The following is a 47,158-nucleotide window of genomic DNA, read 5'->3' on the forward strand; positions in this document are numbered from 1 at the left end:
AAGGATCTGTCTCAATCTTCTTCATAATTATTATCGTGCCAATCTTTTTATTTAATGCGGTGTTAATTGACTACGCTAGAATTTTAGCGGCTGATAAACAATCAGAATATGCGATTCAAAGTGCCGTACGTTCTGCAATGGCTTCGTATGATTCAGATTTAAGAGAATTTGGACTCTTTGGTGTAAAAAAAGAAGATGTCGACTATTTTGAGGAAATATTAAGAGCGAATTTACAAACAGTAGATCTTTCAGAAGAGAGTATTGTTCTTAACAATAATAGTGGGGCCTTTCAGTTTATTGACCCTAAGGTGGAAGACTTTAATTTAGATTTAGATAGAGAACTTGCCCACCCTGAAATACTTAGACATCAAATCCTAGAGGAAATGAAGTATAAGGCACCTGTCGAAATAATCAAAGAACTTCTTGAAAAGTTTAACTTTATCTCAAAGGCGATGAAGGAAACATCAACTTTTATTAATACGGTTAGTGAGATTGAAAAAGATTTTGATAAACGAGAACAAAAATTAGACGATATTAGATTCCCTATAGAGCTAAAAGAACCATTAGAAGGACCTAACCACTTAGTAAAAGCGCAAGACGCGTTAGAAGTCATACAAAAAGACTTGAGTAAAACTAGCAGCGCATCATTCCCAACTGTAAACAGCCTCAATGACATTATTTCAAATTATAATAGGTATGAAGAGGCTAAGAAAGAAAAAGAAAGCCTTGAAAGTCTCAAGGATGCTCTAGAACAGGACAAACGACAACAAGAAAATAAGTTAAGAGAAGTAAAGAACAGAGAGATAAACGAAGAAGATGAGGATGAACAAAAGAAAAAAGAAGATGAAAAAGAGGAAGAAATTAAAGAGCTAGAGGAAGCAATAGAGGATCTAGAGGATCAGATCAACAGCATGGAGACCCAAATTAGTGCGTTAGATCGCAATATTAAAAGGTTTGAAACAAACGCAGCAAAGAAAATGAATGAACTTAGCTCTCAATCAAAAACAGCTCTTGACCATTTACAAGATGCAAAACGGAAGTTAGACTTAGCAAAGAAAAATAATGATAAGATAATACAAGAGATACGCAAAGGTAGAAATACCGCTAACAACAATTATGAGGGAGCAATTTTTGAATCTGAAAAGGTGGAACCATCTTCAGAGGTAGATAAAGGCGAATTAGCCAATGTAGAGAAAACGTTGGATGATCTCTCAAAAGAACTAGATGAATATAAATATGAAACTAGTTTCTTTACTACAATAGGTAACCATTTGGACAACGCTATTACAAGTGTAATTTCAGTGAATAACAGTCTAAACACTGATATCTCAGGTGATCTATCAAGTGCAAAGAAATCAATAGAAGATCAACTCCCTAGTGCTAAATCTTCAGTTGACTCCGCGATTGAATATATGAAGACACATCGACGAGACTATGAAGAAGGAGATATGTCTGATTTTGATGATTATGAAATTATTGATAATGATGGCAAGCATGGTGAAGCGGAACAAAGTATAGATACGTCTGAAGATATTAATAGTTTAAGGCATAAGTATGACGAAGAAAAAGCCATATATGAAGATCTGACTAAAACTATCGGTGAACTTCAGAGATTTCTTGAGGACAATGACTTGATGGATGGATATTTTGAAGATGATCCTAATAATAAACATATTGGAGATTCACCTGAATTAGACTTTGGAGAAGATGCAACTGCTAGTTCTAAAGATGCAATGCGTCTAGTAGATGCTCTATTCAGTGGTATTGGAAATTTCCTGCTTGATGCCCGTGATGAGCTATATATTAATGAGTATATATTGATGAATTTTGAGAGTGCAAAGCCAGGAGGAAAAGCAGAAGACTTTTTATATGAAAATAGAGAAGTAGAATATATTCTATATGGTCTTCCTGAAGTTGGTGCCAATTATACAGCTGCACTCAGTCAATTGTTCGCAATTCGTTTTGCATTGAGGTTTATTGATGCGTTTACTGTTCCATGGGTTAGAGCAGCAGGGCATCCAATTGCAGTGTTTGTTGCTGCTTTGGGCTATGCGCTAAAGTATTCTAGTGAAGATATGAATGGTCTTCAAAGGGGAGGAAGTGCAGAGCTAATTGGTGAAAATTTAACAGGTAGATTAGAGTTTGGTTACAATGACTATGTTCGATTGTTTTTGTTTATGAATCCTGGCGGTGACAATCGTCTAATGAGAGTGATGTCTGTTATAAATGAAAAGTCAGGCATTGACCTAACCCAGAATTATACGTACGCCCACGGATCCGTTGATACATCAGTACAGTTATGGTTTATTCCGGAAATAGCAAAAGCCATGGAAGTAGTTAGTGTTATTGACGGTAAGGTAAATAACAATCGTTACGAATTTAATAAAGAAGCTTATTTTTCTTATTAATAAATAGGAGTGAAAAGAAAATGAAACAGATTTTAGGATTTATCTTCGCGGCATCACTTATTTTATTATCAGCGTGCGGAGGCCAATCAACAGAAGCACAATCAGAGAGTCAGGAAAGTAATGCTCAAAATACAAATGATATCTTAAACCTTGGAGAAACAGGAGTACAAGAGGGAACTGCAGGCTCAATAGAAATAACTGCACATTCTACTCAAATCTTGGAGTCATATGAGGAGTTTACTCCTAGTAATGGAGTATTTGTTATAGTTGACATTTCTGTTAAAAACAATGGAGAAACAGAAATAAATGGAGGAGATATCACAAGAGCATCTTTATTTGATGATCAGGAGACGATGTTTAATTCTACAGTTTACGATGAATTTGTAGAGCATATTTATGGTGAAATAAACCCTGGAGAAACAGTTTCAGGTCAAATTATTTTCAATCATTTCCCATCCGAATACTACGAACTAGTCTTTGGTTATGGTTTATCAACAACAGTCAACGAACTAAGATGGCATATTCCAGGTAACTAGATTTCAGGAGGAATTGGAATTGTCCGATTCTCCACTAAATAGACCATTCCTCAGAGGTGGCTCAAACATGAATTTTCGAAAAAAAGAAGATGGCGGTATCACGCTTGAAGCTGCTATCTTCATGCCAATTTTTATAATGTTTTTGGTGTTTTTACTTTTTATGATTCGTTTTGCTTTGACAGATATAGCTTTAAATAAGGCTGTATCTGAAACTGCAAAACAAATTGCTCTTCAATCTTATCCTATTCATAGAGTGATTGATACGGGTGGGAAAATGGCTACAGAAGCCCTTAATAAAAGTGATCATTATCAACAAATAAAAGATGACATGGGTAAGAATAAAGATCAAATTGAAAATGAGTTAATAAATACATTAGGTGAGGATGGTTACAATCAATTAATTGCAGACCCACTAGCTAAAGCAAGAGATGATGCAATAGATGGAGTAACAGCTCAATTTTTAGAAACTATAGTTCAAGGTTATTTAGCGGACGCTGATCGAATGAACTTGATAGATGCAAGTTCAGTAAGCGTCGTTTCACCTATAAAATTTCCCAACCTTTTAAATGAAGATGGAAATAAATTCATTCTAATTACTGCTGAATATAGACTTGTTCTCCCTATACCTTTCCTAAATCGAGAATACACTTTACAAAAACAAGCTTACGAACGAGTCTGGCTAGGATCATAAGAAAGGATTTGCTATCACATGGAGTTATATTATTACTTACTAGCATTGTTTGTCATCATCGCATTTTATACAGATGTGAAAAATAGCAAAATACCAAACTGGCTTACTATGAGCGGTGTCCTCGCTGGGCTACTCTACCATCTGATCTTTAATGGGTTCGATGGGTTGCTGTTCTCTATTCTGGGTCTTGTTGTAAGTGGTGGCATCTTGTTACTCATGTATGTATTTAAAGCATTAGGTGCAGGAGATGTGAAACTATTTGCTGCAATTGGGGCAATAGCGGGATTACATTTTTCTCTTTATGCCATCATGTATTCTATTGTATTTGCAGGTTTTATTGGAGTTTTTATTTTGTTGTTCCGAAAAGACTTGATAAAACGAATGGCATATTCATGCTACCGGTTTGTAGGTTCGTTACTGCGACGCGACCTTAAAAGCTTAGAAGAATTCAAGAAAATGGAAAGTGTGCGCTTTCCTTTTATGTACGCGGTGTTACCGGGTGTCATGATGACATTCTATTATTTTCTATAGGAGAGGAGAGTTACGATGAGCACCACAATTTATGATTTGAACTGCAACATCGACCAACAAAACGGTCACTTCATGATCTTGTCACGTGATGGTCAGTTTGGACTACATAGCAATGACCTAGCATCGATCCAGGTTAACATGCTAAAGTCTAACTCGATAGAAAAGCTTCTTCCATTACAAGTAGAAGAAATTGATTTTAATGTGAAGCTTTACTATAACCTATCATCTAAGCGAATTCTTTCGCAGGTGCTAAGGGAGAAGAAGTTAACCATTAGTGAGTATTATAACTTCTTGTATCAGGTAGTTTCTGCTATAGAAGATAGTAAAGAGTACATGTTAAATGAACAAAATTATATCATTCATGAAGATTTTATTTTTATTGGTAATGATTTCGGAGACGTTTATTTAACGTATTTGCCTCTTAATCAAGTATCGAATAAGCCACAGTTAAAAGATGAATTGAGAGATTTATTGATTAAATTAGTTGGACAAATTCAGGAGTTACAAGGTGACGGTGTCCAACAATTAATGAATTATATTAATCATCCTGAGTTCAAATTAGCTGAGTTGAAGAAAAAATTAAATACATTACGTAAAAATTCAGGTGCAACTGCACAAGTTAGTGCTCCTGTTTCACAACAAAAACCGCAAGCACAAGCAGCACCTGCACAACCTGTGCAGCAACCTGTATCTTCTGCTCCAGAAAAAACGGAAGTCGTGCAGCCGGCTGCAGCTAACGAAGAGTCAAGTCCTCCTGCGAAACCTAGGAAAAAACATCCTGTGAAACGAGGTTCTGCTAGAAGCAAAGCTGCTGCAGAAAGTCCGAAAGCGAAAGAAAAACCAAAGGCCAAGGCGAAAGTTAGCAAACAAGAAGTAGAAGAAACAGAAGTTAAAGAAACAAAGCCTCCAAACAAGATTGTTATCTTCGCTCTTTCTATTCTTGCAATTGCTGGTACATGGAAGATGTACGAAGTCATGCCGAGTGAAGGGATGCTTTACATTTGTGTCGGACTTAGTGTGTTAGTCGTGGCAATAGCTTACTTCTTCATGAAAGTACGTCCACAAAAAGCAAATAAAGTTGTTACGACAACAGTTAAAGATGAAAAGAAACCTGCTAAAAAGGCAGTTAATCCAAAAGTAAGAGCCAAAAAACAACAGAATAAGCCACAGCCGGCAGCTACTTCAAAGAGCAAGGAAGTCACTCCTAACGCTGTTGACCAAAATGGAGGATCACATCAGTACAATGAAAAGTCCCAACAACAATCAGCTGCAGCTGTTGACAGTGATGCTTATTTTAAAAATCTTGGCAATGAAACGACCTTGCTTTCAGACCCGGATCCGCAGTCAGATGCAACTGTGTTATTAGTGGATGAAGAGCCAAAAGCTGTACCAATGCCATTTTTTGAGGTTCAACGAAATGGAAACGTTGAAACAGTCCGCATTTATCAGACGCCATTCGTAATTGGTCGTACAGCTGAAGGGACTCAATATGTTGAGGATTCTATCGGGATTTCTAGATTGCATTTAGAAGTATTAAAAGTAGGAGACAATTACGCAATCAAAGATTTGGGTTCTAAAAACGGAACGAAACTGAATCAACAGCCGATCGCAGCTAATACGGTTCAACACGTAAAAGACAGTGACATCATTAAAATCGGTAAAGTTGAATACACATTTAAATTAGGATAGTGCGGATGACAAATAAAAAAGCAGCCTGGGAGTATGGATTATCCACTCATAAAGGCGCAGTAAAACAGATTAATGAAGATAATGCTTTGTTGAAAATTGCCAGTGACTCTAATGGGTGTGAAGCTTCATTGGTTATTGTTGCTGATGGGATGGGTGGTTATCAAGCGGGGGATGTTGCAAGCCAACTCGTTATTGATCAACTTAACGATTGGTGGGAACGTCGTATCCGCACAATGTTAAAGCTTCGACGTCCATTTAAGAGCATAGCCAAAGAAATTGAAAGTCTATTGCATGAGACGAATCACAAGTTAATTGGAATAGGCAACAAAGAAGGAAGTAAATTAGGAACAACGGTGTCCGTGTTGTTCCTTTATCAAAACCGATATCTAATTTGTCATATTGGTGATAGTAGAATTTATAGGTTTGATGAAGATCTTCCTAGAGTATGTTCAGATAATAATAGTACGTATCCACTTGAAAGTGATACAGTTCCGCTAGGTGAAACGTCTGAGCTTGTACAACTAACGGAAGATCATTCTTGGGTGGAACAGCAAGTTAAATTAGGTCTCCTAACGAAAGAGCAAGCTGCCTCACATCCAAGAAGGAATGTATTGTTGCAATGCCTAGGGATCGAGAATGAAGTAGAGCCTTTTATTAAAGAAGGATCTTATAAGGCTAATGATCTATTTCTTTTATGTAGTGATGGCTTTTATACGCTTTTTTCTAATGAGGCAATCGTTACCTTGCTCACCCATTCAGAACAAAAGTATAACGATTTACAACAGGTAAGTGATCATCTAGTCGACTTATCTAATCGTGAAGGCGCAACCGATAACGTGACCGTTCTTTTAATTCGGCCTTTGGAGTCCAATGTTAAAAAAGGCTGGAAAAGCATGTGGAGAAACTTATTTCCATAGGCGAAGTTTAAACGATATCAACGAAATAAGATAAAAAAGCTCTTCAAGAACTGAAGAGCTTTTTTATCCCCTCACCACTACCATTTCCATTTAGTAAAATCCACTCCTATACATAGTACTTTTTAAATAATAAAATCCAATTTTTCTTAGAATTTAATGACTATAATACTAGTTTTATCCATAGTATTATAGTAAGATTTTATGTGTTAATCGATAAAATTATCAAAAATTATGTGTTTCTCTTATTTATTTGGGAGGTAAAAAAATGTGTCTATTATGAACAAGAAATTTCTAATATTTTATGGACTTTCTTTGATTATTTCTTTTGTTTTCATCTTCCTTGGTATTTATGTCCTAAGGAAAGAATATTTTATGATTACCGAAGTTCATCCACATGGGGAGACCATTGCTGTAGGACAATTGGATGCCTCTACATATAAGCCTGTTATTACTCAAGACGGTTCTATACAGTCTATATACCGCGATGATCATCAACTATTTTACATAGCTACGAAAGAAGGTGACCTTGAACTTAATATGGTCGACCTAAGAAGTCAGCAAGTGAGCACGGAAATAAGTATCAGTCAAAAGTCATTACGTTTTCCTTTAGAAATCTTAGAAATATTAGATGAAAAAGACGTTACTATGTTAAAGATGCTTGAAGACTTAAAAGATAGTGATCAAGAAGGTTTTTTTGTTTTAGATATGGATGTGTTACATCAGTATCTTTTAATTACTCGAGGATCGATGCTTGGCTTGTACAAAGAGGATGGAATGAAGAAACAGCATACTTATGATGGTGTTGCTTTACATGGGGCTATTGATGCGGAAGAAGAAGCATTTTATGCCTTATTAAAAAGGGATGACCAATACTATATTTATAGTTCAAATGAAGAGAAAGAAGTGAAAGTTGAGATAACGGGAGACTTCCAAGATGCTTTTTTTCTACATGATATAAATGCATATGTTATCTGGACTGATCAAACTATTGTAAAGGTTGACATGTCTACAGAAATGACTACTGAGAAACAGCTTCTTGCTGATACAACAGGTATGGAAAAGGTAGCTGATACGACAATGCTCATTATTGAACGAGAAGGGCAATTAGGTATTTATGATGTTTCATCAAGAGCGTTGTTTGAAGTAGATCATTCTGTAACTGAGCCAATGTACAAAGTATCAGCGGATGCTAGGAGATTAGCAATCGTGTCAAAGGAAGGCCCAAGGGATTCAACACTTTTTATCTATGATCTGAATCATATGTTTGTCAGCCATGAATCTAAAGTTGAAGGTGAAATTACAGATCTTAAATGGAGTGAGACGAGAAACCACTTACTTGCGACGGTAAAGACAGAGGAGAATTATTTTGAGTCCTATCATGTTCGGATTGGTGAGGAACTTGCCTGGGACTCTATACATGGCAGTGAACAAGAAATAAAAGCATTTTCGCCATAGGTAAAGTGTTTTAGTGAAGGAGAGGTTGAAAAGTGAATGACCTTTGGCTGTATTCTAACGGCTTATATTTGTTAGGCATTGGTATTATAGTATTTTTAATTTGTAATGCAGTTTTGTTATTCGTGGTGATTAGAGTGATGCTAAAGAAGAAAGAAGCGTTATCAAGACTGGCTGAAATCGAACAACAGAAGGCAAAATCGCCATCCACTAAGAAGGAAAATGACCTTGAGCTGAAGATGGCAGAAACAAAAAGGTACGTTACCGAGAAAAAACAAACGGAGTTGTTAAAAACAGGAGACGAAACGGAACTGCTGGGTACCCAAAGAGAGACGGAGTTGTTAAGAGCAGGAGACGAAACGGAACTGCTGGGCACCCAAAGAGAGACGGAGTTGTTAAGAGCGGGAGATGAAACGGAACTGTTGGGCACCCAAGGAGAGACGGAGCTGTTAAAAACAGGAGACGAAACGGAATTGCTGGGAACGCAAGGAGAGACGGAGTTATTAAAAACGGAACTTTTGAAGGACAACACAACAGAATTACGAACCCCTTCTTTAGAAACGGAGCTTCTTCAGGATGAAGAAGATAAACACCGTGTAAAGGAGAAGAAAACAGAGGCATACGAAACGGAATTATTAACTAAAGGTTTTGAAACAGAGCTTCTTACTAAGGAATCGGATCAAAAATCGACAAACGGCGTAAGAAAGGGTAATAACAAATGATTAAAATCAATGAAGTATTAGATGGGAAATATAGGATTATTGAGATATTGGGAAAAGGTGGAATGGGGAGTGTTTTCTTAGCTGAAAACATGAAGGTTGGAAACCTTTGGGCGATCAAGGCGATCGATTTATCATATAACACGGAAGTCAATCTCTTGGCAGAGCCAGAGATGTTGAAGAAGCTAAACCATCCCAACCTGCCTCGTATTGTTGATATTATTCATGAAGGACAGTATTTATATATCGTTGAAGATTATTTTGAAGGAGAGACGTTACAAGACCTAATTAAAGATTCTGACTGGTGTACAGAGAGTAATATTATTAAGTGGGCTAAACAACTCTGTGATATCTTAATCTACCTTCACAATATGAATCCAGCCATTATTTACCGTGATATGAAGCCAGGAAATATTATCATTGACACGGAAATGAATGCTAGATTAATAGACTTTGGGGTTGCTAGGGAGTACAAGGAAGGACAAAGTACGGATACCACGCTGATTGGAACTAAAGGGTATGCAGCCCCTGAACAGTACGGTACGAATCAAACGGATGCTCGTACCGATATTTATTCACTCGGTGTGACGTTGTACCATGCTATTACAGGAAAAGGACCTAATGAACCACCCTATGAGCTTGTACCAGTAAGGCAGTTAAATAAAAACCTTTCAGAAGGCATAGAAACGATATTATTAAAATGTACTCGCAATGACCCAGAAGATCGTTATCAATCTGCTGAGGAACTTCTTGATGCGCTTGAGAACATTCATAAACTGAATAAGGCATACAAGCAGAGCCGCTTAAAACGAAAACTGATTATTGCTGGAGTGTCTATTGGTATTTTGGGTGGTGCTTTTGCCGTGAATGAGGTCATGTTGCTGCAAGCATCTGAAAAAGCAGAGCAATACCAAGCGTATCTTGAGGAAGGATTTAATTATTATAATGAGGAAAATTACGACGCAGCTGAAGAAGCATTTTTAAATGCACAAGAGCTTAATGAAACAGGTGAGTTGTTTTTAAATCAAGCAAAAGTATTTCTTGCGAGAAATGAAAATGAAAGAGTAACGGAATATTTGCAAGCCAAAGTGATAAATGAAGGGATTCTTCAGGATAACAATGAAGTCCATTATCTCATGGGAACAGCCTTCTTTAACCTTGGTGATTATGAAAAATCAATTTGGTATTTTAATGAAGCGTTAAAAGACAATACAGGCAGCTTAGGGAACAATCTAGTAAATGTTTATCGTGATCTTGCCGTAAGTTATGGGAGAGTCAGTGATTACGATAAAGCTGAGGAGATCCTTGCACAACTAACAGCGGAAAACGATACTGATCATGTTTCTCATTATGTTAAAGGGGAACTAATGATTATCCAACAAAGGTATGATGAGGCCCTTGCTGAGTTGATCAGAGCGAACCAATTAGAGTCGGGAAATACTAGATTTATGATGAGTCTTGCGAACGTCTATTTACGAATGATCAGACAAGGCAATGCGGAAAATACGGAAGAGTATTATCAAAAGGCTATTGAACTGTTAGTGAATACCGAACAATTGGATCCTAATAATATCACTGTTCTGAATTTATCTGGGCAAACTTATTATGATTTTGGTCTTTATTTAGAAAATAGAAATCAAGATAATCAAGCTCAGGTCATGTTTGAATCAGCGACGGCTTCTTTTAGTAAGTTACTAGATTTAGGAATTAATGATATTAATGTCTTGATTAATCAAGGGATCCTTTATGACAAACTCAATAAAATGCAGCAAGCAGAAGAGTATTATAAAAGGGCACTTGAACAGAATGAAAATCACTCACGAGGTAACTTAGTCTATGGTTTATTTTTGTTAAAGAAGCAAGAATACAATCTAGCACATACGCATTTTCAGAAAACAATTGACATTAATGATAATCCTGGAGAAGTGAGTGTTGCCCAGGAACGAATAACTGAATTGAGGGAAAAAGGCTGGATTAATTAAAAAGGTAATAGACTATTGAATTAAGAAATTCAATAGTCCATCTTTTTTCTAATGCTTATTTTAAAGCTCTAAGAAAGGGGAAGTTCATGGGGAGAAGTAGATTAAAGAAATGGATAGTAGTTTGCAGCATTTTGCTGCTAGCTGCATGTAGGTCGGTGGCTTCAAGTGAAGAGATTCAAGATAAGTTGGCACTAGGGGCAAAGTATTTATTAGAAGAGAATTATGAAGAAGCTATTTTGGCTTATGAAGAATTAATTAAAATTGATCAAAATGTAACAGAAGCTTATAAAGGAATCTCGAGGGCGTACGCTCTAAAAGGAGATTTTACCCAATCTGAGGATATTTTACATAAAGGAATAGAAGCAGTAGATCAAGATCATGAACTTCGTAATCAATTAGCTGAAGTGTTTAAGGTTCAAGAAAAGTATGAAGAAGCAAAACAAGTATATATTACTTTAATTGAAACCGATCATGACCGTAGCGCTTATCAAGGTTTAGCCGATCTTTATGTAAAACAAGACGATATAGAAGGGTTGGTATCTTTTTTTGAAGATGAAGAAAACTTTGGCGGCGACCATGCTGCTCGTTATGTAACGTTGGCAGATATACATATGAATGTAGGAGATGTTGAGCAAGCTCGTAAATATAGCAAACAAGCGTTAGAATTCAACCCTAATAACAATGAGGTCTTTACTAGCATAGATGCAGCCTATGGCGGTATGTGGTGGGAGCTTGTGTCTGAAGGGGAGTCTCTCCTTGACAGGAATGATGATCAGCTTGGAAACCTGCTCCGTCTGTATGGATTGTATAAGCTAGAATATTTCGATGAATTGATTGAAATTTTCGAAAATGTCGAAGGGATAGAGAACAAGATGGTGCGTAGTATAACTGCTTTGGCTTATCAGTATACGGACCAGCCAGAAAAGGCAAAGGAAATGATTGAATCGCTTGATCTGGATGAAGGAGATCATCTCCTACTTTTAAATAAGTTAATTGCCTATTATGAAGCTGTTGAAAATGTAGAAAAGGCGATTGAAATAGCTGAAGATGTCCTGTTGAAAAAACCACACGTCTATTCTGTTTATTTACACCTTTACGGGCTAACAGGGGATGAGCTGTATTATCAGCAACTAGTATCCCGTTATCAAATTGATCAGCTGTTACTAGTGGAATTGCCTGTTATAAATCAAGAGTCTATGTCAGCCATTTATCCTGAATGGGAATTACTTGAGAGTCATGAAATCGATTTTGGCTACAGCACGTATGCAGTAGTTGGATTGAGAAAGGGGAATCATGAGAATCCGATAGAAAACTCGGTAAAGCTCGCAGTGGTGAAATATGATTATGTAGGAAACCGGTGGGTTCAAGAGTGGGGTTCAAACGAGTTTGAAAGCATTTATTTTAATCAAGAATTCCTTTTTGTGAAAGAAGAGGAAACAAAGACGCACGCGGTCATGAAAACAAATGGAGATCGCTTTTACTTTGACTTCCGGTATGATCAGGTGACCGTAACAGAGACACCACGGAGTTCGCTGACATATTCAGAGGCAGAGGAAGTTTTCTTCAAAGTTAATGAGACGGGGGAAGTGGTTGCAGCAGAAGGTGAAGTAATAAGAATCGAAGTTGGCGATTCCGTTGCTTTTGTTCCTGCTGACCAACATACGAAGACACTGTTTGATAATGGGACGGTTCAATCATTTTATGGAAATACCACTGCAACAAGTCTTTCAGATCTGTTTCATTTCAAGTACATTAATACGATTCGTTTCCCGCATGCAGGTATATATTATGTCGTATTAGATGAATCAACTGACATGGCTAGTGCGTTTGAACCGACATTTATTATTGAAGTAGGCGATCAAACCAATTTAGAAGGAGAGTGGACCCGTCCAGGGGAGCATACAAGAGGGATTTTAGACATTCATCAGGTAGACTCAGAGAGCTTTTCATTTGAATTTCATGTTAGCAATGGGGCAAATGTTGGCTATTTAGATGGGATTGCTCAAATCAATGGGGATCATGCTGTATATGTAGATCAGGAAGGGTGCCGGATCGACTTTAGCTTGCTGGGGGAATCAATTGATGTTGAATCGAGCCAGGAGTGCTTAATGTATGCAGGGCTAGGTGCTTACTTTTTTGGGGAGTATTTTAGAAATCCTGTAGAAGCTACAACTAACCTCGTTGAGTTAGGGGTGTTTCCTTCTGAAGAACTAGATGCCCTCTTCATGTCTTTAGTTGGAGAGGACTACCAGCTATACGTAGAACGAATGCATTTGGTTTATCCAGATGGTGAGAACTTAGACAATTTTAATGCAACGGTCGTTTCTGGTGGGGTAAGAGGTCTCTTCACTTTGATGGAAGCGATCATCATGTACGATGATGAGGGGCAGTTCTGGTCAGCTGTGCTTGCTGAAGAGGGGGTCATTTATCATACAAATGATCTAGCATATCAAGGTCAACTTCCAGAAACGATTAACGAATGGCGAGGACGATTCAGCGATGCGCCAGTTATACATCGAAATTAGATACTAGGTGGAGAGGAATGTGAGTTAATGAAAAGGCTTTGGTACGTTGTAGCGGCCCTTCTTATTTTCATAGGAGGCTGTAGCAAACAAGTATCGAGTGAAATGATTCAAGAGAAATTAGCACTCGGTACGAAATACTTACTCGAGGAAAACTATGAAGAGGCTTTATTAGTTTATCAAGACATTATTGAGATTGATAAGAAAGTAGAAGAAGCCTATAAAGGTATTTCGAATATCTTTGTGATACAAGGCAATCCTGCCGAAGCTGAGACCATAATTGAAGAAGGGATCAAGGCGGTAGATGATAAGAATTCCTTGCGTGTTCATTTAGCTGAAGTGTATGAAGTTCAGGAAAAGAACGAAGAAGCAATTGAATTGTATCAGGAAATTATTGATGAAGACAGTAGGTATTTACAAGCCTACATAGGTCTTTCTAACCTTTACTATAGCAATGATGACGTGGCAGATATGATTGCTGTGCTAGAAGAAGCTATTAACCAAGATCCTGAGAATCCAGCTCCTTACCTTTTAGTAGCTGAAGCTTATGAAAGCATAGGAGATAGAGAATCAGCAATTAGCTATATTAAGGATGCTCACAGCTTAGATCCAAGCTATTATCTAGGTTACGAGATCATAGAACAGCTTTTTAACGGCAATTGGGAAGAGTTAGCAAGATTAGGAGATAGCGTTTTGGCAGAGGGAATGGCAGCGGGTGCTATTTGGAAGCAAATCGCGAAATTCCATTTGGAACAGTACGAAGAAGTTGTCGCTATTTTTGAGGATGTAGAAGTTGTACAAGGAAATGTAAAGGCCATTACGCTTACTGCATTAGCAGAATTGAAGCTCGATCACGCTGAAAAAGCAACAGAGCTGCTTGCAGGGTTAAACATAGGTGAAATAGAGGATATTACGGTTTTAAAAGATTTAGTTCAATTTTACCAAGAAGCAGAGGAAACAGACTTAGCTGTTGAACTTGCGGAAAAAGCCTTAATAATAGATGAAACTGCGTACTCGTTTTATTTGTATCTGTTTGAATTAACAGATGATGAAATGTACATTGAGCAGCTTTCAGCGGTAACAAAGGTGGAAAATTTATTATACAAAGAGGCACCTGAGATTTCCGATCAAGAAGTTTCCACGCTTTACCCTGGCACGGAAGTCCTTGATCAAAAGACCATCTCATTTGGTTTTGTTGACTATACTGTGCTGGCGCTTGCTGCAACTCAATCTGATGAGTGGTTTATTGATTTAGAGATTGCAATTGTTTCATATGATAGGCGAACTGAGAAGTGGCAGAGGGTATGGGAATCCTCACCTTTTGAACTCTACGAAGAGTTTGACAACTACTTATTTGGAGAGTTATTGGTGACAAATCCAAATCCAACAAATGCATTGATTGGATTTGCCTATAATTTTGGAGGTTCTAGTGGACATCACCAAATTGAAGTATTGTCTCTCGACTATGCTGGTTTAGGATCGTTGCGTTGGTCAGCGGAAAACTTCAGGGATGGAAAGTTTGATATTGAGGATAATGCATTTGTCATTGTTAATCCACAAGGCCAATTTACACTTCAGTTTCAAGGTCAACAATTTACAACTGACCACATCCCAAGAAGCGAATTAGCACCAGCTGATTCAAAAGAGCTCCTGTTCACTGTTCGCGATTCAGGAAGAGTGATTGCAGCAAACGAGCAAAGAGTAACGGTTAATAAAGGAGAAACGATTGCGGTAGTTCCTGCTGACCAAAAAGCAAAAGATCAATTTGATGGCGGAGAATTGGGTCTTTATATTGGGGATGCCTCAACAATGAGTTTAGCTCATGTGAACTACTGGTACACGTGGAACAGCGTTACGTTACATGAGCCAGGTTGGTATCACATCGTATTAGAATCAAGAAACTATGATTATTCGTTTGGTTCACCTGAGCCTACATTTATTATTGAAGTCATTGATGGAAGCCAAACAAGTAACGGTAGAGCAGAAAGTACATTGTATACTAGTTCACGGCTAGGGATTAGCTTGGAGCTGCCTAATGATTTCTATAACGATATAATCATTGAAGAGATCAAACGTGAGTCTGGTGGGTATGAGGTAGAATCGGTTGTGTTTTACTACCTAGATGAAACAGAGCATCAAGATAAAGTCTTCCTCTCAGCCATTGAAAGGTTCACAAGAGAAGCATGGGATGACTATTTCAGTTATGGTTTTCACAGTTTATTACATGAAGAAAGTAATGGGTTAGTCTATGCAAAGGAAGAGCCTGGAGAAAGTCCATATATTCCATTTGAAAATAGTCAGGAGCAAGATACGTATTTTAAGCGGTTTGACCAGCTAGGTGAGGCAATACAGTCAACATTTAAGGTAAACAGATAATGAAAACAACTGGGGAGATTCCTTTATCTCCCCAAATATCTTTCGATAAGGAGTTAGATGTATGAAAAAAGGAACTTTACTCATCTTTTCTATGAGTCTAGTTATGGTTTTGTTAACGGCTTGTGGAGGACAAGAGAAGGAAGTAAAAAGTGTATTTGGAGATTTAATTGATTCCATTAATAAAAAGGATGCTCAACTGTATATAAGTAGTTTTCATGAAGATTCTATGATGCTCGAGTTGGTTGATGTTGAGTTTATGCAAGAACAGTTTGACCAAAGCGATGATGTTCGTATTTCAATTAAGAGTGTAGAAATAGCAGAGCTTACAGAGGAAGAAGCGATACTTGATTACGTGATTGAAGTGAGGGAAGATTCACAGGTAAATGAGGAAACAGGAAGCTTCCTCTTATTGAACACAGATCAAGGATGGAAGATTATCGACGAAATGTATTAGTCTTCTTTACATTGGCAATTGGATTTGGTTAAAGAAAGGAGAGAGAAATGTATAAGCAGTGGATTATGATCGTTATAGCAGCATTTATATTAGGAGCTTGCTCTCCGATGCAAACAGTGAAAGAGGCAATCCTTGGACCAGAACCAAAAGAAGCTACAACTGATGGCAGCCTATTGGATGCTGAACCTGATGAAGGAAATGAAGTAGATGAGGAAACGGAACGGCAGAGCAGTAGTGACTCAAGCGAAATAGACGGCAACGGAGAAGCAGAAACGGAGTCAATAAGCAGTAGTGGTTCATATATCGATGCAAGTGTTTTTGCAAATCAGGAAAGCAATACATCAGGAGCAAGTGGATCAAATGGAGGAACTAGGGAAGAAACAGGCAGTCGTCCTGCTAGTGAGGATGCAGGAGCCAATGTAGATGTGATTGCTCAAGAGGAAGAACTCAAAGATAAGATCTACCGGGCTGTAGAACGATATGAATACGGGTTAATCGAAGCGATTAATAGCGGAAACTTCCAAAGGGTAGCCCCGGCTATTACACCAAATAGTCCATTATACCATGATCAAATTGGACTGGTGGAACGGCTGTATGAAAGAGGAATAACAGAAAAGCTCCATCAATTTACCATTCAGCATTATGAGCTTAATAGTCATGCAAACGAGCACCGCGTCGTTGTAGATGTGACAGTGGAAATCATTCAGAAAGATCAATCAAGTGTTATTAATGATTATACTTGGACGTATACCATTGAAGAAAGACATGGTGAAATGACGCTAAGCAACCTTGAATAGAGGTGGATAATATATCCAGTTAGGGTTAGAAAATTGATCATAAATGTGTCATTCATCATAAGGATAAGGTAGGAATAAAGTATGAGTGATTTCGAGTCGGAATTACATAATCTTAGTAAAAATTACAAAAAGTGCATAGATTTTATTGTTTTCATAGGTTCATAATGGTAAAATTGAAAACTGTAAGCATTGCTAAATAGTAGTATTACAGCAATATATACCCATTTTATGTAACTTTATACTTCAATAGAGTTTTAATTAGCTTACAAATGTCAACTAAAGGAAAAAAGGAGGGGGAAATATGAATCAATATTTAAACTTTGACAAAATGATTACTCCAGCAATTATTAAAATTATTTTTTGGATTGGGGTAGCGGTATCCGTTATTACTGGCTTAATCATGATCATCTCAGGTGCTGCTAGTCCTTGGGGTGGTGGACTTCAAGTTATTTCTGGATTGTTTGTTATGTTTTTAGGTCCACTTGTTACAAGAATCTATTGTGAACTTTTGATTTTATTCTTTAAGATGCAACAGTCACTTAATGAAATTAGTTCAAAATTAGATGTGGAAGAAGAAGAATATCGCGCTAATGCATAATGAATTAAATGAAGACCTGAACTTTCCGTTTAGGTCTTTTCACATTTTATGTAAGATGTGTCTCGGTTAGGGGAAGGATTTCATCTTTAGTTAAGTTTCTCAAAGAAAACATACAATCCTAGAATGAGGAAAGCGACAATTGAAATAATAAGTGGCTTATGGTCCTTCTTTAGAGGCTTCACTTTTGACTTTGCCTGAGAAATGCCTTCTGTTTCGGGATTAGATCGTGTAATCTCTGAATCGTCTAAGAGGGTAGTAGAGCCTTCTTCCTTTAATAACACTGTTTCATTCGAGAGCAGTTCTGTTTCGTTTGATAGATCGTTTTTTGCTTTTTTATTCACGTCTTCCACTCCTTTTTAAACACCCCTTGGGATTTACAATACTGTTTACTAACTTACCATAAGATCATGTAAGAAATAAATGGCTATCAATATGATTTTTATCTAAATGAGATAAAAAGAGAAAGGAGAGATAGTATGGATACAACTAAAACGCAGCTTCACATTGGAGATGTTCTCCATGATCGGTATAAGGTTACTGCATTACTAGGACAAGGTGGAATGGGGACTGTTTATTTGGTCGAGGACTTGCGTCTTGAAGGAAAATATTGGGCGGTTAAAGAAACTCGGATTGATAAAGAGTACTCAGACAGCTTTATTGCAGAAGCGAAGATGCTTGTAGAATTAGACCACCCCAACCTCCCTAAAATAGTAGATTATTATTCTCCGGATGAGAAAGGCTATATCTATCTTGTTATGGATTATATTAAAGGGGAAACATTGCAAGAAACGTTTCAAAAGGCAAAGGGAGACCTTTCTTACAAACAAATCGTGGATTACGCCATCGAAATTTGTGATTTACTTGAATACCTACATAATCAAAAGCCAGCGATTATTTATCGCGATCTAAAACCTAGTAACATCATGATTGACGGAAAAAATAGTGTTAAATTAATTGATTTTGGAATAGCGAGGAAGTTTAAAGAGGACAAGGATACAGATACAGAGCTTATTGGTACAACTGGGTTTGCTGCTCCCGAGCAATTCGAGAAAGATAAGCAAACAGATCATCGAACAGATATATTTTCACTCGGTGCGACGCTTTATTATTTGTTAAGTGGGGGAAAATATATTCTTGCTACGCAGAAGCCATTAAATAAAATTCGAACCGATCTACCCGCAGAGCTTGTTCAATTTATTAATAAAACAACAAAATTGAATCCAAAAGAACGCCATAAAAGTGCTGCTGCTGTAAAAAAAGAGCTTATCTATATACAGCAGTTAATTGAGAATGAACCTAGCTTCTTTGATCGTTTAAAAATGAAGGCGATCGTTGTCGCGAAGTATAGTTTAGCTGTCTTGCTGTTAGCAGGGGTCTTATCCTATATAGGCTACGACCAATGGAATAAACGATTTGCAACAGATTCAGCAAGTGTAGTGGCTGATGAGCAGTTGTTATCTGAGAGCAGTGAAGATGTTCTAGATGGGGTTGAAATTACTCCTGATCTAGTGAGCCCTCAACCTGTTAATACGGACATTACTTGGACCCTTGAGCCGTTTACAGCTCAGGAGGACATGGAATATGCTTGGACGGTTTATCAAAATGGGGTGGAGATCGAAAAAACAGATTTCACATCAGAACAAAGTTTCATATGGTCCCCATCAGAAGCAGGTATGTATGAAGTAGAAGTAACCGTAAGTGGTTCTCATGGTGTTGCAAGTGCGATGTCAGGTGCCTATAGTATTGAGTCAGAAGAGGTCAGAGGGCTGCTTAGACCAGATCGAATGAGTCCGCAGGCTCCTGGGACAGACATTACTTGGAACGTTGACATGGAATCTGAGAGTCCATTGGAATATGAATGGACGGTCTTTTTAGATGGTGAAACGATTGAGCAAACATCAACATCAGAGCAAAATCATTTCACATGGGCACCGCAAGAAGCCGGAGAATATGTAGTAGAAGTGATCATACTAAGTGCTTCAAATGAAATCGGCAAGCATCAAGAGTCATTTACTATCCAAGAGTGGGTAAATGAAGTAACGATAGAAGAGCTGGGTACCCCGATCCAAGTGAACTTGTGGCAACAAAGTATTTATGCTTCAAATGGAAATTGGAGCAGAGGAACGAACGCCAATCGAGATACATATGAAACCGTATATACGACGAGCGGCCAGAACAATGAAAGTGTTACTTTTGATTTAACAGATTATCAGATGCATAGTGGTCGTTTCCAAACTATAGTGGAAAAAAGAAGCGGGATTGATGCGATTGTCGAGTTTTATATTGATTCTGAGTTAGTTTACGAGACGGAACTTGTTACCTCTCTTACAAACGTAGAATTTGATGTACCATCAGGTTCATTATTAACGATGAAATTACGTAATGATAGCGTAGCTGGGGATAGTACAAGTGTGTCTGAAATTTATATAAAAGAACCTAAATTATTGGTCGATGCGCAGGCAATTGGCTCAACTCCGATAGAGAAAGTGAGCTTTTGGGAAAATGGAGCATATGGAACACGAGGGAATTGGTCAAGAGGAACGAATACAAATCGAGATACATACCGGAGTGTATTTACAACAAGCGGATCTGATCAGGACTTTATCACATTTGACATTAGCTCGCACCAAATGAAGTGGGGCGAACTAAAAGGGAAAGTCCTTCCGATAGCAGGAATTGACTATCAACTTGAATTCTATGTTGACGCTGTTCTCGTTCATACAACAGATGTGATGAAGCCTAATGATGATGTCCCAGAAGCATTTACAGTGCCTGTTCCAAGAGGTTCAATCGTCACGATTAAAGTGGTAAACCAAAGTGTTGATGGTGATAACTCGAGAAATTCGAGTGTGTATATTAAAGATTTCATCCTAGAAATTCATGAGAAATTGGATCAGCCAAGTTCAATAGAAAGAATGAGCTTATGGACAGAAGGGATCTATGCAGAAAGAGGCAATTGGAGCAGAGGGACGAACCAGAACCGAGATACATACCGGACAGTGTCAAACACCTCTGCATCAAATCATGACTATGCAACATTTGATATAAAGTCAGCCAATATGTCGAAAGGACGCTTAAGTGGTAAAGTCCTGCCTATTAGTGGAATAGACTATCAATTGGCTTTCTATATTGATGATGATCTTGTATATAAGACGTCTGAAATTGCTTCTTCAAGCAGCATACCAGAATCATTTGAAGTACTTGTAGATTCTGGTGATTTACTTACAGTAGAAGTGTTAAATGAAAGTGTAAGTGGTGATTCACAAGCGACGTCTCATTTCCAAGTAAAAGACTTAATCCTGAATGTTACTGAACAAAAGGAGCAACAGCCGGCTGAACACCGTATATCCTTGTGGAATGGTGAATTTCTACAAACGACAGGAAACTGGAGTAGAGGCACAAATCAAAATAGAGACACGTACCGAACGATCTCGACGACCTCTGGTTCAAATGGAGATTCGTTCACATTCGATATTAGCCCTTATAGCAACGAGGATGGACGTTTATATGGGACGATTATTCCAAGTGGCGGAATCCCATTTCAATTAGAATTTTATGTGGATCAAGAGAACGTACATACAACGGAACAATTGACACCAGGAAAAGACAGGCCTTTCTATTTTGACATTGATATTGCAAAAGGAAACAATGTAACGGTTAAGGTAGTAAATAACAGTGTCGAAGGGGATAGTACCCGCCAATCGAGTATTACAATTAAGGGGTTAACTTTCGAAGATTAATAAGCAGAAGGAGAGGGGGTGTGCTCCCTCTCCTTTTTATTTTCAGCACTAAGAGATACAGGGGGGATTAAGTTGTTACGATTTATTCGAAATACGTTTGTTATTTTAATAGCTGCTAGTATTTTACTATTTATGTACAGTGATACCATTATTAATTGGCTACAATCTCAAATGACTTGTTGCATTCCTGATCTGCCAGATTTCCATACAAGGCCATAGATTTCACCCTAATTCTTACCATAGAATAAAAACTTTCAAGTTTTGCGAAAAAAGTATCTAGCAAAATTTGAAAGTTAAAGGTAAAATTAACTAAAAACTAGATTTTTTTGGCGAATGAGGAGGTCTTATGTAGATGAAGGAAGCGTCAACACTTCGAAAAGTAGTGATTTCGTCTACCTTTGCGACAGGTTTGTTTCTAGCAACCCCGCAAATGGCAGATGCCGCGCTTGGCGATCAAACATTAAGAAAAGGAATGGATCATCCAGACGTAAAAGAATTACAAGAGGCCCTTAAGAAAAAGGGGCATTTCAACTTTGATCGATCAACTGGTTATTATGGTACGATTACAGCCGACGCTGTTCGTGATTTTCAAAGAAAACATAATTTGCAAGTGGATGGAATTGCAGGCCCTCAAACATTAGGAAGATTACTACAAGAAATGGGCGGACAAGCTCCGACATCAACACCTTCTACAACTACGACCCAAACAACAAATAGTACATTAAACAATACAGGACTGCTGCGCTTCGGCTCAAACGGAACGCAAGTAGAACAACTTCAACAAAAGCTAAAAGAAAAAGGCTACTATAGTCATACCATTACAGGACAATTTGGACGTGTAACCGAAGCGGCTGTACGTGACTTTCAGCGTGCAAACAACCTTGTCGTCGATGGGATTGTGGGACCGCAGACGCTTTCTCGTCTAATTAACCAACCAGTACCGGCACAAACAACAACATACGAACCAAATGTACCGAAAACAGAAGAACGCAACCAACAAACGAAAAGTGAAACGACACAATCAATACAAACATCAACAACATTGCGTGTAGGCAGCAGAGGGTCAGCAGTAACGAACCTTCAAGCGGCACTTCGATCAGTCGGTATATTCAACCAAGAGCCAACTGGCTATTACGGTGATGTCACAGAAACAGCAGTACGAAACTTCCAAAGAGTACATAACTTAACTGTTGACGGAATCGCTGGGCCTAACACATTACGAAAATTAAATGAAGTAGCAACAAATAAGTCATCACAGTCAACCACACAAGCTCCTTCAACGACACAAACAAAGCAAGTTTCCAATACAAACAGCAGTACCAGCTCGGCAGCCCTAGTGACAAATCTTGTAGCTGAAGCCGCAAACCAAATCGGGGTTCCATATCTTTGGGGAGGAACAACGACAAGAGGCTTTGACTGCAGCGGATTTACGCAATTTGTCTTTAAACAACAAGGCATTTCCATCCCAAGAACCGTTGCACAGCAATGGAATGCGGGTAGGTCTGTCTCTAAGCCTGCTGTAGGTGATATGGTTTTCTTTGAAACATATCAAAAAGGTCCATCACATAACGGAATCTATATTGGAAACAATCAGTTCGTACATAGTGGATCATCAACAGGTGTTGCAATTGCTAGCATGGATAATCCTTATTGGAAACAGCGGTATTTGGGAGCGAAGCGATTATATTAATAAAAAAAGACTTGTTTTCAGTAGAAAACAAGTCTTTTTTTCAACTATAGAAACACATGATAATCTAAATAAAAATCATCCGGACCCATTTTACCCACCCAAAAAGAGAAAGCCATAAAGGGATACTTAAAAATGTCCCCCACAATACTCCAATAAAGATGCTGCCACGATTATTTTCCATAGGCGGGCCCCTTTTCTTATTTAAAGGATATTTATCATTATACTATATTTGTTCTTAATAAAAACCGATAATCGCCCGACAAATTAGAGCAATAATCTCTAACTTTTCGAGGGGATTTGTAAAAATAAAACAGATATCCCCAGCATTATGCTGGAACCGTCTGTTTGAAAACTATAAAAATTAATAGAATAAAGATTTTACTTTTTTCGTTCCTCGTACCATATAGACAATGGATTTAATATGTAAAGGGTACCCTTGTGTGTTGTTAATTGCATCTTCTACATCGATTAAACATGGAACAAAGACTCTTGTGCCGAACTTTACTTCGTCACCAACTACATCAATGCGAAACTTGAATTTCTCAATTAACTTTTCATAATGTCTTTTCTCAAGGTAACTAACATAAAATTTAACTTTTTTATTCTTTGCATGAGTGGCAGCCATTTTTAATAAGTCTAGTAATACCTTTTTAGAAGCAAACTCTTTTTTGACCCCCATTTTACGAACGTGATAGGAGTGAGCCAAATTCTCAATAATTCTTGATTCACCACGAATATCGACAAGGCCGTCCGTGCTATCGAAGTGCTCCGTACTGCAGGGTACGAACTCAATTGTTCCTATATTAACTCCATCTTTATTTTTAAGAATAAAAGGTTCTGAATTCCCTTCAAGCTTATCAACTGGATATTTTCTTTCCTTGGCTATTTTTCCCCACAATGTTTGAAATGTTTCCTGTTCTTCTTTTGAATTTGCATTTTTGAACATAGTACGACCACCTTATAAAAATAACTTCATAGAATCAATTATGTAATAAATCCCAATAAATCGCAACGATGGTCAGGTACTATCTTTACTTTATTCCACATATAATTTAATAACAAAACAAAATGTTTAGTATAAAGAATAAAGGGGAAGAGGATAAGGAGAGAGAATACATAAGAAAGCTAAATATACTTGATAAAACATGTGAAAAAAGGTAAAATTAAGATTATGAAAGGGCTTTCATAAAATTAGATAAACAAATTTGGGGAGGTATATTATGAGAACAGAAGATAGTATAAACATAATCAAAGAGCTAGAGGAAATGAACGCTATTAACTTGTTACCAAAACCAGAACAGTTTGTTTATAAACTAGCCAGGTATTTTGAAAAAGAGAATCTTACTAATTATGGTACAATTTATGACTTTGAAGGAAATTCACCAATTGAAACAACTGCAAAACGCTTGTACAAAAGTATAGATGAAATAGAAGCTATTTATTATAATGCGAATAAGATGATTGAAGAGCTGTTTGTTAATTAACCTAAAATTTAAAAAAGGACTCTACCACCATCCGATGATAGAGTCCTTTCATATCTCTAAGAATCTAATTCCAAATGATCACGAAGTTCAGAGCTTACACGGGAAACCTCGTCATCAGGAACTTGTAAATAATAAACCCCATTTATTCTAGTTCCATCCCCAGTAATCTCCATTTGTTGAATAGTATGGCGTGCATCTCTGTACTTAGATTGGATTGTCCACATGTCATCTAATGATAAGTCAGTTCGAACAGAGCCTCCGACAGCATCTAGAATACTTCCCACTCTCGTAATCGAACCCAGTTGTGCCGCGTCGTGAATAACAGCTTCCACAACTTGACGCTGACGATCATTACGACCAAAATCTCCTCTTGGATCATTTTTTCTCATACGTGTGTAAGCAAGGGCTTCATCCCCATTTAAGAAAATCTCCCCTGCAGCAAAGGAATGGCCGCTTTGATTAAAGGCAAAATCATTGTTAACAGTAACTCCACCCATTGCATCAACTAGACTTTTAAAGCCGGCCATATTGATGCTTACATAGTGATCAATAGGAATATCTAAAAATTGCTCAACTGTATTAATTGTCATCGTCATACCACCAAATGCATGGGCGTGATTGATTTTATCCTGTATTCCACGGCCGACAATCTCAGTGCGAGTATCGCGAGGAATACTCAACATTTTTACGGACTCCTCGTTTGGATTTACAGTCATCACGATAACTGCATCTGTTCGCCCCGAAAGGTTATCACCACGTGCATCAATTCCTGTTATAAGAAATGATAAGGGTTCTTGTCTTTCAACATCAACTTTTTCTGCACGTTTACTCGATTGCTCACGTTCTAAAGGCTCATGAATAACTGTTGCCGTATCCGTAACTGCTTTGTAGAGGTAAAAACCATATGCTGCAACCGAAAAGAGAACGACACCTAGAAAAATGGCTAACGTTACGAGTATTTTCTTTTTCATATATACACGCCTCTCTATAATTGTATAGGTATAAAGTTCTAATTATTTTATAAAATTTGTTTACCTTACGTCATTATAGTTAATATAATAAGATGGGGCAATACAAAATTAGACAGTATTATTTGACATATATCAACTTTCACAATTTAAAAAGGGCTGTTCATATCCAAAAAAGTCTGCATTTATAGCTCCAATTAAGAGTAAATTCTTGTAAAAACCGTAAATGTGTTTACTTAATCTGAAAAAATATGTAACATATAGAGTGGCTAAAAACAAATTATGACAATATGCACCAATTGTGTCGATTAGGACTTTAACGAAGAGTTGACATAATCGTCTGATGTAAGGGGAATGAAGACAGAAATGGCTAACTACTTGTTCCTTAGAGGGAATCGAAATAAACGTTTCTTTATAGATATTGCAAATGAATTAATTGATAGAGGTCATAATTGTTTTCAGATGAAATTTGAACTAGGGGAATTGTTGTTCAAAAGTGGGATTAAAACACTCTATGCACCTTTTTCGGTGTCGAGAAAACAATATCCAATATCAGATGAGGAACTGTTGACTCTTCCTATATATAATATAACTTATAAAAAGAACATCTTAAAGAAAAGAACTTCTAAAACGGAGTTGGCAACCTACAAGCGATATATGTACGTAATAGATCAATATATAAAAAAGAATAACATAGATGTGATTTGTTTATTCAATGGATACCATTGGATTGACCAAGTAACGCGTTATATTGCTAAGAAGCGTGGGTTAGAAATGCGGTATTTCGAAGATGGATTATTTAGGCCCTATACAATTACTTATGATACAAAAGGGATCAATGCAGAAGCATCTGTTCCAAAAGATCCGGAGTTTTATGAACAGATCGAAGTAGATGAAGAGAGGTATGAAAAATATCTATTCCACCCTGAAAATAAGGAATTAATTCACCGGACAAAAGAACCGTTATTAAAGGTCGCTCTAGTTAAATTAGTCAGTATGCTTGGAGCGCTATTCAAATTAAATCCAAAGTTATATGATCATATCAATTTTACTGAAGCGATAAAATATTTTATTACGAAAAAGAAGTTTGGACGCAGAGAAATGGACCGTTTTGAATGGCCAAAAGAATATATTTTTCTCCCGTTCCAGGTATCGAGAGATTCACAAATTTTCTATAACTCGCCAAATGTGAAAACAATGGACAAGCTTCTTGAAATTACAGTGAATGCAGTAAAGGAATTTAACAAAGATGAGAAGCGAAATTTGAAAGTGATCGTAAAAGAGCATCCGGAAGATATTTCAAGAAATAATTACTCCCATTTAAAAAAAGTTTACAAGAATGATGATACAGTTATCTTTGTTAAAAAGTATAATATTCATCAGCTTATTGAAAAAGCGCTTGCTGTTGTAACGATAAACTCGACAGTTGGAATTGAGGCGTTAGCACACCATAAAAGGGTAATTACGTTAGGGCAGGCTCTTTATAATATTGAAGGAATTGCTTCAACTTGTGAAAGTCTTGATGAACTAGATACAATATTGAAAAAAGTATTAAACAAACCAATAAATACAGCTAGAATTGACAAGTTTCTTTATTATTTACGCTTTAGTTACCAAATTGAAGGTACAATTAATTATCCGTCTAAAGTAACAGCGAATAATGTTGTGGATAGAATGCTTTTGGAAGATAATTGAATTGGATCTACTTTAAATTACCATGTTATTTAGGGTAGCTAACATTAGAATAGTACTATATAATTAACATTTGTTAGGAGAGTGAAAAATGAAAGTTGTCGGTGTCATTCCAGCACGTTATGGATCAACAAGATTTCCTGGCAAGCCTCTTGCTTTGATTAATGGGAAGCCAATGATTCAACACGTATATGAACAAGTAACCAAGAGTAAAGAACTAGAAACGGTTGTGGTTGCAACTGATCATGAAGACATTAAGCGTGTCGTTGAGGAGTTTGGTGGTAAAGCGATCATGACACGAACAGATCATGAAACTGGTTCCGATCGAATTTCAGAAGTAACTGGGAAAGTCGATGGCGACTTTTATGTGAATGTTCAAGGTGATGAACCGCTAATTCGCCCTGAATTAATAGATGCACTTGTACAAGCTGCTAAAGAATCACCAGAAGCAGTTGTTACTGCAAAAACAGCAATTAAGAATGAAGAAGATGTTACAAACCCTAACGTTGTTAAGGTTGTAACTAATAAAAAAGGTTTTGCTCTGTATTTTTCTCGTTCAGCTGTACCTTATAATCGTTCTGGACTAGAGCACAAACATTTTAAGCACCTCGGTTTATACGGTTATCCAAAAGAAGTATTAAACCAATTTGTGCAGCTTCCTCCTTCTGACTTAGAAAAGGTGGAAGTGCTGGAACAGCTAAGATTATTAGAAAACGGCTATTCGCTTAAAGTAGTAGAAACAACATACGATGCAGTCGGTGTAGATACACCTGAAGATATAGAAAAAGTAGAAATGATCCTAGGAGGAAATAACTAATGTCTAATACTGTAAAATTAAACGATAATATCGTATTCGGTGGAAACAACCCATTTGTACTTATTGCTGGTCCTTGTGTAATTGAAAACAAAGATCTAATTATGGAAACAGCTGAACAGCTAAAAGAAATTACAACAAAGTTAAACATACCTTTCGTATTTAAAGCGTCATTTGATAAAGCTAACCGCTCATCGATCCACTCATTCAGAGGACCTGGTTTAGAAGAAGGTCTTGCTATCCTACAAGAAGTAAAAGAAAAGTTCAACGTACCTGTAACTTCAGACATTCACGAAACAGCACAAGTAGAAAAAGCTGCAGAAGTGTTAGATATCCTTCAAATTCCAGCATTCTTATGCCGTCAAACAGATCTTTTAGTTGCAGCGGCGAAAACTGGACGCATTGTAAATGTTAAGAAAGGTCAATTCTTAGCTCCATGGGATATGGTGAATGTTGTAAATAAATTAAAAGAATCAGAAACAGATAAAATCTTATTAACGGAGCGTGGTTCTACATTCGGTTATAACAACCTAGTTGTTGACATGCGTTCTTTAATTACAATGGCTGATTTAGGTGCTCCAGTTGTTTTTGATGCAACACACAGTGTTCAAATTCCTGGAGGGAACGGCACAACAACTGGTGGTAAGAGAGAATTTGTACCATACTTATCAAAAGCTGCTGCAGCAGTAGGAGTAAGCTCTATCTTCATGGAAACTCATCCAAATCCAGATGAAGCTAAATCTGATGGCCCTAACATGGTGAAATTGGACGAGCTAGAAGAAGTTCTTAAACAAGTACAAGAAATTGATCGTGTAATTAAAAAATACTAAAAATAAATAATCCGGAGGTTTACTAATGCCAAATATGATTACATCTACTCAAGTGTTAACAGATAAAGGTTATTTAAAAAGTATGAGAGAAGTACTTGAAAAAGAAGCTCAAGCTATTCTTGATCTGAGTGATTCAATTGGTCATTCAATGGAAGAAGCAATTGAATTGATTTTGCAGTGTGAAGGTAGAGTTGTAATTACAGGTATTGGTAAGTCCGGGATTATTGGTCGTAAGATAAATGCAACAATGGCTAGTACGGGGACTCCATCTCTATTTCTCCATCCGTCAGAAGGACTGCATGGGGATTTAGGGATGGTAACTAGACACGATGTAGTAATTGCGATTTCTAACAGTGGAGAGTCAGAAGAAGTTATTAATCTGATTCCTTCTATTAAAAAAATTGGTGCCAAGATAATTGGCATCAGCAAAAACTCTCAATCTACTTTGGGATTGAAATCTGATATTGTTTTAAACATTGGTAATGTGAAAGAAGCCTGCCCGCTTGGACTAGCTCCAACAACTAGTACAACTGTTACATTAGCTCTAGGTGATGCCTTAGCTATTGCATTACTAGAAGCTAGAAAGTTTCAACCTGAAGATTTTGCTCTTTATCACCCAGCTGGTTCTTTAGGGCGTAAGTTATTACTAACTGTAAATGATGTTGTTCAAAACACTCGAAAGAATCCAATTGTGCTAACTGGTGAAACTGTAAAAGATGCATTGTTCCAAATGACTGCTCAAGGAATGGGAGCAGCAACAATTGTAGATGAACAAGGGTTTATGGTGGGTATTTTAACGGATGGCGATATTCGTCGTGCTTTTGCACTTACAGATAACGTTCTAACTACAAAAGTAGAAGATTTATGTAACCTTACACCTGTGATTATAAAAGATGGAGCTTTGGCAGCAGAGGCTCTTGAGTTAATGGAAGACAAAAAAGTGAATGTTTTACCTGTTGTTGACGAAATGAAAAGACCAATAGCGATGATTCATTTATATGATCTTATGAATCTAGGATTGTAGGTTGATAGATATGAAGAAAATTAAATTACTAGTATTGGACGTAGATGGAGTTTTAACTGACGGTAGATTATTTATTGGTTCAGATGGTGAAGAGTACAAAGCTTTTCATGCTCAGGATGGTATGGGGATCAGTTTAGTTCGTTACACGGGTATGAAGGTCGCTATCATTACTGGACGCAAATCTCCTGCTGTAGAGAAACGAGCAAATGAACTAAAAATAGATTATGTTTACCAGGGAATTCATGATAAACTGACAGTTTTAGATGAAATTATCAAAGATGTTGGTATTACAATGGATGAAGTTTGTTATATTGGTGATGATATAAATGATTTACCAATTTTGCAGGTAGTTGGCTATCCAGCAGCTCCGGCCAACGCGGTTACTCCAGTGAAGGAAAATGTCAAATATATAGCTAGTGCCAACGGTGGAGAGGGTGCTGTTCGAGAAATTCTTGATTGTTTACTATCTGAACAGTATGATTACAACAGTTTGTTGTTTGATTATCTTGATGGTAAGGTAACAATTACACAATAACAATAGTAATATTTTAAGTGAAGGAGTGGTTGATGTGAGTCAATGCCCAATTTGTGAAAAACATGAGAAGAAGAAAGATGTCCTTTTTGAAAATGAAAATTGGGTGATTACACATGGACCACTTGGTTCCCAACTGTTAGGTTATGTTTACTTAGAGCCAAAGCGCCATGTTGAAAATTGGTCGGACTTTTCTGAGACTGAATTAGTTGAATTAGGGCCGCTTATTAAAAAAATAGAGCTATCATTAAAAGAATTAATTCATTTAGATAGACTCTATAGTGTAACAATAAGTGAAGCAGTGCGCCATATTCATTTTCACCTTATTCCCAGAGGGAATACCACATTCGTTAGAGGTATTCCACTTATTGAACAAGCTACACAACAGAAAGCTCTGAACGAAAATGAAATTGAACAAGTTGAGCTTGAGACGTTTAAAGAAAAATTTAAATCTACTCTCTTATTATAAATTATAGAAAGCACTAGCTGAGATCATGTTTAACTCAAAACTAGTGCTTTCTTTTATGAATTTAATTATTCGTGTATTATAATTTAGAAATGTTAATAAGCTAAATTTCAAGCTCTAGAAATTTTGCAAATCAGTCATAAGGTGATGTTTAATTGTGAGATCATTAGTAGAAATATGGGAGAACAAAGATTTTATCATAACTCTTTCCAAAAGAGAGATAATTGCTAAGTATAAACAATCGTTGTTAGGTAAGTTATGGATTATTGCCCAACCTCTTGGTCTAATGATTGTTATGACAATTGTGTTCTCATTATTCGTTAGATTGCCAAGTGAAGGCTTACCGTATGCTCCCTTTTTATTTGTTGCTTTATTGCCTTTTATGTATTTTAATACGACTGTTAACTCATCTACTAGTATTATTAATCATTATGCAGGACTAATAAGACAGCGGAATTTCTTTCGCCCAACATTAGTTATTATAAAATTTTTATCAGAGACAGTTAATTTTAGTTTTGCTCTTATTGGGCTTGTTATTGTTTTGCTTTTCTATAAAATGGTTCCTGGGATATATGCTTTTTATGCTATTCCAATCTTACTTATACAAATGACCTTAATGTTAGGACTAATGTTTTTTTTGTCTGCTACAAATGCATATGTTCGCGATTTTGGTTTAATTGCACCGCTAGCACTAAGGATGACACGGTACCTCTCGCCAATTATGTACTCTTTTCATGCTGTACCTATACAGTATCAGCCGTACCTTGTATTAAATCCTTTAACAGGAATATTTGATGGCTATAGACAGACTATATTGCATAACCAGCCTCCAGATTGGTCAATGTTGTTGTATTCACTTGTATTTAGTGTAATAGTACTTATTATTGGTTGGGTAACGTTCATGAAACTAGAAAAGAATTTTGCGGATGTCGTTTAAGAAAGAGTGGTACTAATGAGTAACTGTATATTAAGGGTAGATAACGTAGGGAAAATGTATCCAAAACAAGCTGCAAAAGTATTAGCATTGAAAGACCGTCTTTTACAAAATAATAAAAATAGTGAGGGGTACTGGTCACTAAAAAATATATCCTTTGATGTGAACGAAGGAGATTCTGTAGCTATACTAGGTGATAACGGTTCTGGGAAAAGTACGTTATTAAAAGTAATTCTAGGTGTTACAGCACCTTCAACGGGGACAGTTAAAGCACATGGGAAAATAGGTGGATTAATTGAATTAGGAGCCGGGTTTCATAAGGAACTGACAGGTAGAGAGAATATCTATATGAATGGTGTTGTCTTAGGGTTAAAGGAAAAAGAAATAGATAGCATTGTTGATGACATTATTGAGTTTGCCGAGCTTAGAGATCATATAGATAAACCTATTAAACAATACTCTTCAGGGATGAAAGTGAGATTAGGCTTCTCAATCGCAATTTATGTTCAATCAGATATTGTTTTACTTGATGAGGTACTAGCTGTCGGTGATAAAAAGTTCAGAAAAAAAGCAACAAAGGCTATTAAGAAATATCTAAAAGGAAAAACGATTATATTTGTTTCTCATAGTACTGAATTGGTGAGACAAATATGTAAAAAAGCTGTTGTTTTAGACAAAGGGGAACTTGTTTACTTAGGTGATACAGAATCAGCTATTGAATACTATGAAAAAGAGATTATCAATAGGGAAGAAAAGAAAAATAAACTGGCTGCGGAGGAATAGTAGTGAAGAAAAAGGTGTTTAAGCTTTTACGGAATGTTCTTGGAAACAAAAATTATAATCGCATGCGAAATTATTATATAAAAAATGGCCCTAAAAATAGTAATGATATTGAAATTGCTTACCTTTTCGGAGTAAGTGAAGAACAAAAGAAAAATTTGGAACTGCTTTATAATGACCAATATAAGTTTGAATCTTTAAACACAAAAAAGATTACAAAAAATATGTTGATTCGTACTTTGCGTTCCAACAATATATCTTACTTTATTACGGAACGTGGAAGAAATAGAGCTATTCTAAATTTTGCGGCGGAACATGATGTACCTGTGAAGATCGTCAAAGAAGGATATATCAGACCGGTTGATTTTTCAAGTTTAATTCCAAGTAATGTCTCTTTAGAAATAAGAGATTTTAAGCAAGAGGACGATCGTTTAATTCAAATGCTGAATGACAGTAAAAACATTAATGACACGAAGCTGCTTGAAAGATCTCGTTCAGTTATAAGTCAATTAAAGGAATTAGAAGTAAAAAAGTCAGAAAATGAGTTGTCAGAAAAACAAAATAGAAAAAAGGTTCTTGTAGTAGGAGAACAAGAATTCGTTAAGTTATTAAATAACCAACAAGTAAAGGATATGAACACTCTGGATTTAGTAATGTTGGCAAAGTACGAGAATCCGGATTCTGATATTTTATATCTTCCTTACTTTAACCAGAGTTCAGATAACCCATCTCAATATAATACCATTTCGCAAAACGCCTATATGATCGAAGATGCTAAATCAATCAACCAAGTGATACAGAGAGTGAATAAAGTATATACATTCTCTTCACTAATTGGGTTTAAAGCAATCTTGAATGATATCAAAGTAGTCACATTTGGAACACCGTTCTATGCAGGATGGGGGCTAACTGAGGATAGGGTAAGTATTGAGAATAGGAATCTGACATTGACAAAAGAAGCTCTCTTCGCTTCTTACTGCTTATTGAATTCAAAGTATATTCATCCATTTAAACATGAAGAAATTGAAATTGAAGAGCTAGTCAATCTAATATCGATATCTCAATTGGTTAATAGGAAAGCAAAAAGCACAGAAGATTCTAATCCAGACTCGATAAAAGATGAAGTATTCTTATTAGGTTTTGACAGTGAGAAACAAGAGTTAATGAGAAATTATTTATCTGAAAACGAAGTAATAAACATTGATAAAAACCAAGGTCTAGGTAAATTTAGAAAGTTATTAGATTCTACTCCTAAAGGGAAAGCAATTATTTGGACCGGAGAAAACACTGAAAAAAGTTTAGGTGTTGATAATACACCAAAACTTATTGATATTGTTTTACAAAAAGAGTATTCAAAAGTCTATGTCGATAATGGATTGATCAATTACAATAAGTATAATAAAAAGTTATTATCTCCTTTTTCAATTGTCCTGGATAAAGAGGATCAGCCGTATAGAAATAATACAAAGACAAAATTAAATGCTTTGTTGAATTCATATGATGAAGCGAATAATGACAATTTATTAGAAAGAGCAGATAATTTAATTACTCAGTTAAGGTCTAATATTGATACGTCATGTAATCATGATTTAGAATTATTGTTTACTACTGATTCCGAAGGGGTTAAACGTAGTGTTGTCCTAGTTTTAGGAGTAAACAATGCAGTGATTAACGATTATAGTGTCGGAGATAATATCTCAAGTTTAGATTTGATTTGGATTGCTAAATTGGAAAACCCAGAAGCGCACATTATTTTCAAAGCTGGTGATGAAAATTTTGAATCAGACGAGCTGCTGGAAACAATCAATAAGCTAGCTACGATAGTAGAAGAACAGACGGATATAAGTGAATTTATTTCTGTTGTTGATAAAGTGTATACAAAAGACTCACCCAATGCGTTAGTTGCGTTAGTTGCAGATAAAACAGTTATCACGTTCGGATCTCCTTTTTATGCAGGGTGGGGACTTACCGAGGACCGTAAAAAAATAGAAAATAGAAGTAGAACTCTCTCTATAAAAGAGCTAGTTGGTGTCTCTCTAATCAAGTACCCACTATATATAAATCCATTTACTAAGGATAAAATTGAAGTAGAGGAATCTGTTTTGCTCCAAGAGAAAGTAGGCTCTATTGAAAGCAAATACGATATTTCTCTTATGAAAAAGTCAGAAACTGAAGGTGATGATACTAGTCGCTCTTCTAATAATCATTATTATGATTTAAAAGAGGATTTAGAAACGAAGAAGGTAGGTATTGTATCACCGGGACTGAAGAAGATGGCTAACCTTGATAAGCTACTTCCTGCTGAAGTTGTGTTCGATCCAGCCGGTGACCAGATAGAAGAGTTAGACTATGTTGGAGGATGGGGATTGAAGCCTGGGTATAAAGATGCCAGAGTGTTTGCCGAAAAACATGGAGTTCCTTATTTAGCTATGGAAGATGGATTTTTAAGGTCAGTTGGATTAGGTGTTGATGGTGCACCATCACTATCGTTTTCTTTAGACGACGTTGGGGTTTATTATGATGCATCCAAGCCCTCTCGATTGGAAAACATTCTGAATTCAACAGGGTGGGAAACGAAAGAGTTAATAGATGATGCTAAAAAGGCGATACAGCTGATAAAAGAAAATTACCTTAGCAAATATAATACAGGTAGAATTATGGATCCATCGGAATTTAGGCAAAATGGCAGAAAAAGAGTATTAGTTGTAGATCAAACGTTAGGTGATATGTCAATAGCACTTGGGCTAGGCTCACAACAATCGTTTATTAATATGTTTTATAAAGCTAAACAGGAGAACCCTGGTGCAGATATTTATGTTAAAGTTCACCCAGATGTAATTGCAGGTAAAAAACAAGGGAATATCCAAAATTTAAAAGAAGATGAGCACACAATAATTTTATCGGAAGGTACCAACCCATTATCGTTATTAGAAAATATGGATGCCGTTTATGTGGTTACTTCTCAGATGGGCTTTGAAGCTTTACTATTAGGAAAAGAAGTTCACTGTTTTGGTATGCCTTTCTATGCTGGATGGGGTATAACTCATGATGAATTGAATCTAGATAGACGAACAAAGAACCGATCTCTTGAAGAACTATTTGCTGCTTCTTATATGTTATATTGCACATATTTGAATCCAAAAACTGGAAAAAGAGGCACGATTTTTGATGTGATAGATCACATTTTAGAAAATAAATAAGAGAGAATTTAATGAAAATTAATTAAAGGTTAAGCTAATAAACTCGAAAGCTGAGCTTATTAGCTTTTCTCTTTATTTAAACGCGCTATCAGTGATTTATTTTAAATAAAGTAAATTTATTAAAAGAAAGGGGGAGGAGTCTAATTAAACAGAAGATAAAAAAGGTCATAAAAGTATTATTTTCGATTATCATTGTTTTTTATTGGTTCTTATCACCTAAACGAAAAACTAATAAAACAGTTGCGTTTCTTTTTAGGTTTTCAAGATGGAAAAAACCTTTTATCAAAAATTTCCTGCCGGAGTATTCTATAAAATATGTACCATTTAGTAAGAAACTTAAGTATTTAAAATTTGAGCTTGAAAAATATGAAAATAAGGTGTTTATAATTTGGGGATTTTCTGAAGATGAGGAAATCATACAATATGCAAAAAAGAACAATATCCCTGTATATAGAATGGAAGATGGTTTTCTTCGATCCAAAGGACTTGGTGCCATGCATACGCCGCCATTTTCTCTTTGCTTGGATAAGAAAGGCATGTACTTCGATTCAACACAACCTAGTGAATTAGAGGATATTTTAAATACGTATGATTTTCGTACAGATAAAGATTTGCTTAGACAGGCTCAAGACTGTATGAAAAAATTGAATCAATTAGGTGTTAGCAAGTACAACCATGTGAAGAAAAAGGATATTTCATCTATTTACGGAGCTAAGAAAAGAAAACGCATTCTTGTTATCGGACAAGTTGAAGACGATGCATCTATTCTAAAAGGCAGTGAAAAGAAATATACAAATAATGATCTTGTTCGAATTGCGGCTAAAGAGAATCCCGATGCAGAAATTATTTATAAGCCTCATCCTGATGTTCTTACTGGAAAAAGAAAAAAACAATCTGATCCAAAGGAAGTACGTTCAATTGCAAAAGTAATTGAAGAGCCCTTGAGTTTAGCTGATGCTTTTCAAACAATTGACCATGTATATACGATTACATCGCTCTCTGGTTTTGAAGCTCTAATAAGAGGAATCCCTGTCACAACAATTGGCGCTCCTTTTTATTCTGGTTGGGGATTAACTGATGACCGACAATTCACTCAAAGAAGAAATAGAACTCTAACGATTGAAGAGTTATTTGCAGGTGCATATATTCTTTATCCGAGGTATGTTGACCCAGTTACTGGATCTGAGTTAACTCTTGAAGAGACAATAGAAAAGTTAATTTAGACAATCTATTTCAATCCAGTAATCACACAAGTCTTGAAATCAATGGACTAGATAAAAGTGTAGCTATAAATAAAATTAGGCTATTCGTACTGTTTATTATAAGGTTGAAAACCAGAACACTAAGGTTAGTGTTCTGGTTGCGTTTTTATTAGTTAATATCTTCTGTTGTGTCCTCTGTCTTTTTATTAAAAACAGCCCTCACACTTCGATTGGTGTTTAATGTAACCTGTATAGAAGGACTCTGTCCAGAGACGTCCCCTTCCCATCGAACAAATTCCCAACCTTCGCCTGGGGTAGCTGTTAGAGATACCGTTGTCCCTTCTGCAAATGTTGATCCAGCTCGATCACTATTAATGCTGCCATTTCCACTCGTAGAAGAAGTTAATGTGAATTGTTTTGTCTCTGGTTTGGATTCTGGTTCTGGTTTTGGAGCTGTTTCTACTTTTAAGAATATCGCTTTTACCGTCTTATTAGAATCCATGGTTACCGTGGCAGTCCTCGATGTCCCCCTAGCATTACCTTCCCAACGATCAAACTTCCACCCAGAGTTAGGTACAGCTGTAAGAGTGACTCTAGTTCCGCTATTAAATTGATTACCGGATTGATCTTTTGTAATTTGTCCACCTTCAGTTGAATTTAACGAAAGTGAATAGGTTGTTCGTTGGTTAACTTCTTGCACTGGTTGTTGTGGGTTGACTTCTTGCTCGTCTTCATCTTGTATAAAAACAGCTCTAATAGACTTATTAGAATCCATAGTAACAGAAATCCGATCGTTGGTTGAAGTTTCAGATCCATCCCAGCCTTTAAATAACCACCCTTCACTAGGACGTGCTGTTAATGTTACTGTATCCATGCTTGTAAACGTATTATTAAGTGAACTTCTTATAATTTGACCTTCTCCTGTAGTAGCTAGTGATAGGGAATATGAGTCTTCTTGTTCAAATAATGCGTGTAACTTAATGTTCTCATTGATTGTAACTGTGAATGTATTTGGCTCATTAGAATATTCGTCCCCCCACCCAGTAAATTTCCATCCTGGATGCGGTTGGGCTTCAATAGTAATTTCAGTACCAATAGGATAAGAGTCTTGTAAAGGTGAGACAACTACATCCCCCTGTCCTGTAGTATTATAAGTTACGATTTTGTTTTCCCCTTCAATAGAAAGATCTAAACTTCTACGAAAGTCCTTATATCGAATTGTAAGAGTTGTTTCTCCCTCTTCAAGGGCAGTTAATGTTGTTTGAAGACTGTCAGTTGAACTTAATTCCCCTATTTCATTTTCCAATGACCATTCTGGAATAAAGTCCATTGGATTTCCATCTAAATCGTATCCACTAACTTGTAATGATAGTGATTGACCAACGGCTAATGTATCAATGTTATTAGGTGTAAATTCTAGCTCTTCTAAAACTTGTTCATGAACTTCTAAATGTCTCTCGAATGAATAGTTGCCTATTGTAGCTGTAACAGCTGTTTCACCAAGGTTGAGGGCGGTAAACTCTACTTCACTTGTATTAGATTCTTTATTCAATGTACCAATAGTATCGTCTATAACAGTCCAATCAGCTTTAAGTGGAGTACTTTGATTGCCTACTTCCCAAACTAATGATAGTGTTCGAGAATAACCAGGTTGTACTAATAACCTAGATTTAATTTTTATTGTACTCTGTAGTTTTTCATATAAATCAATTAAAGATGTGGAATTTGTAGCTTCGACACCATTGTGTAATACTTGTAAAGCTGAAACAACATCTAATTGATCTATATAAATCTGAGATAATTGAGAATGAAAAATTTCTTGTGAAGGCAGTAATTCAATTCCTTCAAGTAGAGTAGTTTCAGCTAATTCATAGTTTGAAATTGCTATGTAGGCTTCGGTAAGGCCAAGACGTGCGTCTACATTCAGAGGATCTAGTTTCAATACATTTGTGTAAGCCTCAATGCTCTTCTCGTAATCTTGTTCTTCAAAGTACTGTTTTGCTAACTGAAGCTGCTTTGTTAGACTGTCGGATTGTATTGCACTGACAGTAAACACACCCATTAATGATATTGCAATAATACCAGAAAAGAGTAGTAAGATATATTTCTTATCCATTAGATGAAAACACCTCTCTTTATAATCAATTATAAAAATAATTATAAAGAAATTCTGGTTGTAAAGAAAGAAAAACTGTAGAATATGTCGTTTTTTGTTTAAAGATGGTAATTCTTTAACTGCGATGTATTTAATTCTGATCATAAAAAAAGATCAGAAAGTGGACCAATGAGGTCTTTATATCTGATCTTAATTAGGGGTTTCAATATCTATAAGTTAAATAGATTTAAACTTATCTATCTCTAAACGAAGTTTCTCGTTTTCGCGACGGTTTAGAGCCATTTCTAAAAACTGGCACTCGTCAAAGCGAACAGACCATATGGATCCGGCTTTTTTTATTTTTTGTTCCTTTTTTGTGTTTCCATCTGCATCCTGAGTTAATGTCTCAGTTACATTTTCTTCCCATTCATCGTAACAGACAATACCAATTTCGATTGCATCTAAACCGTGACGATGAAATGCTTCTACGATTTGTTGAGCTATCACCCCAACATGCCAGCTTGCCTTAGTTCCATTTTTCTGAACCTCATTAGTAAATTTAAAGCGACAAAAATTGACTTCTGACCATGCATCTAGCCATTTATCAGGTATGCTTGATATTTGTTGCTTCATTCTTTCATCAGATGTACTAATCATGCCATTGGCTGTATAAATCGTATTCCAGCGAGAGTTAGAAGACCCTAAGTTTAGAGTGCCATCTGTATTAGGACGAAACTCTTGATAGGAGATGTTAGCAGTATCTGTTATTGTAATTTTTCTTGAAGTTCCTTTATCGAAGGAAAAATCGTTGTTAAAACGCAACAAAGGTATATCACGAAGATTTAAGCGGCCCTTATCAATATCGGCAAATATGGAATCCCCGTGTTTGAAGTGCATTCGGCCAGCATTTGTCTCGGAAGAAAAGTAACTGATAATCTCGGTCGCTTCACCTGAGCTTTCTCCAAACCCTGAGAAGTTTGGGGTATAGAGTTCTCCTCTTGTTCTTTGTGTGACCATTTGTACATCAGGGTGATATGGCGTTCTCCATGAAGACGGCCAAAAAGGTTCGCCGTTTAAAGTAACAGGGGCCATAACTTTATCATTTAATCGAGCGATTTCACCTGTATGAGAAGTGACTGCAAAAACGGCATTCCCATGTTCCCAATTACTAATTGTTTCTCCATAACAGTTTACAAAAGTATCGCGATTTGAACGATCCAAATATATCATATATTTACTGCCAGTCCGAAAAGTACAATTAATAAAGTTGTGTCCTTGCCCGGCCTTTGCAGCATTTTTCATAGCTGCATCATGCTTAAAGCATCCGCCATCATTTCTTCTTTCACTCGAGGGAGAATTTGAACCCATCCGACAATTAACAAAAGATAAGTCGGAAGTCCCTCCCCATCCCCATATCCATTGGTTTGTTTCATATCTCTCTGGATTTCTAGTAGTTCCTTGAACAACAACCCCCCATAATCCTCTAAAGAAACAGCTTTCAGCGTGAAATTCGTTCATCCCGGTTGAGGGAGAAATGTTTGGGTGTAATGATGTTAATGTTTTATTCCTATCTGACCACGTTGCATCTAGATAGATTCCGGCAACTTTCCATGGACCTACCGTATCAACATTGTAAAAAAATGTTCGTTTTACAGATGGGACAAAAATGGCAACATCCCAACGATAAGAGTTACATTCGACAGTGAGATTCTCAATTTTAATCTCGTTACCGCCTAAGACCAAAGCGGGTGATATCTTTTTGTCATTTCCGTCGATATCTGTCCATCTTTGTGGGTTCCCTGTCCCAGATGTAATAATAGATGTACCAATATTCTCACCATCCCAAGTGTCGTAGGTGTTTTCCCCGGATATATAAGTTCCGCTAGGTATTATAAGCGTTTTGCTAATAATAAATCTTCCTTTTGGGAAGATAACGGTTCGTCCGGCTCCTGCAATTAGTGCTTTTTGAATAGCGCCAGTATCATCAGTTTTTCCATCCCCTTTTGCACCAAACTTTTTAACGTTTACTCCTCTTTGTTCAAGATCATCCGTAGTTTCATTTAATCTATCATGAATAGCTTCAAGCTTATCTGTAACGGATTCTCCTTCATCATCTTTGACTTCATTATTGCCAATACTATTAAGATTTCCTATTTTATAACCAAAGATAAACGAAAATATCCATAGAAAAAAGTTAAATAAGAAGTTCCTTCGATTCAAGATACCCCTCCTTTTTAAAATCAAAAGTTTTTGAACATCATTATAACAGATTTCTCCTTGTTCTAGATAGAATGAAGAATCACATCAAATGATTACTAGAAGATACTATAATAAAGTTTTTTTTTTTACGTTTGGAGGTTATGGCTACAGTTAACGATAGATACCCTTACATAAATCTCTTATCTTATGGATATATAGATGCGCCAATAAAATTCTATAAAATATCTAGAAAAGACCAGGAGATAAAATAAAAAAGTTCTTTCATTTTTCAAGAAATAGTTTATATTAATTAATGATTTAAGTTATTGGTTATTAGAAAGGAATGTAATTAGTGTCAAAACAAAACATAGGTGTAGTAGGAACTGGTGTAATGGGAACGAGCCTAGCATTAAACTTTGAAAGTAAGGGCTACTCAGTTTCCATTTATGATATCTCCAAAGAGCGAGTATCAGGATATCACCAATTCCAACAAAGGTAAAAATTTGCTAGGTACTTATAGTGTTGAGGAGTTTATTAAATCACTAGAAACACCTCGAAAAATACTATTAATGGTACCGGCTGGAGAGATAACTGATAAGGCTATTGAATCATTAGTTCCTTATCTGTCTGAAAATGACATATTAATTGACGGTGGTAACACGTATTATGTTGATACAGTAAGACGTAATAAACAATTAGCTGAAAAAGGAATTCACTTCATTGGTGCTGGTGTTTCTGGTGGTGAAGAAGGTGCTTTAAAGGGACCTTCTATTATGCCAGGGGGACAAGAGGAAGTATATGAACTAGTGAGACCAATGCTAGAAGATATTTCGGCTAAAGTCGAAGGTGACCCTTGTTGTACTTATATTGGTCCTAATGGTGCGGGTCATTATGTGAAAATGGTCCATAATGGAATTGAATATGGAGATATGCAGTTAATTTGTGAAGCGTACTCTGTAATGAAACAAGCCCTAGGCTTAAATGCTCAAGATTTACATGAAGTATTTGCTAAGTGGAATAATGGTGAATTAGATAGTTACCTGATGGAAATTACAGCAGACATTTTTACAAAAATAGACCCTGAAAAAGGGGTGCCGTTGGTAGATCTTATTCTTGATACTGCGGGTCAAAAAGGGACGGGGAAATGGACTAGTCAAAATTCACTAGAGCTAGGTGTTCCTCTTTCAATTATTACTGAATCGGTGTTTTCTCGTTTTCTTTCGGCTATGAAAGAGGAGCGGGTGCAGGCTAGTAAAATTCTTTCAGGACCGAATAAAGATGTTTTAACCGAGGATCGAGAAGAGATGATCGAATCGATTAGAAAAGCACTTTATTTCAGTAAAATATGTTCTTATGCTCAAGAGTTTGCTCAGTTAAAAGCAGCATCAGATGAGAATGGTTGGAATTTGCAATACGGGAAAATTGCCATGATTTTCAGAGGTGGTTGTATTATCAGAGCTCGGTTCCTACAAAATATAAATGAAGCTTATAAGCGTAATCCTCAGCTGGAAAATCTTTTATTGGATGAATACTTCAAAGATATAGCGGACCGTTACCAGCAAGCATTAAGAGATGTTATTGCATTAGCTGTAAAATCTGGAATCCCTGTCCCAGCCCTTTCAGCTGCAATTGCGTATTATGATAGTTATCGTTCAGAAACGTTACCTGCAAATCTCCTCCAAGCGCAAAGAGATTACTTTGGTGCACATACTTATCAACGAATTGATAAAGAAGGAACATTCCATACTGAGTGGATGAAATAATAAAAAAGAAGGGTCTTAAGAGTTTTTCTTAGACCCTTCTTTTTAGAATTTGAAAGAACTTAGTTAACAGGCCACCAATGGTTCCCGTCTTTAGCCAAAAGGTCATCAGAAGCTTTCGGCCCCATTGTTCCACTTTCATATTCGGCAATCTCAACCTTGTCGCTTTGCCAAGCTTTGAGAATTGGATCGACGTATTTCCAAGAGAGGAGGACCTCATCAGAGTGAGCAAAATTAGTGGCATCTCCTAAAAGACAATTATAGATAAGTCGCTCATAAGCTTCAGGTGTGCTGGAGATATCATCGTTTTTATTATTATAATCTAACTGTACAGGCACCGCTTCACCTGAAGTTCCCTCCTTCTTCCCATTTAATAACAGGGTTATACCTTCAACTGGTTGTATGTTAATACTGAGAAGATTCGAAGTATCCTTCTCACCATTAAAGTAAAGATTTAAAGGCATGTTTTTGAACTCGATAATGACCTTTGTAGTCTTTGATTCCAAGCGTTTTCCTGTACGGATATAAAAAGGTACTCCAGTCCACCGATGATTTTCAATTTGTAGTTTTCCTGCAACAAATGTTTCCGTAATGGATTTAGGACTTACACTTTCCTCACTTCTGTATCCAGGGACCTCTTGATCATTCATAATTCCAGGAATATATTGTCCTCTGACAAAATATTCACTAGCATTATCTGTAGCAACAGGCTTGAGAGCACGCAAAACTTTAATTTTCTCATGTCTAACTTCTTCTGGTGTTAATCGGATAGGTGGGTCCATTGCTAGAAGTGATACAAGTTGTAATACGTGGTTCTGGACCATATCTCTCATTGCACCAGATGTGTCGTAGTAGCCGCCACGGTCTTCAACACCTAAAGTTTCACTTAAAGTAATTTGTACATTAGATATGTAATGATTGTTCCAAAGAGGTTCAAATATTGAATTAGCAAACCTTATAACCTCAATATTTTGAACCATATCTTTTCCAAGATAGTGGTCGATTCGATAAATTTCATCCTCCGAAAAAGCTTGGCTAATCTCATTGTTTAATTGTTCTGCAGAAGCAGCATCTCTTCCAAAAGGCTTTTCGATAATAAGTCTTGTCCAACCCTTTGTCTCAGTTAGTTGATGGGCTTTTAAATTTGAAGCAATTGTTCCGAAAAATTCTGGTGAAGTAGACATATAAAAGATTCGATTTCCAGGTATTCCATAGACATCTTCTACTTCTTTTAGTAATTTATCTAAATTAATATAAGAATCATTCCTTGTCACATCAAAAGGTAAATAATAAAAATGTTTACAAAATTTTTCGATTAAATCATCATTAGCCGAGCTAATGGACTCATTTACTACTTCCCGTAATGTAAAGTTAGACCATTCTCTCCTTGCCAAACCAACCACTGCAAACTCTTCTGAAAGTTTTCCTGCTTGGTAAAGGTTAAAAATTGACGGAAATAGCTTTCTCTTAGCTAAATCTCCTGTTGCCCCAAAAATAACAATAGTTGTTTTGGGTGTACTATGTAAATCCATACTAATAGCCTCACCTTTCAAAAATATAGTTACATGCGTAATTCTTGGATTGTTTAATCTGCCTTAATGCTTTATGTTTAGTATAAAGAAATAAAGTGATAATAAACATGGAAGACCATTACGTTCTATATAGGGCAAACGTACTGGTTTATTTTTTTATTGGCATACTTCTTTGAAGAACCATATTTAAACTCACGTCAAAGGCATAAAAAGTTAGCATTAATCATTATAATGAAAATTCCTATTTAAGGAAAGATGGTTTTGGAACCTGAATCTTCAATATTTTAAGTTGATTTAATAACTCATTTTACTCTATAATGTCCTTTTGGGTTGTGTTAAGATAAACTTTGTTTGTTTATTAAAATAATGAGGTGTCTAATATGATAAATAAAATAAATGTAGCAATAGATGGTCCTGCTGGAGCTGGAAAAAGTACAGTTGCGAAAATGGTAGCAGATCAACTTTCATTATTATATATCGATACTGGAGCTATGTATCGAACACTGGCATACGCAGCACTAGAAAATAACGTTAATGTTAATGATGGGGACGCGTTAAAGCACCTTCTTGATCAGCTAACAATTAAGCTAGTTAACGAGAATAGTGGAACGAAGGTACTATTAAATGATCGAGATGTGTCTAATGAGATTCGAACCGCTGAAGTAAATAAACATGTTCCTGTTGTTGCAAGTCACGAAGCTGTAAGGTTAGAAATGGTTGAACGCCAGCGAATGCTAGCAAGTGAAGGTAATGCCATTCTAGATGGAAGAGATATTGGAACACATGTTTTACCAGATGCAGAGGTGAAAATCTTCTTGAATGCGTCGGTCGATGTACGTGCACAGCGTCGTCATGAAGAACAAGTTAAAAAAGGCCTTCCTTCTAATCTGGATGAGTTAAAAAAAGAGATTGCTAAACGAGATAAATTAGATTCAACTAGGGAGGTTGCTCCTCTTTGTAAGGCGGTAGGAGCAACTGAAGTGGATACAACATCATTCACTATTCCAGAAGTTGTAGATACTATTATTAATTTGGTAAAGAAGCCAGTTTCTTAATAATTTTCTTAATAATATATAAGCAGAATGAAGGTTAAGCTCATTCTGCTTTTTTGAGTTGTAAAGTTTTGCTATAACCAAATCTTATGAACCTACAATGTATTATCTATTGATCAATTAATCTGTTCGGCTCAGCAACTGACTTTCACGCTTTCCTCCATATCCTTCATCAGCTCCATCAAAAGATCCCTTTGAACTTGCTTCCTACTGCTTAATGAACAATCACTACCATCTAAACTTCGCTCCGAAGAAGCAACTCTCTCCAAACTGATGGCGCTCATCAACAAACGATATGCCATACTACAATACTCGTTATCGCTTAACCGGACATGTTTCGAAAAACGCTTTTATGACCGATCATTGAGGATAAGAATGGAATGATTGAAATCAGTCTTTACATCCATCAGAACAAGGTAGAGGCCAAAATGGTGAAACGGACAGAGCATTATCCATGGAGTAGGAGTAGTTACTTATTTGTATATGTACCCAGAAGCAATAAAACTGCGTTTTATGAAGGTAGAAGACATCCTTAAGTATTACGTAGGAACCTTGGAGGAGAGGAGGAGGTTGTATTGTGAGGCGAAGAGGGGAGTGTGAATTTTAACCCAGCGATTGAAACTTTGGTGTGAATCCGGGATGAAGTTGAATGCCCCAAACGTATACTATGTTCAAACCAGTCCCTAGTATTCTTGATTGTGGAATAAGTAAAAACCTAGCTTCTTAAAAATAAACTATTATCCACCTTTTGCGAGGTATACACAGGAGGAAGAGGGGATTCTTGGTGCTAATGTTTAAATATCCACATCCTATCCCTACTTAAAAAAGGACGAGGGACCTATCACATTCCCTCGAAATGAGACGGGAGAATGAACCGTCCCCATAATCCTGGTTCTTGCTTAAACAGTTTTACATTTAATTTAATTAATTTTTAATGGGAAATGATGTGATAATAAAGAAGAGACAAACGTTACGATTTTGTCTCTTCGTGTTTTTTCTCACTGTACTTAAGCTGGTAAAAAGTGATAATTAGAATCCCCACTTTAATGTGTTTTCAGATGGACTTGTCTTAAAGAATACATCTTCACCATATTCAACAAGTAAAGGAGTCTTAGACTTTAAAGCTGTAAATGTGTAAGTACGGCTAGCACTTTGTCCCGGATATAATCGATTAAAGAAGCCATATTGTGGCTCTGAAGAACTATCATCATAGTAAATTTTAAACGACCCTTGATCGATTACCAAATCACTCGTTTTATTCTCTTCTGTATAAGTAATTGTATATTCATTGTAACCCTCGTGTTCTACAACCGACATATGAGTCACCGTGACAGTCATTTGATTGTCTGGTGAGACATAAGGTTTGTTTAGTTCAAGGTAGTCCGTTGTTGGCTCAGGACTAGGTTCTGGAGTTGGCTCAGGACTAGGTTCTGGAGACGGCTCAGGACTAGGTTCTGGAGTTGGCTCAGGACTAGGTTCTGGAGTTGGCTCA

At 36.5% G+C, this 47,158-nt stretch carries 36 protein-coding genes and 1 pseudogene (1 of these 37 running past the window's edge); 30 read left to right on the forward strand and 7 right to left on the reverse strand.

The annotated features are described in order from the left end of the window. The 14 genes from MF646_RS12850 to MF646_RS12915 form a co-directional block, all read left to right on the forward strand. Positions 1-2,408: the 3' portion of a hypothetical protein gene (locus tag MF646_RS12850; protein WP_250096907.1), read on the forward strand. 37 nt of this gene lie to the left of the window's left edge; only the last 2,408 of its 2,445 coding nucleotides appear in the window; its start codon lies off the left edge, out of view; its stop codon occupies positions 2,406-2,408. A 20-nt stretch (positions 2,409-2,428) separates the two neighbouring features. Next, the gene (locus tag MF646_RS12855) at positions 2,429-2,944 is read left to right on the forward strand and encodes a DUF4352 domain-containing protein (protein ID WP_250096908.1); all 516 of its coding nucleotides are present in this window, start codon (positions 2,429-2,431) and stop codon (positions 2,942-2,944) included. Positions 2,945-3,011: 67 nt separating this feature from the next. Continuing rightward, positions 3,012-3,635: a TadE/TadG family type IV pilus assembly protein gene (locus tag MF646_RS12860; RefSeq protein ID WP_250096909.1), complete on the forward strand. Its 624-nt coding sequence runs from the start codon at positions 3,012-3,014 to the stop codon at positions 3,633-3,635. Between the two features lie 18 nt (positions 3,636-3,653). After that, positions 3,654-4,166, forward strand: a complete 513-nt coding sequence (locus tag MF646_RS12865) for an A24 family peptidase (protein WP_250096910.1) — start codon at positions 3,654-3,656, stop codon at positions 4,164-4,166. A gap of 15 nt (positions 4,167-4,181) precedes the next feature. Next, a complete protein-coding gene (locus MF646_RS12870) occupies positions 4,182-5,855 on the forward strand; it encodes a DUF6382 domain-containing protein (protein WP_250096911.1) in 1,674 nt (557 codons plus the stop codon). A gap of 5 nt (positions 5,856-5,860) precedes the next feature. Then, entirely contained in the window at positions 5,861-6,772 is a 912-nt protein-coding gene (locus tag MF646_RS12875; protein WP_250096912.1) for a PP2C family protein-serine/threonine phosphatase, read from the forward strand. A 267-nt stretch (positions 6,773-7,039) separates the two neighbouring features. Then, positions 7,040-8,227 (forward strand): hypothetical protein, encoded by a 1,188-nt coding sequence (locus MF646_RS12880; protein ID WP_250096913.1) that lies wholly within the window; start codon positions 7,040-7,042, stop codon positions 8,225-8,227. A gap of 32 nt (positions 8,228-8,259) precedes the next feature. Next, positions 8,260-8,946, forward strand: coding sequence for a glutamate-rich protein 5 (locus MF646_RS12885; RefSeq protein ID WP_250096914.1), 687 nt, complete (start codon positions 8,260-8,262; stop codon positions 8,944-8,946). Continuing rightward, entirely contained in the window at positions 8,943-10,925 is a 1,983-nt protein-coding gene (locus MF646_RS12890) for a serine/threonine-protein kinase (protein ID WP_250096915.1), read from the forward strand. Before MF646_RS12885 ends, MF646_RS12890 begins: the two co-directional genes overlap by 4 nt. A gap of 86 nt (positions 10,926-11,011) precedes the next feature. Next, complete coding sequence (locus MF646_RS12895) at positions 11,012-13,450, forward strand: tetratricopeptide repeat protein (protein ID WP_250096916.1); 2,439 nt, start codon at positions 11,012-11,014, stop codon at positions 13,448-13,450. A gap of 27 nt (positions 13,451-13,477) precedes the next feature. Then, positions 13,478-15,823 (forward strand): tetratricopeptide repeat protein, encoded by a 2,346-nt coding sequence (locus MF646_RS12900; protein ID WP_250096917.1) that lies wholly within the window; start codon positions 13,478-13,480, stop codon positions 15,821-15,823. Between the two features lie 61 nt (positions 15,824-15,884). Next, positions 15,885-16,277 carry a nuclear transport factor 2 family protein gene (locus tag MF646_RS12905; protein ID WP_250096918.1) on the forward strand — a complete coding sequence of 131 codons (393 nt, stop codon included), beginning with the start codon at positions 15,885-15,887 and terminating at the stop codon, positions 16,275-16,277. Between the two features lie 47 nt (positions 16,278-16,324). Beyond that, positions 16,325-17,074, forward strand: coding sequence for a TcaA NTF2-like domain-containing protein (locus tag MF646_RS12910; protein ID WP_250096919.1), 750 nt, complete (start codon positions 16,325-16,327; stop codon positions 17,072-17,074). Positions 17,075-17,375: 301 nt separating this feature from the next. Then, positions 17,376-17,672, forward strand: a complete 297-nt coding sequence (locus tag MF646_RS12915) for a DUF4282 domain-containing protein (protein WP_250096920.1) — start codon at positions 17,376-17,378, stop codon at positions 17,670-17,672. 86 nt (positions 17,673-17,758) lie between these two features. Here the strand turns inward: MF646_RS12915 and MF646_RS12920 are convergent, their stop codons facing one another. Further along, positions 17,759-18,013, reverse strand: coding sequence for a hypothetical protein (locus tag MF646_RS12920; protein ID WP_250096921.1), 255 nt, complete (start codon positions 18,011-18,013; stop codon positions 17,759-17,761). Between the two features lie 135 nt (positions 18,014-18,148). On the opposite strand from MF646_RS12920, the gene MF646_RS12925 reads away from it, so the two are divergent. The 3 genes from MF646_RS12925 (at position 18,149) to MF646_RS12935 (ending at position 23,102) form a co-directional block, all read left to right on the forward strand. Further along, a complete protein-coding gene (locus MF646_RS12925; protein WP_250096922.1) occupies positions 18,149-21,412 on the forward strand; it encodes a protein kinase domain-containing protein in 3,264 nt (1,087 codons plus the stop codon). 72 nt (positions 21,413-21,484) lie between these two features. Then, positions 21,485-21,631 (forward strand): hypothetical protein, encoded by a 147-nt coding sequence (locus MF646_RS12930; protein WP_250096923.1) that lies wholly within the window; start codon positions 21,485-21,487, stop codon positions 21,629-21,631. A gap of 133 nt (positions 21,632-21,764) precedes the next feature. Further along, on the forward strand, positions 21,765-23,102 hold the full coding sequence (locus tag MF646_RS12935) for a C40 family peptidase (RefSeq protein WP_250096924.1): 1,338 nt from the start codon (positions 21,765-21,767) through the stop codon (positions 23,100-23,102). A gap of 361 nt (positions 23,103-23,463) precedes the next feature. On the opposite strand, the gene MF646_RS12940 is transcribed toward MF646_RS12935, so the two are convergent. Continuing rightward, on the reverse strand, positions 23,464-24,048 hold the full coding sequence (locus tag MF646_RS12940) for a hypothetical protein (RefSeq protein WP_250096925.1): 585 nt from the start codon (positions 24,046-24,048) through the stop codon (positions 23,464-23,466). A gap of 274 nt (positions 24,049-24,322) precedes the next feature. Here MF646_RS12940 and MF646_RS12945 point away from each other — a divergent pair, with 274 nt between their 5' ends. Next, a complete protein-coding gene (locus tag MF646_RS12945) occupies positions 24,323-24,586 on the forward strand; it encodes a hypothetical protein (RefSeq protein WP_250096926.1) in 264 nt (87 codons plus the stop codon). 56 nt (positions 24,587-24,642) lie between these two features. Here MF646_RS12945 and MF646_RS12950 read toward each other — a convergent pair whose 3' ends face one another. After that, on the reverse strand, positions 24,643-25,557 hold the full coding sequence (locus MF646_RS12950; RefSeq protein ID WP_250096927.1) for an LCP family glycopolymer transferase: 915 nt from the start codon (positions 25,555-25,557) through the stop codon (positions 24,643-24,645). A 351-nt stretch (positions 25,558-25,908) separates the two neighbouring features. On the opposite strand from MF646_RS12950, the gene MF646_RS12955 reads away from it, so the two are divergent. The 10 genes from MF646_RS12955 to MF646_RS13000 all read left to right on the forward strand — a co-directional run bounded on the left by MF646_RS12955 (position 25,909) and on the right by MF646_RS13000 (position 37,049). Then, positions 25,909-27,249: a capsular polysaccharide export protein, LipB/KpsS family gene (locus tag MF646_RS12955; protein ID WP_250096928.1), complete on the forward strand. Its 1,341-nt coding sequence runs from the start codon at positions 25,909-25,911 to the stop codon at positions 27,247-27,249. An 88-nt stretch (positions 27,250-27,337) separates the two neighbouring features. Continuing rightward, the gene (gene kdsB, locus MF646_RS12960; RefSeq protein WP_250096929.1) at positions 27,338-28,063 is read left to right on the forward strand and encodes a 3-deoxy-manno-octulosonate cytidylyltransferase; all 726 of its coding nucleotides are present in this window, start codon (positions 27,338-27,340) and stop codon (positions 28,061-28,063) included. Next, a complete protein-coding gene (gene kdsA, locus MF646_RS12965; RefSeq protein WP_250096930.1) occupies positions 28,063-28,890 on the forward strand; it encodes a 3-deoxy-8-phosphooctulonate synthase in 828 nt (275 codons plus the stop codon). The genes kdsB and kdsA overlap by 1 nt, the downstream gene beginning before the upstream one ends. A 25-nt stretch (positions 28,891-28,915) precedes the next feature. Then, positions 28,916-29,914 (forward strand): KpsF/GutQ family sugar-phosphate isomerase, encoded by a 999-nt coding sequence (locus MF646_RS12970; RefSeq protein ID WP_250096931.1) that lies wholly within the window; start codon positions 28,916-28,918, stop codon positions 29,912-29,914. 10 nt (positions 29,915-29,924) lie between these two features. Continuing rightward, positions 29,925-30,449 (forward strand): KdsC family phosphatase, encoded by a 525-nt coding sequence (locus tag MF646_RS12975; protein ID WP_250096932.1) that lies wholly within the window; start codon positions 29,925-29,927, stop codon positions 30,447-30,449. Positions 30,450-30,483: 34 nt separating this feature from the next. Next, positions 30,484-30,915 (forward strand): HIT family protein, encoded by a 432-nt coding sequence (locus tag MF646_RS12980; protein ID WP_250096933.1) that lies wholly within the window; start codon positions 30,484-30,486, stop codon positions 30,913-30,915. A 154-nt stretch (positions 30,916-31,069) separates the two neighbouring features. Further along, a complete protein-coding gene (locus MF646_RS12985; RefSeq protein ID WP_250096934.1) occupies positions 31,070-31,849 on the forward strand; it encodes an ABC transporter permease in 780 nt (259 codons plus the stop codon). Between the two features lie 15 nt (positions 31,850-31,864). After that, entirely contained in the window at positions 31,865-32,629 is a 765-nt protein-coding gene (locus tag MF646_RS12990) for an ABC transporter ATP-binding protein (protein ID WP_250096935.1), read from the forward strand. 2 nt (positions 32,630-32,631) lie between these two features. Beyond that, a complete protein-coding gene (locus tag MF646_RS12995; RefSeq protein WP_250096936.1) occupies positions 32,632-35,826 on the forward strand; it encodes a capsular polysaccharide export protein, LipB/KpsS family in 3,195 nt (1,064 codons plus the stop codon). Positions 35,827-36,203: 377 nt separating this feature from the next. Next, complete coding sequence (locus tag MF646_RS13000) at positions 36,204-37,049, forward strand: capsular polysaccharide export protein, LipB/KpsS family (protein ID WP_250096937.1); 846 nt, start codon at positions 36,204-36,206, stop codon at positions 37,047-37,049. Positions 37,050-37,197: 148 nt separating this feature from the next. On the opposite strand, the gene MF646_RS13005 is transcribed toward MF646_RS13000, so the two are convergent. Further along, positions 37,198-39,144, reverse strand: a complete 1,947-nt coding sequence (locus MF646_RS13005) for an InlB B-repeat-containing protein (protein WP_250096938.1) — start codon at positions 39,142-39,144, stop codon at positions 37,198-37,200. Positions 39,145-39,360: 216 nt separating this feature from the next. Next, complete coding sequence (locus tag MF646_RS13010; protein ID WP_250096939.1) at positions 39,361-41,343, reverse strand: tail fiber domain-containing protein; 1,983 nt, start codon at positions 41,341-41,343, stop codon at positions 39,361-39,363. A 331-nt stretch (positions 41,344-41,674) separates the two neighbouring features. Here MF646_RS13010 and gndA point away from each other — a divergent pair. Further along, positions 41,675-43,085 (forward strand): annotated as a pseudogene (gene gndA, locus MF646_RS13015) (NADP-dependent phosphogluconate dehydrogenase). 59 nt (positions 43,086-43,144) lie between these two features. Here the strand turns inward: gndA and zwf are convergent. After that, a complete protein-coding gene (gene zwf / locus MF646_RS13020; RefSeq protein ID WP_250096940.1) occupies positions 43,145-44,614 on the reverse strand; it encodes a glucose-6-phosphate dehydrogenase in 1,470 nt (489 codons plus the stop codon). 380 nt (positions 44,615-44,994) lie between these two features. Here zwf and cmk point away from each other — a divergent pair, with 380 nt between their 5' ends. Continuing rightward, positions 44,995-45,669 carry a (d)CMP kinase gene (gene cmk / locus MF646_RS13025; RefSeq protein WP_250096941.1) on the forward strand — a complete coding sequence of 225 codons (675 nt, stop codon included), beginning with the start codon at positions 44,995-44,997 and terminating at the stop codon, positions 45,667-45,669. 1,026 nt (positions 45,670-46,695) lie between these two features. Here the strand turns inward: cmk and MF646_RS13030 are convergent. Further along, positions 46,696-47,158 (reverse strand): hypothetical protein (locus tag MF646_RS13030; protein ID WP_250096942.1); only part of this gene is annotated, 463 nt, incomplete at its 5' end.

This window comes from Halalkalibacter alkaliphilus, assembly GCF_023555415.1.
GTDB lineage: Bacteria > Bacillota > Bacilli > Bacillales > Bacillaceae_D > Halalkalibacter > Halalkalibacter alkaliphilus.

Excerpts from the sequence above, each read along its gene's own strand:
- MF646_RS12875 (WP_250096912.1), top strand. The coding sequence starts at position 5,861 with ATGACAAATAAAAAAGCAGCCTGGGAGTATGGATTATCCACTCATAAA.
- MF646_RS12890 (WP_250096915.1), top strand. The coding sequence starts at position 8,943 with ATGATTAAAATCAATGAAGTATTAGATGGGAAATATAGGATTATTGAG.
- MF646_RS12970 (WP_250096931.1), top strand. The coding sequence starts at position 28,916 with ATGCCAAATATGATTACATCTACTCAAGTGTTAACAGATAAAGGTTAT.
- MF646_RS12975 (WP_250096932.1), top strand. The coding sequence starts at position 29,925 with ATGAAGAAAATTAAATTACTAGTATTGGACGTAGATGGAGTTTTAACT.
- MF646_RS12950 (WP_250096927.1), bottom strand. The coding sequence starts at position 25,557 with ATGAAAAAGAAAATACTCGTAACGTTAGCCATTTTTCTAGGTGTCGTT.
- zwf (WP_250096940.1), bottom strand. The coding sequence starts at position 44,614 with ATGGATTTACATAGTACACCCAAAACAACTATTGTTATTTTTGGGGCA.
- MF646_RS12910 (WP_250096919.1), top strand. The coding sequence starts at position 16,325 with ATGTATAAGCAGTGGATTATGATCGTTATAGCAGCATTTATATTAGGA.
- MF646_RS12870 (WP_250096911.1), top strand. The coding sequence starts at position 4,182 with ATGAGCACCACAATTTATGATTTGAACTGCAACATCGACCAACAAAAC.
- MF646_RS12900 (WP_250096917.1), top strand. The coding sequence starts at position 13,478 with ATGAAAAGGCTTTGGTACGTTGTAGCGGCCCTTCTTATTTTCATAGGA.
- MF646_RS12860 (WP_250096909.1), top strand. The coding sequence starts at position 3,012 with ATGAATTTTCGAAAAAAAGAAGATGGCGGTATCACGCTTGAAGCTGCT.
- MF646_RS12925 (WP_250096922.1), top strand. The coding sequence starts at position 18,149 with ATGGATACAACTAAAACGCAGCTTCACATTGGAGATGTTCTCCATGAT.
- MF646_RS12955 (WP_250096928.1), top strand. The coding sequence starts at position 25,909 with ATGAAGACAGAAATGGCTAACTACTTGTTCCTTAGAGGGAATCGAAAT.
- MF646_RS12895 (WP_250096916.1), top strand. The coding sequence starts at position 11,012 with ATGGGGAGAAGTAGATTAAAGAAATGGATAGTAGTTTGCAGCATTTTG.
- MF646_RS12945 (WP_250096926.1), top strand. The coding sequence starts at position 24,323 with ATGAGAACAGAAGATAGTATAAACATAATCAAAGAGCTAGAGGAAATG.
- MF646_RS13005 (WP_250096938.1), bottom strand. The coding sequence starts at position 39,144 with ATGGATAAGAAATATATCTTACTACTCTTTTCTGGTATTATTGCAATA.
- MF646_RS12865 (WP_250096910.1), top strand. The coding sequence starts at position 3,654 with ATGGAGTTATATTATTACTTACTAGCATTGTTTGTCATCATCGCATTT.
- MF646_RS12990 (WP_250096935.1), top strand. The coding sequence starts at position 31,865 with ATGAGTAACTGTATATTAAGGGTAGATAACGTAGGGAAAATGTATCCA.
- MF646_RS12855 (WP_250096908.1), top strand. The coding sequence starts at position 2,429 with ATGAAACAGATTTTAGGATTTATCTTCGCGGCATCACTTATTTTATTA.
- MF646_RS12935 (WP_250096924.1), top strand. The coding sequence starts at position 21,765 with ATGAAGGAAGCGTCAACACTTCGAAAAGTAGTGATTTCGTCTACCTTT.
- kdsB (WP_250096929.1), top strand. The coding sequence starts at position 27,338 with ATGAAAGTTGTCGGTGTCATTCCAGCACGTTATGGATCAACAAGATTT.
- kdsA (WP_250096930.1), top strand. The coding sequence starts at position 28,063 with ATGTCTAATACTGTAAAATTAAACGATAATATCGTATTCGGTGGAAAC.
- MF646_RS12905 (WP_250096918.1), top strand. The coding sequence starts at position 15,885 with ATGAAAAAAGGAACTTTACTCATCTTTTCTATGAGTCTAGTTATGGTT.
- MF646_RS12940 (WP_250096925.1), bottom strand. The coding sequence starts at position 24,048 with ATGTTCAAAAATGCAAATTCAAAAGAAGAACAGGAAACATTTCAAACA.
- MF646_RS12915 (WP_250096920.1), top strand. The coding sequence starts at position 17,376 with ATGAATCAATATTTAAACTTTGACAAAATGATTACTCCAGCAATTATT.
- cmk (WP_250096941.1), top strand. The coding sequence starts at position 44,995 with ATGATAAATAAAATAAATGTAGCAATAGATGGTCCTGCTGGAGCTGGA.